The sequence below is a fragment of the Rhizobium sp. 25PS6 genome (assembly GCF_032464655.1).
Lineage (GTDB): Bacteria > Pseudomonadota > Alphaproteobacteria > Rhizobiales > Rhizobiaceae > Rhizobium > Rhizobium laguerreae.
Genome location: NZ_JAWDIV010000009.1, coordinates 168,300 through 223,491, shown reverse-complemented (window position 1 = coordinate 223,491; position 55,192 = coordinate 168,300). Strand labels below are relative to the sequence as shown.

General features: G+C 61.1%; 55 protein-coding genes, 1 tRNA gene and 1 pseudogene (2 of these 57 only partly in view). 32 read left to right on the top strand and 25 right to left on the bottom strand.

All coding sequences use genetic code 11. The features are described from left to right. Positions 1-1,544 carry the 3' portion of a DUF2264 domain-containing protein gene (locus RWK44_RS15325; RefSeq protein ID WP_316029040.1) on the top strand. Its footprint begins 313 nt before the window's first position, so the window shows 1,544 of its 1,857 coding nt (coding positions 314-1,857); its start codon lies off the left edge, out of view; the stop codon is at positions 1,542-1,544. Next, on the top strand, positions 1,541-2,551 hold the full coding sequence (locus tag RWK44_RS15320; RefSeq protein WP_316029039.1) for a hydroxyacid dehydrogenase: 1,011 nt from the start codon (positions 1,541-1,543) through the stop codon (positions 2,549-2,551). The genes RWK44_RS15325 and RWK44_RS15320 overlap by 4 nt, the downstream gene beginning before the upstream one ends. A gap of 53 nt (positions 2,552-2,604) precedes the next feature. Here the strand turns inward: RWK44_RS15320 and RWK44_RS15315 are convergent, their stop codons facing one another. The 5 genes from RWK44_RS15315 to RWK44_RS15295 form a co-directional block, all read right to left on the bottom strand. After that, positions 2,605-3,882: a Gfo/Idh/MocA family protein gene (locus RWK44_RS15315; RefSeq protein ID WP_316029038.1), complete on the bottom strand. Its 1,278-nt coding sequence runs from the start codon at positions 3,880-3,882 to the stop codon at positions 2,605-2,607. A gap of 41 nt (positions 3,883-3,923) precedes the next feature. Next, complete coding sequence (locus tag RWK44_RS15310; RefSeq protein WP_316029037.1) at positions 3,924-4,754, bottom strand: sugar phosphate isomerase/epimerase family protein; 831 nt, start codon at positions 4,752-4,754, stop codon at positions 3,924-3,926. A 26-nt stretch (positions 4,755-4,780) separates the two neighbouring features. After that, positions 4,781-5,944 (bottom strand): dihydrodipicolinate synthase family protein, encoded by a 1,164-nt coding sequence (locus tag RWK44_RS15305; protein WP_316029036.1) that lies wholly within the window; start codon positions 5,942-5,944, stop codon positions 4,781-4,783. Between the two features lie 3 nt (positions 5,945-5,947). After that, positions 5,948-7,096, bottom strand: a complete 1,149-nt coding sequence (locus RWK44_RS15300) for a Gfo/Idh/MocA family protein (protein ID WP_221942257.1) — start codon at positions 7,094-7,096, stop codon at positions 5,948-5,950. Positions 7,097-7,227: 131 nt separating this feature from the next. Continuing rightward, positions 7,228-7,905, bottom strand: coding sequence for a TetR/AcrR family transcriptional regulator (locus RWK44_RS15295; protein ID WP_131665430.1), 678 nt, complete (start codon positions 7,903-7,905; stop codon positions 7,228-7,230). 198 nt (positions 7,906-8,103) lie between these two features. Here RWK44_RS15295 and RWK44_RS15290 point away from each other — a divergent pair, with 198 nt between their 5' ends. The 7 genes from RWK44_RS15290 (at position 8,104) to RWK44_RS15260 (ending at position 16,952) form a co-directional block, all read left to right on the top strand. Further along, positions 8,104-9,390 (top strand): ABC transporter substrate-binding protein, encoded by a 1,287-nt coding sequence (locus RWK44_RS15290; protein ID WP_316029035.1) that lies wholly within the window; start codon positions 8,104-8,106, stop codon positions 9,388-9,390. A gap of 6 nt (positions 9,391-9,396) precedes the next feature. After that, on the top strand, positions 9,397-10,356 hold the full coding sequence (locus RWK44_RS15285; RefSeq protein WP_131665428.1) for a carbohydrate ABC transporter permease: 960 nt from the start codon (positions 9,397-9,399) through the stop codon (positions 10,354-10,356). Continuing rightward, positions 10,349-11,236 (top strand): carbohydrate ABC transporter permease, encoded by an 888-nt coding sequence (locus tag RWK44_RS15280; RefSeq protein ID WP_003544261.1) that lies wholly within the window; start codon positions 10,349-10,351, stop codon positions 11,234-11,236. Before RWK44_RS15285 ends, RWK44_RS15280 begins: the two co-directional genes overlap by 8 nt. Continuing rightward, on the top strand, positions 11,236-12,333 hold the full coding sequence (locus tag RWK44_RS15275) for a Gfo/Idh/MocA family protein (RefSeq protein WP_316029034.1): 1,098 nt from the start codon (positions 11,236-11,238) through the stop codon (positions 12,331-12,333). The genes RWK44_RS15280 and RWK44_RS15275 overlap by 1 nt, the downstream gene beginning before the upstream one ends. A 32-nt stretch (positions 12,334-12,365) precedes the next feature. Continuing rightward, positions 12,366-13,442: an ABC transporter ATP-binding protein gene (locus tag RWK44_RS15270; RefSeq protein WP_222011215.1), complete on the top strand. Its 1,077-nt coding sequence runs from the start codon at positions 12,366-12,368 to the stop codon at positions 13,440-13,442. A gap of 183 nt (positions 13,443-13,625) precedes the next feature. Next, complete coding sequence (locus RWK44_RS15265) at positions 13,626-14,501, top strand: phosphotransferase (protein ID WP_131640113.1); 876 nt, start codon at positions 13,626-13,628, stop codon at positions 14,499-14,501. Beyond that, complete coding sequence (locus RWK44_RS15260; protein ID WP_316029033.1) at positions 14,502-16,952, top strand: GcvT family protein; 2,451 nt, start codon at positions 14,502-14,504, stop codon at positions 16,950-16,952. Positions 16,953-17,312: 360 nt separating this feature from the next. Here the strand turns inward: RWK44_RS15260 and RWK44_RS15255 are convergent, their stop codons facing one another. Both RWK44_RS15255 and uxaC read right to left on the bottom strand, forming a co-directional pair. After that, the gene (locus tag RWK44_RS15255) at positions 17,313-18,770 is read right to left on the bottom strand and encodes a mannitol dehydrogenase family protein (RefSeq protein WP_316029032.1); all 1,458 of its coding nucleotides are present in this window, start codon (positions 18,768-18,770) and stop codon (positions 17,313-17,315) included. Beyond that, positions 18,767-20,182 (bottom strand): glucuronate isomerase, encoded by a 1,416-nt coding sequence (gene uxaC, locus RWK44_RS15250; RefSeq protein ID WP_316029031.1) that lies wholly within the window; start codon positions 20,180-20,182, stop codon positions 18,767-18,769. The genes RWK44_RS15255 and uxaC overlap by 4 nt, the downstream gene beginning before the upstream one ends. Positions 20,183-20,360: 178 nt before the next feature. Between uxaC and RWK44_RS15245 the strand changes: the two genes are divergently transcribed. Next, the gene (locus RWK44_RS15245) at positions 20,361-20,570 is read left to right on the top strand and encodes a SlyX family protein (protein WP_168323488.1); all 210 of its coding nucleotides are present in this window, start codon (positions 20,361-20,363) and stop codon (positions 20,568-20,570) included. Between the two features lie 45 nt (positions 20,571-20,615). On the opposite strand, the gene RWK44_RS15240 is transcribed toward RWK44_RS15245, so the two are convergent. Both RWK44_RS15240 and RWK44_RS15235 read right to left on the bottom strand, forming a co-directional pair. Continuing rightward, positions 20,616-22,097 (bottom strand): NAD-dependent succinate-semialdehyde dehydrogenase, encoded by a 1,482-nt coding sequence (locus RWK44_RS15240; protein WP_316029030.1) that lies wholly within the window; start codon positions 22,095-22,097, stop codon positions 20,616-20,618. 66 nt (positions 22,098-22,163) lie between these two features. Beyond that, entirely contained in the window at positions 22,164-23,444 is a 1,281-nt protein-coding gene (locus RWK44_RS15235) for a 4-aminobutyrate--2-oxoglutarate transaminase (RefSeq protein ID WP_316029029.1), read from the bottom strand. Positions 23,445-23,614: 170 nt separating this feature from the next. Here RWK44_RS15235 and RWK44_RS15230 point away from each other — a divergent pair, with 170 nt between their 5' ends. The 3 genes from RWK44_RS15230 (at position 23,615) to RWK44_RS15220 (ending at position 27,030) form a co-directional block, all read left to right on the top strand. Then, positions 23,615-24,424, top strand: coding sequence for a MerR family transcriptional regulator (locus RWK44_RS15230; RefSeq protein ID WP_131665418.1), 810 nt, complete (start codon positions 23,615-23,617; stop codon positions 24,422-24,424). Between the two features lie 182 nt (positions 24,425-24,606). After that, on the top strand, positions 24,607-25,233 hold the full coding sequence (locus RWK44_RS15225; protein ID WP_020052310.1) for a ribonuclease D: 627 nt from the start codon (positions 24,607-24,609) through the stop codon (positions 25,231-25,233). Between the two features lie 231 nt (positions 25,234-25,464). Continuing rightward, a complete protein-coding gene (locus RWK44_RS15220; protein ID WP_316029028.1) occupies positions 25,465-27,030 on the top strand; it encodes a hypothetical protein in 1,566 nt (521 codons plus the stop codon). Between the two features lie 173 nt (positions 27,031-27,203). Here RWK44_RS15220 and rpsA read toward each other — a convergent pair whose 3' ends face one another. The 3 genes from rpsA to aroA all read right to left on the bottom strand — a co-directional run bounded on the left by rpsA (position 27,204) and on the right by aroA (position 31,156). Further along, on the bottom strand, positions 27,204-28,907 hold the full coding sequence (rpsA, locus tag RWK44_RS15215; protein ID WP_316029027.1) for a 30S ribosomal protein S1: 1,704 nt from the start codon (positions 28,905-28,907) through the stop codon (positions 27,204-27,206). A gap of 176 nt (positions 28,908-29,083) precedes the next feature. After that, on the bottom strand, positions 29,084-29,731 hold the full coding sequence (cmk, locus tag RWK44_RS15210) for a (d)CMP kinase (protein WP_168283253.1): 648 nt from the start codon (positions 29,729-29,731) through the stop codon (positions 29,084-29,086). Between the two features lie 66 nt (positions 29,732-29,797). Next, complete coding sequence (aroA, locus tag RWK44_RS15205) at positions 29,798-31,156, bottom strand: 3-phosphoshikimate 1-carboxyvinyltransferase (protein WP_316029026.1); 1,359 nt, start codon at positions 31,154-31,156, stop codon at positions 29,798-29,800. A 275-nt stretch (positions 31,157-31,431) separates the two neighbouring features. Between aroA and RWK44_RS15200 the strand changes: the two genes are divergently transcribed. The 3 genes from RWK44_RS15200 to RWK44_RS15190 all read left to right on the top strand — a co-directional run bounded on the left by RWK44_RS15200 (position 31,432) and on the right by RWK44_RS15190 (position 32,396). Beyond that, a complete protein-coding gene (locus RWK44_RS15200) occupies positions 31,432-31,815 on the top strand; it encodes a TIGR02300 family protein (protein WP_012759632.1) in 384 nt (127 codons plus the stop codon). A 149-nt stretch (positions 31,816-31,964) separates the two neighbouring features. Next, a tRNA-Ala gene (locus RWK44_RS15195) sits at positions 31,965-32,040 on the top strand. 119 nt (positions 32,041-32,159) lie between these two features. Beyond that, entirely contained in the window at positions 32,160-32,396 is a 237-nt protein-coding gene (locus RWK44_RS15190) for a GIY-YIG nuclease family protein (RefSeq protein WP_316029025.1), read from the top strand. Positions 32,397-32,538: 142 nt separating this feature from the next. Here RWK44_RS15190 and RWK44_RS15185 read toward each other — a convergent pair whose 3' ends face one another. The 3 genes from RWK44_RS15185 to RWK44_RS15175 form a co-directional block, all read right to left on the bottom strand. Beyond that, positions 32,539-32,934 (bottom strand): gamma-glutamylcyclotransferase family protein, encoded by a 396-nt coding sequence (locus tag RWK44_RS15185; protein ID WP_316029024.1) that lies wholly within the window; start codon positions 32,932-32,934, stop codon positions 32,539-32,541. A 61-nt stretch (positions 32,935-32,995) separates the two neighbouring features. Continuing rightward, the gene (locus tag RWK44_RS15180; protein WP_168283249.1) at positions 32,996-33,256 is read right to left on the bottom strand and encodes a hypothetical protein; all 261 of its coding nucleotides are present in this window, start codon (positions 33,254-33,256) and stop codon (positions 32,996-32,998) included. A 95-nt stretch (positions 33,257-33,351) separates the two neighbouring features. Beyond that, positions 33,352-34,521 carry a zinc-dependent alcohol dehydrogenase gene (locus RWK44_RS15175; RefSeq protein WP_316029023.1) on the bottom strand — a complete coding sequence of 390 codons (1,170 nt, stop codon included), beginning with the start codon at positions 34,519-34,521 and terminating at the stop codon, positions 33,352-33,354. 529 nt (positions 34,522-35,050) lie between these two features. Between RWK44_RS15175 and RWK44_RS15170 the strand changes: the two genes are divergently transcribed. From RWK44_RS15170 to RWK44_RS15160, 3 genes are all read left to right on the top strand, one after another. Then, positions 35,051-35,578, top strand: a complete 528-nt coding sequence (locus tag RWK44_RS15170) for a DUF4142 domain-containing protein (protein ID WP_168283247.1) — start codon at positions 35,051-35,053, stop codon at positions 35,576-35,578. Positions 35,579-35,720: 142 nt separating this feature from the next. Next, entirely contained in the window at positions 35,721-35,981 is a 261-nt protein-coding gene (locus RWK44_RS15165) for a hypothetical protein (protein WP_025396593.1), read from the top strand. A 57-nt stretch (positions 35,982-36,038) separates the two neighbouring features. Then, entirely contained in the window at positions 36,039-36,287 is a 249-nt protein-coding gene (locus RWK44_RS15160; RefSeq protein WP_025396594.1) for a hypothetical protein, read from the top strand. Between the two features lie 20 nt (positions 36,288-36,307). On the opposite strand, the gene RWK44_RS15155 is transcribed toward RWK44_RS15160, so the two are convergent. Further along, on the bottom strand, positions 36,308-37,036 hold the full coding sequence (locus tag RWK44_RS15155) for a Crp/Fnr family transcriptional regulator (RefSeq protein ID WP_077977111.1): 729 nt from the start codon (positions 37,034-37,036) through the stop codon (positions 36,308-36,310). Between the two features lie 282 nt (positions 37,037-37,318). Between RWK44_RS15155 and RWK44_RS15150 the strand changes: the two are divergent. Both RWK44_RS15150 and RWK44_RS15145 read left to right on the top strand, forming a co-directional pair. Further along, positions 37,319-38,697 (top strand): annotated as a pseudogene (locus tag RWK44_RS15150) (sensor histidine kinase). Positions 38,698-38,870: 173 nt separating this feature from the next. Further along, complete coding sequence (locus tag RWK44_RS15145; protein WP_168341325.1) at positions 38,871-39,611, top strand: Crp/Fnr family transcriptional regulator; 741 nt, start codon at positions 38,871-38,873, stop codon at positions 39,609-39,611. Here RWK44_RS15145 and RWK44_RS15140 read toward each other — a convergent pair. From RWK44_RS15140 to RWK44_RS15130, 3 genes are all read right to left on the bottom strand, one after another. Further along, complete coding sequence (locus tag RWK44_RS15140) at positions 39,595-39,834, bottom strand: DUF6894 family protein (protein ID WP_077977695.1); 240 nt, start codon at positions 39,832-39,834, stop codon at positions 39,595-39,597. The two genes, RWK44_RS15145 and RWK44_RS15140, sit on opposite strands and share 17 nt — an antisense overlap. Before the next feature lie 130 nt (positions 39,835-39,964). Then, positions 39,965-40,273 carry a hypothetical protein gene (locus tag RWK44_RS15135; protein WP_245289791.1) on the bottom strand — a complete coding sequence of 103 codons (309 nt, stop codon included), beginning with the start codon at positions 40,271-40,273 and terminating at the stop codon, positions 39,965-39,967. Next, positions 40,270-40,569 carry a hypothetical protein gene (locus tag RWK44_RS15130; protein WP_077977115.1) on the bottom strand — a complete coding sequence of 100 codons (300 nt, stop codon included), beginning with the start codon at positions 40,567-40,569 and terminating at the stop codon, positions 40,270-40,272. The genes RWK44_RS15135 and RWK44_RS15130 overlap by 4 nt, the downstream gene beginning before the upstream one ends. 259 nt (positions 40,570-40,828) lie before the next feature. Between RWK44_RS15130 and RWK44_RS15125 the strand changes: the two genes are divergently transcribed. Together RWK44_RS15125 and RWK44_RS15120 are read left to right on the top strand one after the other, a co-directional pair. Continuing rightward, positions 40,829-41,200 carry a hypothetical protein gene (locus tag RWK44_RS15125; RefSeq protein ID WP_077977117.1) on the top strand — a complete coding sequence of 124 codons (372 nt, stop codon included), beginning with the start codon at positions 40,829-40,831 and terminating at the stop codon, positions 41,198-41,200. Positions 41,201-41,306: 106 nt separating this feature from the next. After that, complete coding sequence (locus tag RWK44_RS15120; protein WP_025396602.1) at positions 41,307-41,561, top strand: hypothetical protein; 255 nt, start codon at positions 41,307-41,309, stop codon at positions 41,559-41,561. A 9-nt stretch (positions 41,562-41,570) separates the two neighbouring features. Here RWK44_RS15120 and RWK44_RS15115 read toward each other — a convergent pair whose 3' ends face one another. Both RWK44_RS15115 and RWK44_RS15110 read right to left on the bottom strand, forming a co-directional pair. Continuing rightward, entirely contained in the window at positions 41,571-42,290 is a 720-nt protein-coding gene (locus RWK44_RS15115) for a Crp/Fnr family transcriptional regulator (protein WP_077977118.1), read from the bottom strand. A 338-nt stretch (positions 42,291-42,628) separates the two neighbouring features. Next, on the bottom strand, positions 42,629-42,889 hold the full coding sequence (locus RWK44_RS15110; RefSeq protein WP_025396604.1) for a hypothetical protein: 261 nt from the start codon (positions 42,887-42,889) through the stop codon (positions 42,629-42,631). Positions 42,890-43,135: 246 nt separating this feature from the next. Between RWK44_RS15110 and RWK44_RS15105 the strand changes: the two genes are divergently transcribed. The 3 genes from RWK44_RS15105 to RWK44_RS15095 all read left to right on the top strand — a co-directional run bounded on the left by RWK44_RS15105 (position 43,136) and on the right by RWK44_RS15095 (position 45,850). Continuing rightward, the gene (locus RWK44_RS15105) at positions 43,136-43,555 is read left to right on the top strand and encodes a response regulator (RefSeq protein ID WP_077977120.1); all 420 of its coding nucleotides are present in this window, start codon (positions 43,136-43,138) and stop codon (positions 43,553-43,555) included. 208 nt (positions 43,556-43,763) lie between these two features. Beyond that, complete coding sequence (locus RWK44_RS15100) at positions 43,764-43,934, top strand: hypothetical protein (protein ID WP_167383827.1); 171 nt, start codon at positions 43,764-43,766, stop codon at positions 43,932-43,934. A 113-nt stretch (positions 43,935-44,047) separates the two neighbouring features. Then, on the top strand, positions 44,048-45,850 hold the full coding sequence (locus RWK44_RS15095; protein WP_077977121.1) for a thiamine pyrophosphate-dependent enzyme: 1,803 nt from the start codon (positions 44,048-44,050) through the stop codon (positions 45,848-45,850). 333 nt (positions 45,851-46,183) lie between these two features. Here RWK44_RS15095 and RWK44_RS15090 read toward each other — a convergent pair whose 3' ends face one another. The 4 genes from RWK44_RS15090 to RWK44_RS15075 all read right to left on the bottom strand — a co-directional run bounded on the left by RWK44_RS15090 (position 46,184) and on the right by RWK44_RS15075 (position 49,197). After that, positions 46,184-46,738, bottom strand: a complete 555-nt coding sequence (locus tag RWK44_RS15090; protein ID WP_077977122.1) for a DUF1003 domain-containing protein — start codon at positions 46,736-46,738, stop codon at positions 46,184-46,186. Between the two features lie 75 nt (positions 46,739-46,813). Then, positions 46,814-47,023 carry a helix-hairpin-helix domain-containing protein gene (locus tag RWK44_RS15085; protein ID WP_025396608.1) on the bottom strand — a complete coding sequence of 70 codons (210 nt, stop codon included), beginning with the start codon at positions 47,021-47,023 and terminating at the stop codon, positions 46,814-46,816. A gap of 165 nt (positions 47,024-47,188) precedes the next feature. Then, on the bottom strand, positions 47,189-48,211 hold the full coding sequence (locus RWK44_RS15080) for a Gfo/Idh/MocA family protein (RefSeq protein ID WP_183594497.1): 1,023 nt from the start codon (positions 48,209-48,211) through the stop codon (positions 47,189-47,191). Beyond that, on the bottom strand, positions 48,211-49,197 hold the full coding sequence (locus RWK44_RS15075) for an MDR/zinc-dependent alcohol dehydrogenase-like family protein (protein ID WP_316029022.1): 987 nt from the start codon (positions 49,195-49,197) through the stop codon (positions 48,211-48,213). Before RWK44_RS15075 ends, RWK44_RS15080 begins: the two co-directional genes overlap by 1 nt. 33 nt (positions 49,198-49,230) lie before the next feature. On the opposite strand from RWK44_RS15075, the gene RWK44_RS15070 reads away from it, so the two are divergent. The 6 genes in view from RWK44_RS15070 to RWK44_RS15045 are tightly spaced (at most 23 nt apart) and all read left to right on the top strand, a layout consistent with a single transcriptional unit that may run on beyond the window. Beyond that, entirely contained in the window at positions 49,231-49,437 is a 207-nt protein-coding gene (locus RWK44_RS15070; protein ID WP_131640095.1) for a hypothetical protein, read from the top strand. Beyond that, positions 49,428-50,534: an NAD-dependent epimerase/dehydratase family protein gene (locus tag RWK44_RS15065; protein ID WP_221944933.1), complete on the top strand. Its 1,107-nt coding sequence runs from the start codon at positions 49,428-49,430 to the stop codon at positions 50,532-50,534. Before RWK44_RS15070 ends, RWK44_RS15065 begins: the two co-directional genes overlap by 10 nt. Beyond that, positions 50,531-52,573, top strand: a complete 2,043-nt coding sequence (locus tag RWK44_RS15060) for an NAD-dependent epimerase/dehydratase family protein (protein ID WP_316029021.1) — start codon at positions 50,531-50,533, stop codon at positions 52,571-52,573. The genes RWK44_RS15065 and RWK44_RS15060 overlap by 4 nt, the downstream gene beginning before the upstream one ends. Positions 52,574-52,596: 23 nt before the next feature. After that, positions 52,597-53,676, top strand: coding sequence for a glycosyltransferase family 4 protein (locus RWK44_RS15055; RefSeq protein ID WP_316029020.1), 1,080 nt, complete (start codon positions 52,597-52,599; stop codon positions 53,674-53,676). Beyond that, positions 53,673-54,803, top strand: coding sequence for a CgeB family protein (locus RWK44_RS15050; protein ID WP_316029019.1), 1,131 nt, complete (start codon positions 53,673-53,675; stop codon positions 54,801-54,803). The genes RWK44_RS15055 and RWK44_RS15050 overlap by 4 nt, the downstream gene beginning before the upstream one ends. Further along, positions 54,800-55,192, top strand: partial view of a CgeB family protein gene (locus tag RWK44_RS15045; protein WP_316029018.1) — the 5' end (the start) only. It continues 696 nt past the right edge of the window; only the first 393 of its 1,089 coding nucleotides appear in the window; the start codon lies at positions 54,800-54,802; its stop codon lies off the right edge, out of view. The genes RWK44_RS15050 and RWK44_RS15045 overlap by 4 nt, the downstream gene beginning before the upstream one ends.

The window sequence follows — 55,192 nt, the reverse complement described above, 5'->3', positions numbered from 1 at the left end:
TCAATGGCCGCGATCAGCGGATGGTCGAGCTTGCCGCGCTCGGTTTCGCCCTGGCGCTGGTGCCGGAAAAGATCTGGGAGCCGCTCGATGCGCGCGCCCGCGGCAATGTCGTCGCCTATCTCAAGCATGTCAGGCAGTTCGACTATGCCGACAACAATTGGAAATTCTTCCGGATCTTCGTCGATATCGCGCTCGATCGTCTCGGCGCTGATTTCGACCGTAGCCTGACGCGGCAATATCTTGAGGAGCTCGAAGGTTTTTATATCGGCGACGGCTGGTATCGCGATGGAAACGTCCGCCGCATCGACCACTACATTCCCTTCGCCATGCATTTTTATGGCCTGATCTATTCGAAGCTCGTCGACGACGACTATGCAAAGCGCTACCGCGAGCGCGCGGTCCTCTTCGCTCGGGATTTCCGGCATTGGTTTGCCGCCGACGGGGCGACGATCCCCTTCGGCCGCAGCCTGACCTATCGCTTTGCCTGCGCCGGTTTCTGGTCGGCGCTCGCCTTTGCCGATGTCGAGGCTCTGCCCTGGGGCGAGGTCAAGCATCTCTGCCTGCAGCATCTGCGCTGGTGGAAGGATAAACCGATTGCCGATCGCGACGGCGTGCTGTCGATCGGTTTCGGCTATCCGAACCTGCTGATGTCGGAGAGCTACAATTCCGCCGGCTCGCCCTACTGGGCCTTCAAGGCCTTCCTGCCGCTGGCGATCGCTGAAGATCACCCATTCTGGACGGCGAAGGAGAAGGTGCCGGAGCAAGCACCTGACATCATCCCCCAGCGTCATCCCGGTATGGTGATCATGCGGGCGGGCGGCGATGTCGTGGCGCTGTCTTCCGGCCAGGAAAACCTGCAGATGCGGTGCGGCACGGAAAAATACGCGAAGTTCGCCTATTCCGCCCGCTACGGCTTCAGCGTCGAGGCCGATGAGCGTGCCTTTGCGCTTGCCGCCTTCGATTCAGCGCTTGCCTTCAGCGATGACGGCCTGCACTACCGCGTGCGCGAAACGAATGAGGAAGCCAAGATCGCAGGCGACGTGCTGTTTGCCAAGTGGTCGCCTTTTGCCGATGTCGACGTCGAAACCTGGCTCGTGCCCGCCGCACCCTGGCATATCCGCTTCCATAGGATCAGGACAAGCCGGCCGCTGCGGATTGCCGAAGGCGGATTTGCCATCGGCCGCCGGGATTTCGAGCTGGATACGCTGTCCGCTTCGGGTGGGATTGCCTATGCGGTCGGCGAAGCCGATTTCACCGGCATTCTCGATCTCGGCTCCTCGGTCAAACGTTCGGGTATTGTCCAGAAGGCAATGCCCAACACCAATGTGATCGTCGCGAAAACCCTGGTGCCGCAGCTGCGCGGGCAGATTCCGGCCGGTGAAACCATCCTGGTGACGGCAGTGCTGGCACTTGACGATCCCGCCGCCCTCTCGTCTGCGTGGACGAAACCGCCGAAAGCGCCTGAGATTGCAGCGCTGGAGGCCCTGGTGAGGGAAAAGGGCGTGACGGTCAGCGCCATCGAAGCGCCCGGACAAATGCCATGAGCCAGCCGGCCATTGTCCTTGCCATGCAACCGTCGCGCACGCAGCATGTCCTGCCGGATGAGGTCCTGCGCCGGTTGAGTAGTATTGGTCGCCTGCTGGATTCCAAGCCGCTGCAGCGCTTCGACGACGAGCATGCGAGACGTCTGCTGGCTGAGGCGGAAATCCTGATCACCGGCTGGGGCGGGCCTTATGTCGGGCCTGAAATTCCCGCCGCGGCGCCGCATCTGAAGTTCATCGTCCATGCGGCGGGCACGGTAAAAGGCGTCATCGACGACGCCATCTTCGAAGCCGGTATCCCGGTCAGCCATGCGGCCGAGGCCAACGCCGTGCCGGTGGCCGAATTCGCGCTGGCGGCGATCATCTTCGCCGGCAAGCGTGTTTTTCGTTTCCGCGATGTCTACGTTGCCGACCGAAACCGCAACCGGACACATTTGATGCAGCGTGAAGCGATCGGAAACTACCGCCGCACCGTTGGCATCGTCGGCGCTTCGCGCATCGGCCGGCGCGTCATCGAGCTCTTGCGACCTTTTGACTATAGACTGCTGCTCTCCGATCCGACGCTTGATGCCGCCGAGGCAGCCGGCCTGGGAACGGAGAAGGTCGATCTCGACGAATTGCTGCGGCAATCGGATATCGTTTCCCTGCATGCGCCGTCGCTGCCGTCGACACAGCATATGATCGATGCGCGAAGGCTGTCGCTGATGAAGGACGGCGCGACGCTCATCAACACGGCGCGCGGCATTCTCATCGATGAGGCCGCCCTGCTTTCGGTGCTGAAGACCGGCCGTATAGATGCGGTCCTCGACGTCACCGATCCGGAAATCCCGGAGGCGGGCTCTGCTTTCTACGATCTGCCGAACGTCTTTCTGACGCCGCATATTGCCGGCGCCATCGGGCTGGAACGGGCGCGACTCGGCGAGATGGCGGTGGACGAGATAGAGCGCTTCGTGACCGGCCAGCCGCTGCTCTACCAGATCCACCAGGCAAATCTCGAAAACATCGCCTGAGGCGCTTCGAGCGGCTTAGAGCAATTCAAGCAAAAGCCCGAAGGTGTCAGGTATCAGCGCGACGTCCTCAGCGAATTTGGCGAACCGTCATTGGCAAGTTCAGGCATGAGATCGGCAATATCGACCACCTTGCCGGTGCGCGAGCTCTCCAGCGCCGCAATGCCGCAGAGCACCGACATGGCGCCTGCCCGCGTGCCGGCGCGTTGCGCAAGCTTGTCTTCCACTTCGGGCTTGAAGATCATGTTGCGCATCCGGTCGTCGCCGCCGTAATGGCCGCCGGTGAAATGCGGAACGACGATGCGCTCCACTGCCTCCTTACCATCAGGGAAATTGCGGATGAGCAGGATCGTGTCCTCCTTCGGCTCTTCCCAGGGCTGGGCTTCATATTGGCGAAGCTCGATGCGCCCTTTGGTGCCGTTGAAGGCAAGGTGATGGCCTTCGATCGGCTGGAAGGTGTTCAGCGAATAGGAGACATGGACGTTGTTGCGGTAACGGAGCGACACCACCATCGTATCGGGAATGTCGATGTCCTCGCGGAAGACGCAGCCGTCTCGGAAGTAGCCGTCGATCTTCGAGGGATCCTCGTAGAGTGAATCGAGGAAGGGATCGGCCTCGAGATCGAGATAGTAGTCGCATTCATGCGCGTGCGGACAGAGCTTGCAGCGCGGGCCGCGGAACGGCCCCTTGCGGCCGTAATTCTGTAGGTCGGCGAAGGAGGTGACGGCTTCGGGATCGCTGTCGAGATACCAGTTCAAAAGATCGAAATGATGCGTCGCCTTGTGGACGAACAGGCTGCCGGAATTTTCCGTATAGGCATGCCAGCGGCGGAAGTAGTCGGCACCGTGCTTGGTGTTCAGATACCAATGAAAATCGACTGAGGTGACCCGGCCGATCTCGCCGGCATTCAGCAATTCCTTGATCTTCGCAGCCGTCGGCGCATAGCGATAGTTGAAGGACACGTCGACCCGGCGACCGGTACGCTTTTCGGCATCCAGAATCCGGCGAATCTTTTCGACCGAGGTCGTCATTGGCTTTTCGGTAATGACATCGATGCCGGACTCCAGCGCCCGCACGACGATATCGTCATGCGTATGGTCGGGCGTACAGACGATGACGAGATCCGGCTTCTGCTCAGCAAGCATCGAATCGATGTTTTCGTAGAGCGGCGCATTGCTGCCGATCATGTTGCGGGCGCGCTCGCCGCGCAGCGAATTCTTCTCAACGATGGCGGTCAGGTCGACATGCTCGCGCCAGCCGGCAAGCAGATCCTTGCCCCACATGGTGGTGCCGCGGTTTCCCGTACCGATCAGGGCAAAACGGCGTTTCTCCATCGAATGATCCTCCTACATGCGTGATGAAACAAATACTGAAATCAGGCCTGGCAGCAGCTCCTGAAGCGCTCGACGCAGGTGGCGATCACTTCGTCGGCCGGGCGTTTCCACCAGTTTTCGGCCGAAAAGATCTCCACCTCCTGAGCGCCGAAGAAACCGGCGGCCTCCACCATCCGTCTTATGCCTTTGAGGTCGATCACACCATCGCCCATCATGCCGCGGTCGAGCAGCATGTCCGTTGTCGGCACCAGCCAGTCGCAGATGTGATGGGCAAAGATGCGTTTCATGCGCCCGGCGCGGGCGATCTGGTTGGCAAGATCGGGATCCCACCAGACATGGTAGACATCGACCGCAACGCCGACATCCTCGCCGAGCTGCTCGCACATATCGAGCGCCTGACTGAGCGTGTTCACGCAGGCACGGTCGGCGGCATACATTGGATGCAGCGGTTCAATGGCGAGCTTCACGCCGGCAGCCTGCGCATGCGGCAAAACGGCGGCAATGCCGTCGAACACCATTCGGCGCGCCGCGACGATGTCCTTCGAACTGTCAGGCAGACCGCCGACGACGAGCACGAGGCAATCGGCGGAAAACGCTGCCGCCTCATCGATGGCCCGCCTGTTGTCGTCGAGGTTTTTCTGCCAGTCGGCATCGTTCGCCGCCGGGAAGAAGCCGCCGCGGCAAAGGCCGGTCAGCTTGATGCCGTTCGATTTGACGATACGCACCGCCTCGTCGAGACCGACCTTGGCGACCTGGTCGCGCCAGGGGGCGATCGCGGTGATGCCGTGTTTCAGGCAGATATCGACAGCCTCGGCAAAGCCGCATTGCTCGCGGATCGTCGCCAGGTTGATCGAAAGTCCTTCGACCTGCATGTCATTCCCCTCCCGTTCCGCGTGCTTCAGTTGACGCCGTGGACGGCAAGCACTTGGCGCATGCGGCCTGCGGCTAGATCGGGATCTGCCAGAACCCGGGCCTTGTCGGCCAGGCGGAAGAGTTCGGCCAGATGCGTCAGCGAGCGGGTGCTCTGCTGGCCGCCGACCATGACGAAATGATCCTGCAGGCCGTTGAGATAAGCGAGGAAGACGACGCCGGTCTTGTAGAAGCGGGTCGGCGCCTTGAAGATGTGGCGCGACAGCGGCACGGTCGGCTCCAGCAGGTCGAAGAATTCATGATTGCTCTTGCGGCCGAGCGCCTCGAGGGCTGCAGAGGCAGCCGGAGCGATCGCATCGAAAATGCCGAGCAGTGCGTCGGAATGGCCCTCTTCGTCGCCGGCGATCAGTTCGGCATAGTTGAAATCGTCGCCGGTATACATGCGCACGCTTTTCGGCAGCCGGCGGCGCATCGCCACTTCCTTCTCCTTGGAAAGAAGCGAGATCTTGATGCCGTCGACCTTGTCGGCATGGGCCTCGATCACCTCGAGGCAGGTAGACATGGCTTCGATGTGGTCGCCGTTGCCCCAATAACCCTCGAGCGCCGGATCGAACATTTCACCGAGCCAGTGGATGATGACAGGTTCCTTGACCTGGCGGAGGATGCGGTCATAGACGCGGATATAGTCGTCCGGCCCTTTGGCGGCAGCGGCAAGCGCCCGGCTCGCCATCAGGATGATGCGGCCGCCGGCGGCCTCCACCGTTTCGATCTGCTCTTCATAAGCCCTGAGGATCGTGTCGACGGTGACGTCGGGTCCCGGCGTCAGATGGTCCGTGCCGGCGCCGCAGGCGATCAGCGCGTCCTTGCGGCCGGCCGCTTCGGCAAGCGCCCGGCGGAGGAGGTCGCGCGCTTCCGGCCAGCCGAGGCCCATGCCGCGCTGTGCCGTATCCATCGCTTCGGCAACGCCGAGGCCGAGATCCCAGAGCCGGTGACGGAAGGCGAGGGTGCGCTCCCAATCGATCGCCGGCGTCAGCCATGGATCGTTGTCGGCGAGCGGATCGGCGACTACATGGGCGGCGGCAAAGGCGATGCGCGGAAAGGCCTTGGCGTCGCGCTTCTTCAGTTCGATCGGCGTGCCGGTCAGCGTGTAGGGAACGATCTTGCCGTCGAGAGGGAGATTGATCGTCGTCACGGCTCAGAACTCCAGTGCGGGAACGTCGAGCCAGCGACGCTCGACCCAGGATTTCAGGCCGAGTTCGGCAAGCTGCACACCCTTGGCGCCGGCTTCCAGGCCATAGGGCCACGGTGCGTCTTCGACGACATGGCGGATGAACATTTCCCACTGCGCCTTGAAACCGTTCTCGAAAGCCTGCGTATCGGGAACCTCGTCCCAGGTCTTGTAGAAGTCGATCGTCTGCGGCTGGTCCGGGTTCCAGACCGGCTTCGGCGTGTTGACGCGGTGCTGGCTCCAGCATTTCGTCAGACCGGCGACGGCCGAACCATGCGTGCCGTCGACCTGGAAGGTGACGAGGTCGTCGCGGCGGACGCGGACGGCCCAGGAGGAATTGATCTGCGCGATCGCGCCGCCTTCGAGCTCGAAGGTCGCATAGGCCGCATCGTCGGTGTCGCAGTCATAGGACTTGCCCTGCTCATCGATGCGGCGTGGAATATGCGTAGCACCGAGGCAGGATACGGCTTTGACTTCGCCGAACAGATTGTCGAGCACGTAGCGCCAGTGGCAGAGCATGTCGAGGATGATGCCGCCGCCGTCGCCCTTGCGGTAGTTCCAGGAGGGGCGCTGGGCCGGCACGCCCCAATCGCCTTCGAAAACCCAGTAGCCGAATTCGCCGCGCACCGAGAGGATCTTGCCGAAGAAGCCGGAATCCCTGAGCAGCGCCAGCTTGCGCAGGCCGGGCAGGAAGAGTTTGTCCTGCACGACGCCATGCTTGAGGCCGGAGCCGCGCGCCTTGCGGGCAAGATCGAGGGCCACCTGCAGATCGTCGGAGATCGGTTTTTCGCAATAGACATGCTTGCCGGCATCGAGCGCCTTGGACAGCAGCTCGGCGCGCATCAGCGTCGTGCCGGCGTCGAAGAAGATCGTGTCGTCGGGATTGGCGAGCGCGGCATCGAGATCGGTCGACCAGCGCTTGATGTTATGCTTCTTCGCCAGCTCTTCCATCTTGGCGCCGTTGCGGCCGACGATGATGGGGTCGATCTCGAGTTTCTCACCCGATTTCAGCGTGATGCCGCCCTGGTCGCGGAAGGCGAGAATAGAACGCACCAGGTGCTGATTGTAACCCATGCGGCCGGTAACGCCGTGCAAGATGATCCCCAAGCGTGCCATTTTTTCCTCCCAGCAAATTTTTGCGGCGGGAGCGGGCATCCTCGTCCGGTCCTCCCGAGCCGGTAACTAAACAGTTACTTGATGGCAGAAGAGCAACGCGGCTGTCAATAGTCAAATCCGATTTTACAAATTCAGCGCTTGATCGAGGTCAGCGTGACGTGGACGATATGCCTTTCCCAGGCATTGAGGTGGGTCGGTTCGATCAGGTCGCGGCCGAAGATCGTCGAAAGCGTGTACTGGTTGGACAGGTAGAAATAACCGAGCGAGGCGATCGTCAGGTAGACATGCAGGGGATCGGCGGTCTGGATGAAGACCCCCTGCTTCTTTCCCCGTTCGAGCACGTCCGAAAGCTCGCCGATCAGATGCGAATGCAGTTCCTTGAGCCGGACGGACTGGCGCAGCCAGCGGGCCCGATGCATATTTTCCGTGCCGAGCAGGCTGAGGAATTCCGGGTGCTGGAGGAAATAACGCCAGGTGAAGAGCGCCAGTTCGCCGATGCCTTCCTCGGGGCTGCGGTCGCCGATATGCAGCGCGCGTTCGGCGGTGCGGATGCCGACATAGGCTTCTTCGAGCACTCTGAGGTAGAGCTGCTCCTTGTCGCCGAAATAATGATAGAGCATGCGCTTGTTGGTGCCGGCGCGCTCGGCGATGGCGTCGACACGAGCCCCGCCCATGCCGTTTTCGGCAAATTCCCGGGTTGCCGCGTCAAGGATAGCAGCGCGTGTCCGCTCCGGATCGCGTTGGGCCGTGCGTTCGGCAGATGGGCGCCGCAACCTTTTCTTTTCCCCATTCCCCCCGCTGTCGTTCATCTCTCCACCTCCGTCTCACATGTTGCGCTCATAAGCCTTCGGTGCGAAATTGTAAAAACCGAATTTGAAAGCCCCGCGAGCGACACCGCTTGACACGCTCGCCGCTTTGCCCGTAGCTTGTAACCAATTAGTTATTTATGCAAGGGTAACTAGGTTCGGAAGCGTGTGGAGGCGCTTCCCTTTGGAGGAGGAAAAGAAATGACATTCCGTGTAAGCAGACGTAATTTCGTCGCGGGAGGCGCCGCGCTTCTCTCGCTCTCGGCGCTGGGAACCAGCGCTTTGGCACAGGAAACGCGACTGCGTCTCCTGTGGTGGGGCTCGCAACCGCGCGCCGACCGCACCAACAAGGTATCGCAGCTCTATCAGTCGAAGAAGCCGGGAACGTCGATCACCGGCGAATTCCTCGGCTGGGGCGACTACTGGCCGCGCCTTGCGACCCAGGTGGCTGGCCGCAACGCGCCCGATGTCATCCAGATGGACTATCGCTATATCGTCCAATATGCGCGGCGCGGTGCGCTCGCCCCGCTCGAATCCTATATGCCGGCCAAGCTCAACCTCGACGATTTCGACAAGGCGCAGATCGAAGGCGGCAGCGTCGACGGTCATCTCTATGGCGTCAGCCTGGGCGCGAATTCGGCGGCCACGGTCCTGAACACCACCGCCTTCAAGGAGGCCGGCGTCGATCTGCCGACCCAGGCGACCACCTGGGAAGAGTTCGCCCGCATGGGTGCGGAGATCACCAAGGCAGGAAAACGCAAGGGCATGTTCGGCATCGCCGACGGCAGCGGCAGCGAACCGCTGTTCGAAAACTGGCTGCGTCAGCGCCGCAAGGCGCTTTATACTGCAGACGGCAAGATCGCCTTCGACGTGGACGATGCCTCCGAATGGTACGACATGTGGGCCAAGTTCCGTGAGGCCGGCGCCTGTGTTCCTGCCGATATCCAGGCTCTCGACAAGAACGACATCGAAACCAACACGGTCTCGCTCGGCAAGTCGGCCGCCGGTTTTGCCCATTCCAACCAGTTCGTCGGCTATCAGGCAATGAACAAGGACAAGCTGGCGCTGACCAACTACATGCGCGTCAAGGGGGATTCGAAGGGCGGCCACTATCGCAAGCCTTCGATGTTCTTCTCGGTCTCCGCCCAGTCGAAAGCCATAGATATGGCCGTGGACTACGTCAATTTCTTCGTCAAGAACCCCGAGGCAGCGCTGCTTCTGGATGTCGAACGCGGCATTCCGGAATCGAGCGCCATGCGCGAGGTGGTCGCGGCGAAGCTTGATGAGAACGGCAAAGTTGCGCTGGCCTATGTCAGCGGCCTCGGCGATCTCGCCGGCAAATTGCCGCCGCCGCCGCCGGCCGGCGCCGGTGAAGCTGATCTGATGTTACGCAACATCGCCGAACAGGTCGGCTTCGGACAGCTGTCTCCTTCCGACGGCGGCAAACAGCTTGTCGCTGAAATCACGCAGATTCTCGCACGAGGCTGATCCCGTATGAGCAATGCGATGCGCACGCCCGCAGGGGCCATCAATGTGGAAAGATATCAGGGGGCCGTGGCCGAAGGACGCTTCAAGCGTCTCTGGAATGCCAATGCTCCCGGCTATCTTTTCCTTCTTCCATGGCTCATCGGCTTTTTCGGGCTGACGCTCGGGCCGGCCCTGATTTCGCTCTACCTTTCCTTCACCGACTTCGACATGCTTCAGTCGCCGCGGTGGGTGGGGATGGCGAATTACGTGCGCATCGCCACGGCGGATCCGAAATTTTCGGCCGCCATGTATGTCACCTTGACCTATGTCGTCTTCTCGGTGCCGTTCAAGCTGACCTTCGCATTGCTGGTCGCCATGGCGCTGAACCGCGGCCTGCGCGGGCTGTCGGTCTATCGTGCCATCTTCTATCTGCCGTCACTGCTGGGCGGTAGCGTGGCGATCGCCGTGCTCTGGCGCCAGCTTTTCGCCGGCGATGGCCTCGTCAATGCCGCGCTTTCGTATTTCGGTATCGAAGGTCCGAGCTGGATCTCGCATCCGAACTATTCGATCTATACGCTGGTGGCGCTGTCCGTCTGGCAGTTCGGCTCGCCGATGATTATTTTCCTGGCCGGGCTGCGCCAGATCCCGCAGGATATGTATGAGGCCGCCAGCCTCGACGGCGCCTCCAAGTTCCGGCAATTCTACAAGATCACGCTGCCGCTTCTGACGCCGGTGATCTTTTTCAATGCCGTCGTCCAGACGATTGATGCCTTCAAGGCCTTCACGCCGGCCTTCATCATTTCCGGCGGCACCGGCGGTCCGATCAACTCGACGCTGTTCTACACGCTCTACCTCTATCAGGAAGCCTTCGGCAATTTCCGCATGGGCTATGCCTCGGCGCTCGCCTGGATCCTGGTGGTGATCATCGCGATCTTCACCGCCTTCTCCTTCCTGACCTCGCGTTATTGGGTGCACTACGATGACTGAGATGACCGCTTCCGTCACTGCGGCCAGGCCGCCATCCGACATCACCAAACGCAGCCTGCCGGCGTCGCTCATCATCCACGCCCTGCTGATCGCCGCTTCGCTCCTCATGCTCTATCCGCTGTTGTGGATGGTTTCGGCATCGGTCAGGCCGGAAACCGAGATCTTCTCGTCGACCTCGCTCATCCCGTCGTCGATCGATTTCTCCTCCTATGCGCGCGGTTGGGTCGGCCTCGATGTCAGCTTCGGCCGGTTCTTCTGGAATTCGCTGGTCATCTCGCTGCTGGTGGTGACCGGCAATGTCATCGCCTGTTCGCTGACGGCTTTCGCCTTTGCGCGGCTGCGTTTTGCCGGCCGGAATTTCTGGTTCGCAATCATGCTCGGCACGTTGATGATCCCCTATCACGTGACGTTGATTCCGCAATATGTGCTCTTTCTCGATCTCGGCTGGGTCAACACCATCCTGCCGCTTGTCGTGCCGAAGTTCCTGGCAAGCGATGCCTTCTTCATCTTCCTGATGGTGCAGTTCTTCCGCGGCATCCCGCGCGAATTGGACGAGGCGGCGATGATGGACGGCTGCAGCGCTTGGCGCATCTACTGGAAGATCATGCTGCCGCTGTCGCTGCCGGTGCTGGCAACGGCCGCCATCTTCTCCTTCATCTGGACCTGGGACGATTTCTTCGGCCCGCTGATCTACCTGAACGACATGAACACCTATACGATCCAGCTCGGCCTGCGCACCTTCGTGGATTCCACCAGCGCATCGGATTGGGGCGGTTTGTTCGCCATGTCGACCCTGACGCTCGTGCCGGTGTTCTTCTTCTTCCTGTTCTTCCAGCGCCTGCTGATCGAGGGCATCGCAACGACGGGCATGAAGCGTTGATGGCGATGACAGGAAAGAGCGACATGAGCATCAGGACGGTCGCGATCATTGGCTGCGGTATCGGCCGCTCCCATATCGTCGAGGGTTACCTGCCGCATTCCGACAAGTTCAAGGTCGTGGCGATCTGCGACCTGAATGAGCAGCGCATGGCAGCGGTCGGCGACGAGTTCGGCATCGAACGGCGCACCACCTCCTTCGCGGAGCTGCTGGCCGACGACACTGTCGACATCATCGATATCTGCACCCCTCCCGGCATCCATCTGGAACAGGTGGTCGCAGCGCTTGCCGCCGGCAAACATGTCGTCTGCGAAAAGCCGCTGACGGGCTCGCTTGCCGCCGTCGATACCATCATGGAAGCGGAAAAGACCGCCAAAGGCGTGCTGATGCCGATCTTCCAGTACCGTTACGGCGACGGCATCCAGAAGGCCAAGCGGATCATCGACGCCGGTATTGCCGGCAAGCCCTATACCGCTTCGGTCGAAACCTTCTGGCTGCGCAAGCCGGAATATTACGCCGTGCCTTGGCGCGGCAAATGGGCGACGGAACTTGGCGGCGTGCTCGTCACCCATGCGCTGCACCTGCACGACATGCTGATGCATCTGATGGGTCCGGCGGCCAGGGTCTTCGGCCGCGTCGCCACCCGCGTCAACGATATTGAGGTTGAGGATTGTGCCTCCGCCAGCCTGCTGATGGAAAGCGGCGCCTTTGTCTCGCTTTCCTGCACGCTTGGTTCGCAGGAGCAGATCAGCCGGCTCAGGCTGCACTTCGAGAATGTCACTTTCGAGAGCAGTCACGAGCCCTATACACCCGGCAAGGACCCCTGGAAGATCATCGCCGCAAACGACGACGTGCAGCAGCAGATCGACAGGGTGGTTGGCGACTGGCAGCCGGTCGCGCCGCGCTTCACCACCCAGATGGGCCAGTTCCACGCTTTCCTCAGCGGCCATGCGCCGCTGCCGGTGACGACAAAGGACGCCCGGCGCGCGCTGGAACTCGTCACCGCCATTTATCAGTCTTCCGATAGCGGCGCCGACGTGCCGCTGCCGGTGGGTTCTGATAGTCCGAAATACGCCGATTGGCGCGCAAGAACGAAGTAACCGGTAAAATAAAAAGAGAGGGTTTTGAGAAGATGGCAACCAGTGTCGTTCTTCAGAAGGTCGAGAAGCGCTACGGCGCGATGGATGTGATCCATGGCATCGACCTGACGATCGATCCCGGCGAATTCGTCGTTTTCGTCGGCCCCTCGGGCTGTGGAAAATCCACCCTTCTGCGCATGATCGCCGGTCTCGAGGAGATCTCAGGCGGCGGGCTGTTGCTCGACAACGAGCGCATGAACGAGGTGGCGCCTGCCAAGCGCGGCATCGCCATGGTCTTCCAGTCCTATGCGCTCTATCCCCATATGTCGGTCTATAAAAACCTCGCCTTCGGCCTGGAGACGGCGGGTTACAAGAAGGCCGATATCCAGCCGAAGGTGAAGCGCGCCGCCGAGATTCTGCAGATCGAGAAGCTCTTGGAGCGCAAGCCGAAGGCGCTCTCCGGCGGCCAGCGCCAGCGCGTCGCGATCGGCCGCGCCATCGTGCGCGAGCCGCGGATCTTCCTGTTCGACGAGCCGCTGTCGAACCTCGATGCCGAACTGCGCGTGCAGATGCGCGTCGAGATCTCCCGCCTGCACCGCAGCCTCGGCAATACGATGATCTATGTCACCCATGACCAGGTCGAAGCCATGACGATGGCGGACAAGATCGTGGTGTTGAATTCCGGCCGCATCGAGCAGGTCGGCGCCCCACTCGATCTCTACAACAACCCGGCCAACCGCTTCGTCGCTGGCTTCATCGGCAGCCCGAAGATGAATTTTTTGAGGGCCCGCATCGAGCAGGTCGGCGAGACCGAAACCAGCATCCATGTCTGCGGCAATTCCGTCCGCCTGCCGCGCCGGCTGAAGGGTGGCACGGGAGAGGAGGTCACCTTCGGCATCCGCCCCGAGCATCTTTCGCTGGCCGAAGGCGCAATCACACTGTCGACCGTCAACGTCGATCTCGTCGAAAATCTCGGCGGCGCCACCATGCTCTACACCACGACGCCGGATAACCAGCTCTTGACCGTCGCGCTCGACGGCCAGCAGAAGGTGGAGCGCGGCGCCAATGTGAGGGCTTCCTTCGACCCGGCCCGCTGCCACGTCTTCGATGCTGCCGGCAAGACGATCTAAGCGCACCGCTGCTTGACAGCCGATCCTCCTCTGGCCCATCATTTCACGAGGGGCCGCTAGAACAGGATGATTTTAGGCCGGGTCGGCCTAAAATCTGAATCCTGTTCTACATTATATAGTTAGAGCATGATTTCGTCCGAAAACCGCTCACACTTTTCGGCATCATGCTCTGGGGGGTTGAGCATGACGCCTGAAGATAGGATTCATGCGCTTGGCATCTGGCAGGGGCCGATCGCAATCTCGCCGATAGCAGGCGGCATCACCAATAGGAACTATCTGGTCAGCGATGCCGTCGCACGCTGTGTGGTCAGGCTCGGCACCGATATTCCGATCCACCACATCAACAGGCAGAACGAGCTTGCCGCGAGCCGCGCCGCCCATGCGGCCGGCATATCGCCTGCCGTCATCCACCATTCGCCGGGCGTCCTGGTGCTCGAATATATCGAGGCGCGGGCGCTGTCGCCGGAGGATATCAGGACCCCGCACACGCTCGCCCGGGTCTTGCCGCTGGTGCGCGCTTGCCATCGCGACATCGCCCGGCATTTCCGCGGCCAGGCAATGATCTTCTGGGTCTTCCACGTCATCCGAGATTACGCCGCCAATCTGAAGGCGTCGGCGAGCAGCTATCTTCCTCTGCTGCCGGGGCTCGTCGGTAGGGCTGAGACGCTGGAAGAAGCGGCAGGGCCTTTCGAGATCGCCTTCGGCCACAACGACCTGCTGGCCGCCAACTTTCTCGATGACGGCAAGCGGCTCTGGCTGATCGACTGGGACTATGCCGGTTTCAACACGCCGCTTTTCGATCTCGGCGGATTGGCCTCCAACAACGAGCTCTCGCAAGCGGCCGAGCACACGATGCTGGAGACCTATTTCGACCGGCCGCTGACCGATGATCTCAACAGGCGCTATGCCGCGATGAAATGCGCCTCGCTGCTGCGCGAGACGCTCTGGAGCATGATTTCAGAAATCCATTCCAGCATCGATTTCGATTACGCCGGCTATACGGCCGAAAATCTCGCGCGCTTCGAGCGCGCCTATCAAGCCTTTGAACAGGACCGATAAATGACGAAGGAATTACCGAAGGCGGCGAAAGCCGTGGTCATCGGCGGCGGCATCATCGGCTGCTCGACAGCCTATCATCTCGGCAAGCTCGGCTGGACCGATACCGTGCTGCTGGAGCGCAAGAAGCTTACCTCAGGCACCACCTTCCATGCCGCCGGCCTCGTCGGCCAGCTGCGCACCAGCGCCAACATCACCCAGCTTCTCGGTTATTCCGTCGATCTCTACAAACGGCTGGAAGAGGAAACGGGCCTCGGCACTGGCTGGAAGATGAATGGCGGCCTGCGCCTTGCCTGCAACGAGGAGCGCTGGACCGAGGTCAGGCGCCAGGCAACCACCGCGCAGTCCTTCGGCCTCGAAATGCAATTGCTGACGTCGCAGGAAGCCTTCGACCTCTGGCCGCTGATGACGGTCGACGATCTCGTCGGCGCCGCCTTCCTCCCTACCGACGGCCAGGCCAATCCCTCCGACATCACCCAGGCGCTGGCAAAGGGCGCCCGCATGTCGGGCGTTTCGATCTTTGAGGATACCGAAGTCCTCGACCTTGAAATCGACAAGGGGAAGATTCGTGCCGTCGTTACGGCGCAAGGTCGTATCCAATGCGAGCGCGTCGTCGTCTGTGCGGGCCAATGGACGCGTACCTTCGCCGCCCGCTTCGGCGTCAACGTGCCGCTGGTCTCCGTCGAGCACCAATACATCATCACCGAATCCTTCGGCGTGCCCTCCAACCTGCCGACGCTGCGCGATCCCGATCGCCTGACCTACTACAAGGAAGAGGTCGGCGGCATCGTCATGGGCGGCTACGAGCCGAATCCCATTCCCTGGGCGAAGGACGGCATTCCCGACGGTTTTCACTACACGCTGTTGGACAGCAATTTCGATCATTTCGAGCAGATCATGGAACAGGCGCTCGGCCGGGTCCCGGCGCTGGAAAATGTCGGCGTCAAGCAGCTGCTGAACGGCCCTGAAAGCTTCACGCCGGATGGCAACTTCATTCTCGGCGAGGCGCCGGAGCTGAAGAATTTCTTCGTCGGCGCCGGTTTCAACGCCTTCGGCATCGCCTCTGCCGGCGGCGCTGGCATGGCGCTTGCCGAATGGGTGACGAAGGGCGAGCCGCCCTATGATCTCTGGCCGGTCGATATCCGTCGTTTCGGCCGGCCGCATTTCGATACCGACTGGGTGCGGACACGCACGCTCGAAGCCTACGGCAAACATTACACCATGGCCTGGCCGTTCGAGGAACATTCGAGCGGCCGCCCCTGCCGCAAATCGCCGCTCTATGACCGGCTGAAGGCGCAGGGCGCTTGTTTCGGCGAAAAGCTCGGCTGGGAACGGCCGAACTGGTTTGCCGATCTCTTCGCCAACGAGGAGCCGAAGGATGTCTACAGCTACACCAGGCAGAACTGGTTCGACGCGGTCGGCCGCGAGCATAAGGCGGTGCGCGAAGCGGCGGTCATCTTCGACCAGACGTCCTTTGCCAAATTCGTGCTGAAGGGCAGGGATGCCGAGGCAGCCTTGTCCTGGATCGCCTCCAACGATGTCGCAAGGCCGGTGGGATCGCTCATCTACACGCAGATGCTGAACGACAAGGGCGGCATAGAATGCGACGTGACGGTCGCCCGCATCGCCGAGAACGAATATTACATCGTCACCGGTACCGGCTTCGCCACCCATGACTTCGATTGGATCGCACGCAATATCCCGGCGGAGATGCATGCCGAGCTGGTCGACGTCACATCCGCCTATTCCGTGCTGTCGCTGATGGGACCGAATTCCCGCGCCGTGCTGGAAAAGGTGACGGGCAGCGACGTCTCGAATGCGGCCTTCCCCTTCGGCAAGGTCAGGACAATCGGCATTGCGGGCTGCCCCGTGCGGGCGCTGCGCATCACCTATGTCGGCGAGCTCGGCTACGAGCTGCATATTCCCATTGAATATGCGACCACGGTCTACGACGTGCTGATGGCATCAGGCGGCGAGCTCGGCCTCGTCAATGCCGGCTACCGCGCCATTGAGAGCTGCCGCCTGGAAAAAGGTTATCGCGCCTGGGGCTCGGATATCGGTCCCGACCATACGCCTGTCGAGGCCGGTCTCGGCTGGGCGGTGAAGATGCGGAAGAATATCCCATTCCGGGGCCGTGAGGCGATCGAGCAGCAGCTTTCGGGAGGCGTTAAGAAGCGCCTCGCCTGCTTCGTTCCCGAGAATGCCGATGCCGTGCTGCTCGGCCGTGAAACGATCTATCGCGACGGCAAGCGCGTCGGCTGGCTGTCGAGCGGCGGCTTCGGTTATACGCTGGGCAAGCCGATCGGCTACGGCTACGTCCGCAACCCCGACGGCGTGACCGAGGATTTCGTCCTCTCCGGCACCTATGAGCTTGACGTCGCGCGGGAACGCATCCCCTGCAAGGTATCGCTGTCGCCGCTCTACGATCCCGATATGGCGCGGGTGAAGGTCTGACGACTCGAATTACCTCATTCTTTGCCTTCGAGCGAAGCTTTGAACAGAGATGACGAGGAGAGGGCACACCGTGTGAGCCCCCTCTGCCCTGCCGGGCATCTCCCCCACAGGTGGGGAGATCACAAGTGGCTAAACCTTCGTGCCCATCTACCGTTTCGCCCGCTGTGACACCAGTTGTTTGGGGAAGCCGTCGCGCCCAGCCAATCTCCCCACCTGTGGGGGAGATGCCCGGCAGGGCAGAGGGGGCGACCACGGCACGCCCTCTCATTACAAGAACCCAGCCACCCCGCGTTGGCGTGACCTACTATATTTGCGGAAAACGACTCTCCTGGGCTGAAGAAGAGCCAGCGGCTCCAAGCCTCAGAACAGCGGCAACCGGTCGTCCTGGATCAGGATCTCCAGCTTGTCAGCCACATCCTGCGTCCAGGCCCGGTGGCCTGTCAAAGCCGCCGGGAAGAGTCCCGGAAGGGTGAAGAGAGCCGCTGAGATCGCCAGGCCGGTGCGCGGGATATCGGCAATGAGAGCGGCGATTTCTGCAGCCCTGGGATCGCGCAGTTCGTAGCGCTCACCGTTGCCATGCTCGCCGATCGCATAGCGCATCCACGCTGCAACGGCGATCGCATAGGTCTCCGCCCTGTCGCCATGCGCCAGCGCCTCGCTTGCCGGCTCCAGCAGCCGCTGCGGCAGTTTCTGCGTGCCGTCCATGGCGATCTGATAGGTGCGATGTGCGATCGCCTTGTTTGCAAAGCGTGCTATCAATTCGCTGGCATAGGCATCGAGATCGATGCCCGGCACCGGATCGAGCGTACGCGCGGCCGCATGCATGTGGCGGTAGGCAAGTGCTGCCAGGGCTGCATCGTCCATCACGTCGCGAATGAATTCATAGCCGCCGATGTAACCGAGATAGGCGAGCAGCGAATGGGCGCCGTTCAGCATCCGCAGCTTCATTTTTTCGTAGGCCGAGACTTCCTCGACCATCAGCGCGCCGCGGACCTTTTCCCAGGCCGGCCGGCCATTGGCGAAATGATCTTCTATGACCCATTGCGTAAAAGGCTCTGTCTCGACCGCCGCCATGTCGGTGCGGCCGGTGAGCCGCTCGGCATCGGCATAGGTCGCTTCGGTGCTTGCCGGCGTGATGCGGTCGACCATCGTCGAAGGGAAGGGCACATTCGCTTCGATCCAGCGATGCAGGTCGGGATCGATACGGGAGGTGAATTCGAGCACGAGGCGTTTCAGAACGGCGCCGTTGCTCGGCAGGTTGTCGCAGCTGAGCGGCGTAAAGGGCGCGATCCCCTTCTGCCGGCGGCGCGCAAGGCCTTCGACGAGGTAACCGATAACGCCGCGCGGCGCATGCCGGCTGGCGAGATCGGCGACGATATCGGGGTGCTTCAGATCGAGGCCGCCGGTTGCCGGATCGAAACCATAGGCCTTTTCCGTCACCGTCATGCTGACGATGCGGATAGCGGGATCTTCGAGCCGCGCCAGCAGGCCGGCCGGATCGCGCGGCGCCACATGCGCCTTCAGGATCGAACCGATCACCTCAGCCGTCGTGCCCGAGCTGTCGCGGATCAGCGTCGTATAAAGCCCGTTCTGAGCGCTCAGGTGATCGGCGACATCGGCCGTTCGCAGGCTTGCCACCTCGATGCCCCAGTCTCCGCCCTCTGCGGCAAGTGCGGCATCGGTAAACGGCGCGAAATGCGCGCGGAAGAAGGCGCCCGGCCCAAGATGCAGGATGCCGCTTTTCAGCTGGTTGCGGTCATAGGCGGGAAGCTTCGCCGTCGAGGCGAGGCCTGAAAGGGTCTGCATTCGTTCGGTCACAGCTTGTAAGCCTTCTTTGCATTGCCATAGGAGAGCTCGCCTGCGACGATCTCGGCTTCCCGCTTGGAAAGCCGGTGCTCGGCGGCGAGCTGGGCAAGGAAGCGGCAGACTTCGCGGCGCCAGACGTCATGCCGGGCCGGGATCGAAAGCAGCGCGCGCGTATCGTCGTTGAAACCCGCCATATTGGCAAAGCCCGCCGTCTCGACGACTTGGTCGAGGTAACGGCGGATGCCGAGCGGGCTGTCGTGGAACCACCAGGGCGGGCCGATCATCAGGCAGGGCCAATGGCCAGCCATCGGCGCCAGCTCGCGTGCATAGGTCGTCTCGTCGAGCGTGAAGAGCAGCACGCGCAAACCCGGTGCGTGGCCATATTTTGATAGCAGCGCATTCAAGCCGCCGACCCAGTCCGTGCGTGTCGGGATATCGGCGCCCATATTGGGGCCGCGGGTCGAGAAAAGCCCACGGTCGGTATTGCGTCTGGAACCGGCATGGATCTGCATGACCATGCCGTCTTCGGCCGAAAGCCCGGCCATCTCGGTCATCATCTGGCCGCGGAAGAGCTCGGCTTCCTCAGGCGAAAGCGGACCCTTCAGCGCCTTGGCGAGCAGCGCTTGTTTTTCCGCAAGCGGCAGGTCTGATGTAAAGGCGGTGGGCACGCCGTGATCGGTCGCGGTGGCGCCGAACTGGCGGAAATAGGCGCGCCGGCGCCGATGCGCCTCGATCAGGCCGTCCCAGCGGGTGACCTCAGTGCCGGTGATCTCTCCGAACTTGATGAGATTGTCGCGGAAGCCGACGGCATCGGGATCGGTGACGCTGTCCGGCCTGTAGGTGGTGCGCACCTTGCCGATCCAGCCGTCGGCCGCCAATTTCTGGTGATGCGTCAGCGGATCGAGCGCCCCATCCGTCGTCGCGATCGTTTCGATGCCGAATCGCTGATGCAGCGCCCGCGGGCGGAATTCGGGAAGGGCAAGCTGGGAATTGATATGGTCGTAGAGCGCATCGGCATTATCAGCCGTCAGCGGCTCGGTGCAGCCGAGCACGGCCGAGATGGCGTGGTCGACCCAGAGGCTCGACGGTGTTCCCCGGAAAAGATGGTAATGTGCGGCAAAGGTCCGCCAGATCGCCCGTCCCTCAGCCACCGGCTTGCCGTCGAGCCGCGGCACGCCGAGCTCGTCCAAGGTGACGCCGACGCTGTGCAGCATGCGGAAGAGATAGTGATCGGGAATGACCAGCAGCGAGGCCGCGTCTTCGAAGGGCTTGTCGTCGGCGAACCAGGAAGGTTCGGTATGCCCGTGCGGACTGACGATCGGAAGATTGCGCACCGTCTCGTAGAGGTCTCGTGCGATGGTCCGTGTTGCCGGATCAGCCGGAAAAAGCCGGTCCGGATGAAGAAAGCCGTTTCCTGCATCCATCAGTATTCCTCCCTGATGATAAGGGCCTACCCCACAACATCAGGCGCGGCAAGGTCTTTTAGTAACCAAACGGTACAGTTTTGCGCATCGCCGCACCAGGCATGGAAAGCATTGACGCGGCCGCCTATTTCCGCTTTGCACAACCATCTGTTCTGCCGGTTTCGGCAAAGGAGGATCGATGTCCGACGAGACGAGCCGCATCACCCAACTGGAAGAAATGCTGGCCCACCAGGCAAAGACGATCGAAGAGCTTTCCGATCAGCTCGCCGAGCAATGGAAGACCGTCGAGCAGCTGCGCACCAAGCTCGACCGGCTGGCCGAACGCTTCCTGTCCCTGGAGGAGCAGTCGCTGGACGCGCCAGCGATCACCCGCCCGCCGCATTATTGACGACACGCGGCGCAATGCCGCGTGCCCTCTCATTAGGATGATGAATCAGACGCCGCCGATGCAGAGATATTTCATTTCCAGATAGTCGTCGGCGCCATGCCGCGAGCCTTCGCGGCCGAGGCCGGATTGCTTGATGCCGCCGAAGGGCGCCGTCTCGGATGACATCAGGCCGGTATTGATGCCGATCATGCCGTATTCCAGCGCTTCCGCCACCCGCCAGACCTTCTTCAGGTCGCCAGCAAAGAAATAGGCGGCAAGACCGAATTCCGTATCATTGGCTTGGGCAATGACATCTTCGACCGTCTCGAAGCGAAAGAGCGGCGCCACCGGCCCGAAGGTCTCCTCGCGCGCCACCTTCATGCCGCGCGCAACGCCGGTCAGCACCGTCGGTGTGAAGAAGGTGCCGGCGCCGTCGATGCGCTTGCCGCCGGTCAGCACCTTGGCGCCCTTGGCAAGCGCGTCGCTGACATGGTCTTCCACCTTGGCAAGGCCCTGTTCATCGATCAGCGGCCCGATCACGACACCCGGCTTGAAGCCGTCGCCGACCGACATCTCGGCGACCTTGGCGGCAAGCTTGGCGGCAAAGGCGTCATAGACGTTCGACTGGATGTAGAGGCGGTTGGCGCAGACGCAGGTCTGGCCGGCATTGCGGTATTTCGAGGCGATCGCGCCTTCGACGGCAGCGTCCAGATCGGCATCGTCGAAGACGATGAAGGGCGCGTTGCCGCCGAGCTCCAGGCTCACCTTCTTGATCTGGTCGGCGCATTGCCGCATCAGGATACGGCCGACCTCGGTCGAGCCGGTGAAGCTGATCTTGCGCACCTTTTCATTGCCGCAGAGCTCGCGGCCGATTGCCGGACCGTCGACCCCGACGATGACGTTGAAGACGCCGGACGGAATGCCTGCCTGCTCGGCGAGCACGGCAAGCGCGATCGCCGTCAGCGGCGTCTGTTCGGCGGGCTTCGAGACCACGGTGCAGCCGACGGCAAGCGCCGGGGCGATCTTGCGGGTGATCATCGCTGCCGGGAAATTCCACGGCGTGATCGTTCCGACGACGCCGACCGGCTGCCGGATGACGATCATCCGTTTATCGTCGGAAGGCGCGGGGATCGTCTCGCCATAGATGCGTTTGGCCTCTTCCGCATACCATTCGATATAGGCCGCGGCATAAAGGATCTCGCCGCGTGCTTCCGGGAACGGCTTGCCCATTTCGGCGGTCAGGATCGCGGCGAGTTCATCGGCATTGGCGACCATCAGGTCGAACCATTTGCGCAGGATCGCGCTTCGCTCCTTGGCCGGACGGGCCGCCCAACCCGGCTGGGCGGCATGGGCCGCATCGATCGCCGCCCGCGTCTCGGCCGCACCCATATCGGGCAGCGAGGCGAGCAACTCGCCGGTTGCCGGGTTGAGCACGTCGAAAGTCTTTGTGGCATCGCCTGATGTCCAGACGCCGCCGATATAGCCGGCATCGCGCAGCAAGGGCGAGGAGAAGGGAACGTGCTTGGTCAGTGCGCTGGTGAAAGCCATGTCATATCCTCCTTGGGAGTGCGGCTGCCGGTTGCCGGCAGCCATTGAAATCAGGTTCGGGTGCGATCACTTGGCCGCGCTTGCTTCGAGCATCGAAGCTTCGAGGATATCGAGGGCTTCGCCGAGGATCTCGTCCTGGATGGTGATCGGTGCAAGAAAGCGGATGACGTTTCCATGGACGCCGCAGGTGAGCAGGATCAGGCCCTTGTCGAGCGCGATCAGACGCACCTGGTTGGCGAATTCCGCGCTCGGCAGTCCCGTCGTCCGGTCGTTGAATTCGACGGCGTTCATGAAGCCCGGTCCGCGGATATCGACGATCTCGGGCACCGTCTCGCGCAATGATTCCAGCCGCTGCTTCAGCCGTCCGCCAAGCTGGTTGGCGCGGTTGCAGAGATCTTCGTCGACAATGACGTCGAGCACGGCATGGGCGGCCGCGATCCCGAGCGGATTGCCGCCATAGGTGCCGCCGAGCCCGCCCGGTCCCGGCGCATCCATGATTTCGGCGCGGCCGGTGACGGCGGCGAGCGGAAAGCCGCCGGCCAGGCTCTTTGCCATCGTCGTCAGATCGGGCGCCACCTCGTGATGATCCATCGCGAACATCCGGCCGGTGCGGGCAAAACCGGTCTGCACCTCGTCGGCGATCAGCAGGATGCCGTGCTGATCGCAGAGCTCGCGCAGCGCCTTCATGAATGCGGCAGGTGCGGAGTAGAAGCCACCTTCGCCCTGCACCAGCTCGATGATGATGGCTGCGACGCGCTGCGGATCGACATCGGCGGCGAAGAGCTTCTTCAGTGCCGCCAGCGACTGATCGGTGGTAACGCCGTGCAACTCGACGGGGAAGGGAATATGGAACACGTCGCCGGGCATCGCGCCGAAGCCGACCTTGTAAGGCACGACCTTGCCGGTCAGCGCCATGCCCATGAAGGTGCGGCCATGGAAGCCGCCGCCAAAGGCGATGATGGCCGAGCGGCCGGTTGCGGCGCGCGCGATCTTGACGGCGTTCTCGACCGCTTCGGCGCCCGTCGTGACGAAGATCGTCTTCTTCTCGAAATCGCCAGGCAGCAGCGCGTTCAACCGTTCGGCAAGGTGCACGTAGCTTTCATAGGGCACCACCTGATGGCAGGTATGGGTGAAGCGGTCGAGCTGATCCTTGACCGCTGCGATGACCCGGGGATGGCGGTGGCCGGTATTGAGAACGGCGATGCCGGCGGCGAAATCGATGTAACGGCGGCCCTCCTTGTCCCAGATCTCCGCATTCTCTGCGCGATCGGCATAGATCTGAGTGGTCATGCCGACGCCGCGTGAAATAGCGGCGTTCTTCCGGTCCGTAAGGCTTGTCGCGTTCATCGATGACTCCTGCGCTGAAAGGGGTTTGCAAGCTATCTTGCATAATTTCTGCAAGATCTGTATAAAACGTCTACATTTTTCCTGCAAGAAAACAAGAGGGCATTTTTTGCTTCAAACATCACGCTTTTTGATGGAGGTTCTGGGGCGATTGGAATCGGGGACAGTTTCGGATGAATGATAATGGGCCTGTACGCTACAAGGTGGCGGAAGCTGCGCGGTTGGCGGGTGTTTCGGCCTCGACGCTGCGCCTCTGGGAAAGCCAGGGCCTGGTGGTTCCCGGTCGTTCCGAAACCGGCCATCGGCAATACAGCGCCGACGATGTGGCGCGGCTGAAGCGCATCTCCTGGTATCGTGTCGAGCGCGGGCTCAATCCCGCGGCAATCCGCGAGGCGTTGGAGAGCGAGGAACCTTCCGCCAATGGCGCCGAGGCAAGCCAGGATACCGGCCTCGGCCGTAAGCTGCGCAGCCTGCGCCATGCGAGCGGCAAGACGCTCGATCAGGTGGCCGGCGACATCGGCGTCACCTCGTCGACGCTCTCGACACTGGAGCGCACCTCGCAGGGCGTCAGCTTCAAGACGCTGCACGATCTGGCAGAGTATTACGGCACCACCGTCTCGCGCCTCTCCGGTGAGGAAAGCGGGGAGGTGCCGGCGCTGGTGCGCGCCGGTGAATGTCGCGCCTGGCCGGAAACGACGCCGGGTGTCACCGTACAGCTCCTCGCCGAAGGCCGCCGGATGATGGATTGCCATCGTTTCGTGTTGGCGCCGGGTGCTGCCAGCGAGGGCGCCTATCGCCACGAGGGCGAGGAATTCATGCATGTTCTGTCCGGCCGGCTCGAACTGGTGCTCGACGGCGATCAGTTCTTCGATCTGGGCCCCGGCGATTCACTCTATTTCGAAAGCCGCCGCGATCATTCCTGGCGCAACCGCCACGATGGCGAAACCGTGCTTCTTTGGATCAACACGCCGCCGACATTCTGAACTGCAGCGCATCGGCCCGAAAATCGGAATCGATTTCCGGAAAGCGCGATGCGGAGATTAAAAAAGGTAGAGCGTTCTTGTGCATCCAGAGGACACATGCGCTCTACCGCAGCAAAGCGGTTTCCCACTCTGCGCCTTTGCGCTATAGCCCAAAGAGATGCATTCGTACGAAAGACAGTCTCATGGCGGCCACCATACGTTACCACGAAGGCGATATTTCCGCGGCCGATGCCGCTCGCTACACCGGCGCGATTGCGATCGACACCGAAACGCTTGGCCTGGTGCCGCGCCGTGACCGGCTCTGCGTCGTCCAGCTTTCGCCGGGTAACGGCACCGCCGATATCATCCGTATCGCCGCCGGTCAGAAAGAGGCGCCCAATCTCGTCGCCCTGCTTGAAGACCCCACCCATCAGAAGATCTTTCACTACGGCCGCTTCGATATTGCCGTGCTCTTCCACACCTTCGGCGTCACGACGACCCCGGTCTTCTGCACCAAGATCGCCTCGCGCCTGATCCGGACCTATACGGATCGCCACGGCCTCAAGGACAATCTCAAGGAGATGCTCGACGTCGATGTCTCCAAGGCGCAGCAATCCTCCGATTGGGCGGCAGAGACGCTGTCCCCGGCCCAGCTCGAATATGCCGCCTCCGATGTGCTTTATCTGCATGCGTTGCGCGACAAGCTGACGGAGCGGCTGATCCGCGACGGCCGTTACGATCATGCGACGGCCTGCTTCGAATTCCTGCCGACCCGCGCCAAGCTCGATCTGCTCGGCTGGGAAGAGGCGGATATCTTCGCCCATAGCTGAGCGAATTGCTTTCATTCTGCGTTTGCCAATAGCCGTACGGCAGGCTTGCCGGCGGCCGTTAGCGATTCATTAACGCCTGTTCATTAATATTCCTGTTAATTTTTATGCATTTCGATGACGCCGGAACTGCGTCATGCGGACAGGAGGATCTGCTGGGATGCAAGGGGACCGGATGAGCGCGGTCCTTTTCTAGAGCCTGCTTTCATCGTCACTTTACGAAAGGAGCATGCCATGTTGACTCCCGTTCGTGCAGCGTCCAATGCAAGCTTTTCGTCCCAGGGTCAGACAGCGGCGATCGTCGCCAGCGGTCTCGGCCACTCGGTGATTGCCCCCGCGCCTGTCAACGCCGTCGAAGCCGCAGACCTCAATTCCGCCATTGCCGGCAAGCTCAATATTCTGCTCCTTGCGGCGCGCGAGCGCATGGTCGAAGCCCTTCTCGATGTCATCGATGCGGCAGGCCGCTCGATTTCGCTCGATCGTGGAGATGATGAGAGCAATCTTGCCTTCGCCTCCCGGCTTGCCGATGCCATCCGGCGGCTGCCGGCCGCGAGAATCGACGAGGTCGAGCGCCAGCTGACCGCGCAAGGCCACGGTCTGCCGCTGCGGACCATTGCCGAAGCTCTGAAAAACCCGACAGGCCCGGAAGCCGCCCGCATCGTCGCCTATCTGGAAATCGTTCGCTACAAGGATCGCGATCTCGCCGCCCGCGCCGTTATGCGCTCCTATCGCCAGAACGACGCTTCGCCGATGCGCGCCGAAGCCCGCCCCGAAATCCAGCTGCATGAGGACAACAGGCCGGCTGCCGCGACGCGCCAGCTGGCGGAAAAGGTGCCGGTATTGGTCGCTCCGCTGACCGAGGCTGCAGCGCTCGTGACTGCCGAAGAGCCGCTTATCGCCGAAACTGTCGAGGCTGCCGATCCGGAAACGCCACAGCCTGAAGAAGCCCCGGCCCAGCCTGCCCCGGTGGCGGCAGCGGAAGTCGCCGCGGAAGAATCCCTGCCGCAGGAGATCGAAGCCCAGCAATTATTGTCAACGGATCTGGACAAAATCGAGGATACGCAGGAAGCGGTGGAGCAATCGGCCGTTCAGCCCCGCATAGTGTCCGACAAGGCCGATCCCGTCATTCCCAGGAACTGGGCAGGGATCGTCGCCTCCATGACCGAAGAAGCCTCGGAGATGATCGCCACCCTCATCCGCGAGCAGGACATCGAAACCGTGCTGGAGGATGTTCCCGTCGAGGCGGCGGTGGAAATCGATACGATCCTCGATGACGCCGTCATCAGCGAGGCGACCGGGAGCTTGACCAAGCAGCCGGTGGAACTTGCCGCGCCGGACGTCCGCCAGACCGCAGCGCTCCGCCCGTCGCAGCCGGATATCCCGCCCTTGGTTGTCGAGACCCGCCAGCCGAGGGAAGTCTCCGCCCAAGCGGAAATGATACCGGTCCCGGAGACGATCGAATCCCCCTATGTGCCGCTGGCGGCAAGAATGCCGGAGGGACTTGCCTACACCCAGCTGCCCTATCAGTTCGCCAAGGATATCCTGTCGAACGAAAAGGCAGGCGAAACCCACCACCAGCACCAGCACCATCGCGACGGCGCCCCACAGGATCAGAATCAGGACGAGCAGCAGGCGCAGTCCGGCGGCGAGGATGCCGAGCCCGACGGCGAAGAGACCGACGCAGCACCCGCGCGGAGGACCCCGAGGATGATCGATACCGAACCGGTGGCTCATCAGCCGGCAGGCGCGGCCGCCGATCCGGTCTATGCTCTCTATCAGCGCATGGTCGGCTGGGAATAAAGCAATTCCAGGAAAAGTGTGAAGCGGTTTTCCGTCCGGAATTGCGGAGAAACAAAAGGATAGAGCGGTTCTGCGCTCCATGAAAAGCAGAACTGCTCTTTTTTAAAGCCTGAAAATGAAGAACCCGCCGGATCGCTCCGGCGGGTTCTTCAATTCAAAGGCGGATGCGAGGCTTATTCGCCGCCGCGGTTCTTCAGGGCTGCACCGAGAATGTCGCCGAGCGAAGCGCCGCTGTCGGACGAACCGAACTGGGCAACGGCTTCCTTCTCTTCCGCAATCTCCAGAGCCTTGATGGACAGCATGATCTTGCGGTCCTTCTTGGAGAAGTTGGTGACGCGGGCGTCGAACACCTGGCCGACCGAGAAGCGCTCGGGGCGCTGCTCGTCGCGGTCGCGGGCGAGGTCGGCACGGCGGATGAAGGAAGTGATGTCCTCGTGGTTGACGAGCTTCACTTCGACGCCGCCGTCGTTGACCGCGATGACTTCGCAGGAAACGACTGCATTCTTGCGCAGGTCGCCAGAAGCAGCGGCGTCGCCGATTGCATCCTTGCCGAGCTGCTTGATGCCGAGCGAGATGCGCTCCTTCTCGACATCGACGTCGAGAACGACGGCCTTGACGACGTCACCCTTGTTGAACTCCTCGATGACCTGTTCGCCCGGACGGTTCCAGTCGAGGTCGGAGAGGTGCACCATGCCGTCGACATCGCCGTCGAGGCCGATGAACAGGCCGAATTCGGTCTTGTTCTTGACTTCGCCTTCGACTTCAGTGCCGGCCGGATGGCTGCGGGCGAATGCTGCCCACGGGTTTTCCAGCGTCTGCTTGAGGCCGAGCGAAATACGGCGCTTGGACGGGTCGACTTCGAGAACGACGACTTCGACTTCCTGGCTCGTGGACAGGATCTTGCCGGGGTGAACGTTCTTCTTGGTCCAGGACATTTCCGAGATGTGGATCAGGCCTTCGATGCCCGGCTCCAGCTCGACGAATGCACCGTAGTCGGTAATATTGGTGACGGTACCGGAAATCTTCTTGCCTTCCGGATACTTGGCCTGGATGCCATCCCACGGATCGGACTCGAGCTGCTTCATGCCGAGCGAGATACGATGGGTTTCCTGGTTGATGCGGATGATCTGAACCTTGACCTGCTGGCCGATGTTCAGGATTTCCGACGGATGGTTCACACGGCGCCATGCCATGTCGGTGACGTGCAGCAGGCCGTCGATGCCGCCGAGGTCAACGAACGCACCGTAATCGGTGATGTTCTTGACGACGCCGTCAACAACCTGGCCTTCTTCGAGGTTCTGAACGATTTCAGAACGCTGCTCGGCGCGGGATTCTTCCAGAACCGTACGGCGCGAAACCACGATGTTGCCGCGGCGCTTGTCCATCTTGAGGATTTCGAAGGGCTGCGGGTTGTGCATCAGCGGGGTCACGTCGCGGATCGGACGAATGTCGACCTGAGAACGCGGCAGGAAGGCGATCGCACCGTCGAGGTCGACCGTGAAGCCGCCCTTGACCTGGTTGAAGATCACGCCTTCGACGCGCTCGCCAGCTTCGAACTTGGCTTCGAGCTTGACCCAGCTCTCTTCGCGGCGAGCCTTCTCGCGCGACAGAACGGCTTCGCCAAGCGCGTTTTCGATGCGCTCGACATAAACTTCGACTTCGTCGCCGACCTTCAACAGGCCGTCCTTGGCGCGCGCGCCGAATTCCTTGAGCGCGATGCGGCCTTCAACCTTCAGACCGACGTCGACAACGGCGACGTCCTTCTCGATGCCCGTGACGATGCCCTTGGTGACATAGCCTTCAGCCAGGTCGTTCTTGGCAAAGGACTCTTCGAGAAGAGCCGCGAAATCCTCGCGGGAGGGGGTAGCTACTGACATAAAATCTCCTGCGTGTCCTGAAACGGAAGCGGACACGTATGCGCCGGTTGGTTTGCGTTGAACGGGCCTGAACCCAGTCCGCCCTCTCTTACGAAGGCAATCCGGCGCTTGGACGGAATTTCAGGCTTGCTGTATTAGAAGCGATCCATGCTCAGAGCACGCAAAATCGCTTGAATTTAGGCATTTCGGCTCAAGACCGCATCGATGATCGATTGAGCAGCTTGAAACGCGGCCTCTATACTCATTTCCGACGTATCAAGCAAGTGCGCATCATCAGCTGGTTTCAAAGGGCTGTCGGCCCGTCCCATGTCGCGTTCGTCGCGCCGCTTGACGTCCTCGACGATCGCATCGAAATCCGCCGTCAGGCCTTTGCCGAGGATCTCGTCATAACGGCGTCTTGCGCGGACTTCCGGCGACGCCGTTACATAGAGCTTCACCGGTGCATCCGGGCAGACGACCGTACCGATATCGCGCCCATCGAGCACCGTTCCCGGCGCTTTCGTCGAAAACCGTCGCTGCGCCTCGACCAGCGCCCGGCGCACCGCCGGCATGACGGCAATCTTCGAGGCGGCTTCGCCGATCTCATGTTTGGAAAGTATATCGCGATCCAATCCGGCGAGTTCAACCTCTCTCGCGATCTTTTCCGCCACCGCCTCGTCGTCGAGCGGCAGGCCGGCATCGAGCAGCGCCTTGGCCGTGGCGCGATAGGTCAGGCCGGTATCCAGATGATGGAAGCCGTATTGGTCGGCGATGCGGCGTGAAAGCGTGCCCTTGCCGGCCGCCGCCGGGCCATCGATGGCGATGGTGAAGGTCTCGTTTGTCATACGATCAATCCTGCGGCAGCGCGCCGAAACGGCGAATGTCTTCGCGGACATGCGGCAGCTGGCACATCATTCCGCCACCAGCTCGATCTTCGCTCCAAGGCCGGTCATCAGCTGCATGAATTCGGGAAAGCTGGTCGCGATCATCGCCGCGTCGTCGATCGTCACAGCATGCTCCGAGGCAAGCCCCATGACAAGGAAGCTCATGGCGATGCGATGGTCGAGATGTGTGCTGACCTTGTCGCCGGCAGCGTTGCCGAGGCCCTTGCCGTCTGGCCGGCCGCGCACGACGAGAAAATCCTCGCCTTCGTCGCAGTCGATGCCATTGAGTTTCAGGCCATCGGCGACGGCGGAAAGGCGGTCGGACTCCTTGACGCGCAGTTCCTCCAGCCCCTTCATGATAGTCGCGCCCTCGGCGAAACAGGCGGCGACGGCGAGGATAGGATATTCGTCGATCATTGACGGCGCACGCTCTTCGGGAACGGTGACGCCCTTGAGCTCGGAATGGCGCACACGCAGATCCGCCACGTCCTCGCCGCCGGCAAGACGCGTGTTCAGCACCTCGATATTGGCCCCCATCTCCTGCAGCGTCAGGATCAGCCCGGTGCGGGTCGGGTTCATCAGCACGTTGACGATGGTGATGTCGGAGCCGGGGACAAGCAGCGCCGCAACCAGCGGGAAAGCGGTGGAGGAGGGATCGCCCGGAATGTCGATCACCTGGCCTTTGAGCTTACCGCGGCCTTCGAGCCGGATCGTGCGGACGCCATCCCCGTCCGTCTCGACGGAAAGGGCGGCGCCAAAACCCTGCAGCATCTTTTCGGTATGGTCGCGCGTCATCACGGGCTCGATGACCGTGGTGACACCCGGCGTATTGAGGCCGGCAAGCAGCACGGCCGATTTCACCTGGGCGGATGCCATCGGCACGCGATAACGGATCGGGCTCGGCGTTCCCGGGCCTCTGAGCGTCACCGGCAGCCTGTCGCCCTCGGAGGCGCTAACCTGCACGCCCATTTCGCGCAGCGGATTGAGCACCCGGCCCATCGGCCGTTTCGAAAGCGAGGCGTCGCCGATGAAGGTGGAGCGAAAATCGTAGGTGCCGACAAGACCCATGGTCAGCCGCACGCCGGTGCCGGCATTGCCGAAGTCGAGCGGCGCGTCGGGCGCAAGCAGCGCGCCGTTGCCGGTGCCGTCGATCACCCATTGCGCGCCATCCTTGCGAATTCGGGCGCCCATCGCCTGCATCGCCCGGCCGGTATTGATCACGTCCTCGCCTTCGAGCAGGCCGGTGATCCGCGTTTCGCCAGAGGCGAGCCCGCCGAACATGAAGGAACGATGCGAGATCGACTTGTCGCCCGGAATACGGACGCTGCCCGCAAGACCGGCGGATTTGCGGGCGGTGGCGGGTCTGGGCGCAGAGCCGTGCAGCATGCGTAATCCTTTGCAAACGCAGTCTATTTTTGCCGCAAGACAGGCTTGGCCGGTCGCAATTCCCGTCCGCTTCCGCAGCTGTTGCGGCTCGTTAACATAAACGCGCCGGGCGGTCATCCTTCGGCTTGCCAAAAACCCGGCGCCCGGATCGCAAAGTTTGGCTTTGACATGGGAAGCCACAGCGATTAAGGGGACCGGCTTATAAATTCCGATGGAACGCCGGCTTGAACGGCATCTGCCGAATCTCATATTCGGCTATTCACACGAGGCTTATAGTGGCGAAAGCGGAACTTGGAACCAAGCGTACCGATCCGGAAACCGGCAAGAAGTTTTATGATCTGAACCGGGATCCGATCGTCTCTCCTTATACCGGCAAGTCCTACCCTCTGTCCTTCTTCGAAGAAACCTCGGCGATCGCCGAAGTTGCCGAGGAAGAGGAGGTCGCGGAAGTCGATACTGAAAACACCGAAGTCGAACTGGTTTCGCTGGAAGATGCCGATGACGCCGCCAGCGGTGACGACATCCCCGATATCGGCGATGACGATGTCGAAATCGAAGGCGACGACGACGACGATACCTTCCTTACACCCGACGAAGATGACGATGATGACGACATGAGCGATATCATCGGCGTGACCGGCGACGACGACGAAGTCTGAGACCGCATTTCGGCCCGGCGAGGAAAAAATTCTCCGGGCCAGATTTTTTAGGCTTGCTATCTCCGGAATCCGGAAGTAATAAGCCGCCACTCCGAAGGGTACGCCTTGAGGAGCATCCCAGGACCGGCCATGAGCCGGACCACCTTGATGGGGCTATAGCTCAGCTGGGAGAGCGCTTGCATGGCATGCAAGAGGTCAGCGGTTCGATCCCGCTTAGCTCCACCAGCCTACGCTCTTCGAGCTTCGGCTCGGCAAGCCTGCAGGCTTGACGGTACGAGGGCGAGAAGGAAGCGGAGGCTGCCGCGCCGAAGTTGCGAAGCAACGTAGGCGGGCTATGATCCTTCATGAAGTACGTCTACATTCTCCATAGCACTGAATTTCCGGATCGCTATTATGTTGGCGTGACGAGTGACCTGAAGTCGCGCTTGGCAAAACACAACGCCGGCGAGGTTTCTCCCTCGAAATATCTTCCTTGGTCTCTCAAGACCTATCTCGCTTTCTCCGATGAAGCGCAGGCCTTCGCTTTCGAGAAATATCTTAAGTCGGCTTCAGGCAGAGCATTCGCAAAGAAAAGACTGTAGCCGTCTCGCGTCAAATCGAGCAGGCCGCTTGCGCGCCCCCACATGGCGACGATGGCCGCAGTTCAATCGCGCTTCATCATCGACGGTGCCCTCGCTAGGCTTTTTGCCGTGTCCGTTCCGGGCCGATTTGTCCACAGGCGCCTCAGCCTCTCCGGTCGAACGGAACAAACCGCCCGTCTTCGTAGACCCGCAGATAATCCGAGTGAACGGGCTTAGCGAGCTGCCGCGCTGTGCGTATTGGCCCGCCGGCGACCGGTTCCACGTCTATCGCCACGCGCAGATTGCCGGGGATGCCGAGGGATTCCAGCTGGTCCAGCCTTGCTATCGTATCGTCGCCGGACTCATAAAGTTCACCGACGACATGATGGCCGTTGCCCGGTTCGTTGAACATCATCGGGGCGAACCAGGGACCGGCAATAAGCATCGCATAACATTCCAGAGTCCTGAAAATTCCGAGAAACCTTGCGCGGGAAAGTCCCTGCTCATGCAGAGCGAAACCTCTCTTCAGCGTTCCAAAAACGAATACGTCCTGTGGCATCAGCCTCAGCCCTACGCGTTATCGGCGCGGTGTTTCGATTCGGCCGAGGACGACGGGGCCGTCAATCGCGCTTCATCGCCGGTGGTGCCGTCGCCAGGCTTTTTGCTGCGTCTGTTTCGGGCAATCCTTCCACCCTTTCATTGTCCGCCTGGCTGCGTCGCGCTGTCGGCGATTCCTTGGGGCGACCGCCGGCTTGCGCTTTGCCGCGCTTGCCGGCAGCGTCACCCGGGTCTTCACCTTCTGGCGGGATGGGCTCGAGCTCCATCTCCGGTGGGCGCAGCTTATGTCGGTCTTCGATAGGATCGTTGGATTCCTTCTGCATGATCGGACCTTTCCTCAATGCCGGCGATAATCCCAAGGCGCCAGTGGTTAGCTTTATGGCGCCAATCCTGCTTGCCTTGACCGCAGTCGACTTCTCTACGGCTTGAGAACAACCTTGATGCAGCCGTCCTTCTTGTCGCGGAAAGTCTTGTAGAGATCGGGGCCTTCTTCGAGGGGCGCGCGATGGGTGATGACGAAGGACGGATCGATCTCGTCTTTCTGGATGCGTTCCATCAGCAGCGGCAGGTAATGCTGCACCGGCGTCTGCGCCATTCGGAAGGTCAGGCCGCGGTTGATCGCCGAACCCATCGGGATCTTGTCGAGGAAACCGCCATAGACGCCGACGATCGAAACCGTGCCGAAGTTGCGGCAACAATGGATTGCCTGGCGAAGGACGTGCGGTCGGTCGGTTCCCATGAAGGTGGCGACCTTGATGCGGTCAAGCCGTGAGTCCCAGCTCGCCGAAGGATCGGCTTCGGTGCCGACCGCATCGATGCAAGCGTCGGCGCCGCGCCCATTGGTCAGCTCCATCAGCTTGTCGTAGATATCGTCGTCCATGAAATCGAGCGTGATTGCTCCCGACGCCTCGGCAAGAGCAAGCCGCTCGGGCACGGTATCGATTGCAATGACACGCTCGGCGCCGAGGATGAAGGCCGACTTGATCGCCATTTGTCCGACCGGACCGCAGCCCCAGATCGCGATCGTGTCGCCGGGCTGGATATTGCAGAAATCTGCGGCCATGTACCCCGTCGGAAAGATGTCGGAGAGAAAGAGCACCTGCTCATCCGTCAGTCCGTCCGGCACCTTTATCGGTCCGACATCCGCAAAGGGCACGCGCAGGTACTCCGCCTGGCCTCCACTGTAACCGCCGAGAAGATGCGTGTAGCCGAATAGGCCTGCAGGCGAATTTCCCCACATCTTCTTGACCTTCGACGGATCGGGATTGCTGCGTTCGCATCCGGAATAAAAGCCGCGCTGGCAGAAGAAGCATTCGCCGCAGGAGATGGTAAAGGGCACGACGACCCGGTCGCCGACCTTGAGCTTTTTATTGTCCTTGCCGACTTCGACGACCTCGCCCATGGTCTCATGGCCCATGATGTCGCCGCTATGCATGTCCGGCATCACACCGTTGAAGAGATGAAGATCCGACCCGCAGATCGCGCACGCCGTCACCTTGATGATGGCATCGCGGCCTTCCTGGATTTGAGGATCGGGAACGCTCTCGCATCGGATGTCGTGTTTGCCGTGCCAGGTGAGTGCCTTCATGTCTTCGCCTGCCTTTTTGAACTAACCCGCAATGCCGACACTGCCCTTGCAGCTCTTCGGGTTTGGAACATGCGGTGCACGAAAACGATCTTCATCGTTTCGGCTTCCCGCGAAGACGACCAAACCTTGATCCGCGAAAGTTGTTCCATCGGAAAACGAGCAGATCCATAGTCGCAGGAACAAACCTTCCTCAGGCGTGTTTGCCGGACGAACCGACAAGGACGGGCGTGATATGACTTTCCGGCTTGATCCATATTGCGGCAACGCGCCGGCACCTCAGCTCTTGATGTCGGATTGGAATACCGATCCCTACCTGCTGCTTGCGATAGGCATTTTCGCAGCTTCGACCTGGCTCCCGGCGCGTCGCGCGACAAGAGTGTCCGGCAGTGGTTTTACGCCATCGCTCTTTTCACTGTCGCTTTCGTTTCCCCGCTCTGCGCGCTAGGGGCCAGACCACAATTGATTCGCGCGCCGGGAACAGTTTCGCGCTTTCAAAGTTCTGATGCCTCCAACCAGGAGATCAGAAACCATGAAGAAGATCATCATCGCCTCTCTTGCCGTTTCGCTTGCCGGACCTGTGATGGCTCAGTCCGCCGCCGAAAAGACCGGTGTCAATTCGCTGATGGGAACCGCACCGAAGACCGAGGATTTCGTGCTGGAGGCTGCCACCAGCGACATGTTCGAGATCGAATCCAGCAAGTTGGCACTCGAGCGCGGCGATGCCGCAACCAAGACCTTTGCGCAGCAGATGGTCACAGAACACGAGAAGACCAGCAGGGAGCTCAAGGCGTTGATCTCCGGCGGCAAGGTGAAGGCGGAGCTGCCGAGCGCCATGACCAGCGCGCAACAGGATATGCTGGACAAGCTCAAGGGGCTACAGGGCGACGATTTCATCAAGCAGTACCATTCGGACCAAGAATCCGCCCACGAGGATGCGGTCGACCTCTTCGAACGCTATGGCGAAGGCGGCGACAATGCGGAGTTGAAAGCCTGGGCCGCGAGCACGAAACCCGCGCTTGAACATCACCTGCAGATGGCGGAGGAACTCAACCGCTAAGCTGCTGCGGCTCGGGCCGGGCTGTACCCTTGCAGCTGTGATGCCAGCAAGGGGCGGGATTTCACCGATGTCCGATCGCTGGGTAGCTGGGAACCTTCGTTGTTCCTCAGGGTTAGGCGCCCGAACATTGGAGCCAATACTAATGAATTATCTCTGGTTGTTTGCAGTGGCAGGAGGAGCGGCCCTTCTCGGCATTGCTCTTGCTTTCGGAATGATCAAGCAGGACGGACAGCGGTCCGTCCTCGCCATATCGGGTGCATTTGTCGTTGCCATCGGCGCGCTGGTGCTGGGCCTCTATGTCGCCAGTGCGCCGACGGCTCCGATGCGGGCGTCGGACAGGGAAGGGTCGCAGCAAAAGCTTCCGGCGGCTGCGACGACCGAGAAGGACCTGCCAGGGCAATGACGCCTAAGAAATCGCTGATCGGTAGGTCAAAACGCAGCCATCGGCAGGAGGTGCATCGTGACGGATTTTGCGGATGTCTCGGAGCGTGAGTTCGCCTCGGCTCTGGAGTCGATGACGGATGAAGAGCTTTTCGAACTGATGGCTGATCTGGAGATGCGCAGCGAAGCGTTGAATCGATCCTCGACAGACGAGGTCTTCGCAAAAATCCTTCTCACCGAGAGCGCGATCGAAAGACGGTTTCCCGGCCAGCTGCTGCAGCCGTACAAGGAATGGAAGAACAGGCCCGACCGGTTGACGCCGCAATAGCGCCCGCGTCTTGCAGAAGGCTACTGGACCGCAACCAGTGAGAGCTGACCGAGGTCGGGCCAGCTGCGGCCCGATACTCCCGGAGCATCGTAGGCATCAGCCGCAAACGCTTCCAGGGATGTGCGATTGCGAACGATAACAAGTCCCCGGTGAGAATAGATGAAGTGCTCGCCTTCGAGGATGTGCAGCGCTTCGGTAACGCTGGAGCGGCGCACGCCGAGCATGGTCGCCATATATTCATGCGTCAGCGCGATCTCCTCGCCATCCATACGATCGTGACACATCAATATCCACTTTGCCAATCGAACGTCGATCTTGTGAACGGCATTGGAAAGCGCGGTGTTGGCGACCTGCGCGAAAAAGCCATGCAGAAAGCGCGCAAGCAGTTGGCGGACGGCGGGCTGGTCGGACAGAAACCCTGCCAAAGCCCGTGCTTCCACACGACGTCCCGCGCCGCCGACCTGCATCATCACGTCAAAGGAAAATTTCTCCGCCTCCATCGTTAGAACCGGCGGCGATATGCCATCTCTGCCGACCAAGCCGATTTCGGCTTTCTTGCCTTCAGGCGAAGTCGCCACCATGGAGGCGATGCCGCTTTCCAGGAAGTAATAGTGGCTGACGGGCAGGCCGATGGAGGCGAGTTCGAAATCGCGCGGCAGAGCAAGCGGCTCGAGAATTCTCTCGAAGACCACAATCTGCGGCGTCGTCAGATGGAGCAGGAAGAGATTTTTGCTTTCGAAAGGACGCATCACCTTGCCCTCTTGTGTGGCAAGAGCGGATCGTCTCCCAGCCGTCGGCGCCAAAAATTCAGCCAACGATGGTCGAATTATGGGCCGCAACAGGCCCCATTGCAAGCCGTTTGTCCGTGGTCGTGCACCCCGAACGGGGTATCGGTCGCTCTGTCGCGCTTGCATCGGTTCCTTCACGTCGCGGCGATGTTCGATCGTGACTTTGTACGCAAACGCACTCGCGGAGAAATCGCCGTCGGAGGTGCTAATGTAAGCGATGCTAATCTTGAGGAGCCCATTGGCGTGGATCAATATGCCTTTCCGGGTGAAAATGCTGACGTCTATCGGCATATCGTCGAGAGCGCCTTGGACTATGCTATTTTCACCATGGACATCGACGGCACGGTCGCCACTTGGAGCACGGGTGCGAAAAATCTCTTCGGCTATTCCCCATATGAGATGATCGGCCAGAACAGCGAGTTGATCTTCTCCTTCGAGGATCAACTCGCTGGCGTGCCGCTTAAGGAGAGGCGGGTGGCGCTCGCCGAAGGCCGTGCCGACGACAATCGGTGGCACGTTAGAAAAGACGGCAGCATGTTTTGGGCTTCCGGGCTGATGATGCCGCTTCGCAACGACGCCGGCGGGGTCTATGGCCTCATGAAGGTCGTTCGCGACCGTACACGAACGCTTCAGCAGGACGAAACGTTGCGTTCGAGCCAGGAGCGCCTGCAGCTCATTCTCCAAAGCGCCACCGACTATGCGATCTTCACCTTTGATCGCGACGGACTGATCATCAGCTGGAACACCGGGGCCTGCCGCATTTTCGGCTATGAGGAACGGGATATCCTCGATCGCGACGCAGTATCTTGTTCTTGCCGGAGGACCGCGAAAATGGCGCATTGGAACGCGAAATGAAAACGGCGTTCGAATGCGGTCGTGCAGAGAACGAACGGTTTCACATGCGCAAGGACGGCACGGCGTTCTGGGGCAGCGGCTTGACCATGCCGCTTCGCGCCCATCACAACAGAGCCGGCTACCTGAAGGTGCTGCGCGACGACACCGAACGACACTTTGCCGATGAGCATCAGCAAATCATGATGCGCGAGATCAGCCATCGCGTCAAAAACAGCCTGATGTTGGTCGCGGGCATGCTGGCGATGCAGGCCCGTCTAGCGCAGCATCCGGAAGTGGGCCGGGCGCTCAGCGATGCGGAGGCGCGCGTCGGAACCATTGCCCAAGTGCATGATCAATTGTGGCGCCAGCCGCATATCGAGACGGTGGATCTGGCGGACTTCTTGTCGAACCTCTGTCAACGCCTGCAGCAGTCAGCCTCCCAGCACGCCGTATCCGTCGAGGTGGAGCCGTGCGTCGTCGATGCCGACCGTGCGATCCAGATCGCCCTTCTTGTCAACGAGCTGGTGACGAACGCTTTCAAACACGCCTATCCCGACGGCTCCGGCCCAGTCACCGTCAGGGCGCATAGTACCAATGACGAAATTCTGCTTGAGATCGCCGATGGCGGAAAAGGTCTGCCGCCGGAATTTTCGTCCTTCGAAAATGACGGTAAAAGCCTGGGAATGAGGGTCGTCCGTGGTCTCGTGCAGCAGCTGAAGGCCGAGCTTCAGATCGAGGATCAACGGTCAGGCGCGCGATTTTTAATCCGTCTGCCTCAAAACCCGTAACCGTTTATTTCCAGTGATAAATCGGCTCCTGTACCTGTCGCCGGAATTGTCAAAAACGCACAAAGTCCTTTGCGAATATGGCTATGACTGCCTTTTTGACGCATAAGCTGATCATTGCCACCATCGCAACGGCTGCTGGTATGAGTGCGGGCTCCCTCCCGAAGGAGACGTGCATGCCCGCACCCGATCAGCGTAATGTTCGCAACCTGCTGCTGAAGGCTTTGCCCACCGATGTCTTCGACTTGCTGATGGCCGATGCCGAAGTGGTCCAGCTGCCGGCTAAACATGTCTTGGTCGAATCCGATCAGCCGAACGGACACGTCTGTTTCATGGAGGAGGGTCTGGCGTCGATGGTGGCCACCAGCGCCGAAGACGAAGCTGTCGAGGTCGGACATGTCGGATATGAGGGCCTGGTGGGAGCCCATGTCGTCCTGAAGACGGATACGACGCCGAACCGGACTTTCCTTCAGGTTAGCGGCTCCGGTCTGCTGGTCTCCGTCACCACCTTCAGGCGGATACTGGCGGAGTTTCCGGCGGTCAACGACATGTTCCTCAACTACGTGCATTGTTGTGACATACAGCTTGCCCAATCGGCGCTCGCCAACGGGCGCTACAATATGCACGAGCGGCTCGCGCGCTGGCTGCTGATGTGCCATGACCGTCTGATTGGCAACGATCTGCCGCTCACCCATGAATTCCTGTCGCTTATGCTTGGCGTGCGCCGCTCCGGCGTCACCAACGAGCTGCATGTCATCGAGGGAATGAGGATCATCAAGGCCACCCGCGGCAATGTCAGGGTCATCGATAGAGCGAAGCTGGAAGAGATCGCCGCCGGAAGTTACGGCATACCCGAGCGGGAATATGAACGACTGATCGGCCTGCCGGTTCGGCGATCGGTCAGTCGAAAGGCCTGATCGTTTCGGTGAAAGGCACGATCAGGAGAATGCCGCCCTGTTCGTCGCAAATATGAACTCTTCTGGCGGAAATATCTTTTCCCGAAAGGACCGCCTGGCTCATCAGCGCTCTCGCGTCGCGTATGGCCTCGCGCCTGGCGTCCTCGAGCGTCGCCAGCTCGGTCCCTTCGAAGTCGGCGATCGTCCCTGCAGCGGAAACGATGTTGAAGTAAAATGTTGGCATCGCCCGCCCCATCGTTGCGGAATCAATGCCATAAATTGCGGTTAGTTCCTCAGAAAAATGTCGACGGTCGGCTAAGCTCGAAATAACCGGCGGCGATGAAGGAGGTCCTGCATCACGATTTTCTCGGGCATCAGTGGGAGATCCTTGCGCCCTGACTCGCCCTGAGATCAACCATCGTCGTGCGAAGCTGGAGAAGCTCGTCGATGATACCTTCCCAGCAACTGTCGTCGGCTTTGGCGATAGATATGATGGAGGCGCGGATCGTTTGGAGCAGACGATTGAGCGCCGGGTACCGGTCGATGCCGCCGCTTCCAGCGTCCCTATCGCAGATCTCTTGAAGCTCATCGACGATCTGCCTGACCACAATCTGCCGATCGACGGCATTGAGAGCGGTCGGGTCCGCGGTGACCCATTTGAAATAACCGAGCCTGTCCATCATAGCACATTGGTTTCGCTGATATTGGCGGCCGATCGCACGGACTCCCGACGCGGCGCTTCCGTGGAAACCGGCAAACTTTTGGAATCCAAGTGCATATATCGCATCAGATCGCTGAGTTTACGCTGATCTCGAATGCCGCACTCAAACCAGGAGACAAGTTCCCTGGCAACATGTTGCGCCGCCGGACTGGCAATCCCACATGATTTTTCCTGGCACCAGCCCCGCAAGACAGCCTGCAACATGGCGACGTCAGCAGGCTGCAAAGCCGGCTTCGTAATTCCCGAATGCTGTGTCATCGTGTTCCTCCCCAGGAATGTAAGACGATCCTAAAATTCCGGATTTTCGATTTCAACCGCTCGTGCGGAACCGTACGAATTCGGTTTCCCGTTGGCCTCGCCGCCGGCCGGGGAACCAACACAAGGCGATGCGGTTTGGTGAACCAAATGAAGGTCGCATGGCAGGCATGAATATGCTACGCACGGCGCAGACAGTGACGGCCTGAGGTGCCATCCAAGGGCACAATCGCAGTCAGAACAACCATTGCAGGCGTCCGCTATGAAATCGCTCAGTCCGGTCGCCGGCAAGACGATCGTCATCATCGGGGAGCCAAGCTTCCTGTCGGACGGCGCCAGGGAGGCATTGGTCGCGCATCAAGCCGTGGTCGTCGATCGGCGCGTCGATGCGATTGCGATGCATTGCTTGGATGAAAGCCTGGTATGCGATGCGGCGATCATCGATGTCACCATTTCCGACGAGGCGATGCTTGCAATAAGCGATTGGCTGGAGACGCGACGGATACCCTTCGTCTTCGCTCAGGACCATCGGTCCGAAGCGCGCTCAGCCGGCTTTGTCCTCAGCCATCGTCCCGCCGACATCAACGCGATCGTCGCGGCGTTGTTCGGGCCTGATGCCGGTTACTATCATTAGATCAGTGCGCTTGCGTACGGTTTTCAAAGGGGCGTTGCGCTGACCGTGTCTGCGCTCCATTATGGGTATCTGCATAATCCGAAGCCTTCGTATCGGGAAAGGCGCTATGCTCGATTCCCAGTCTGCTCATTTGAAAGCGCTCGATTCAGCTGACCTCAGTCAGTTGCAGGCGATTTTGAATGCCATCTGTTGCGAGACGGGCAGACCGTTGCGAGCGCCGGAGACTGAGGAGATCGCAGCGTTGCTGATCAGCCTTTATCGTCATGGAGTGGCAGACCAGGACAAATTGCTGTCGGTGGGTCGCTTGGCATCGACACGGAAGCGCCGCCTGTCACCGCAGGTCACTGCCAACTCTGATTGAAAAGACTGTTCAACGCGCAAGATGGCTGCCGATCAGCCGTCGATATTCCTCCTCCGCCGCCCCGTAGGAGCCGTGCGCCTCTTCGATCAATCCGCGCCGGTTGAGGATGACGATCTGCCTTCGGGTGGACCGGATCAGACCTTTGCCTTCGAGCAGATGCAGCGCAACCGTCACGCCGGCGCGGCGGACACCAAGCATCACCGCGAGAAATTCATGGGTCAGCGATATCGTCATGCCGTCCGTCCGGTCATGGACCATCAGCAGCCACCGCGCGAGCCGCTCCTCGAGTTTGGCATGACCATTAGCAAGCACGGTCGATGTCGTCTGCGCCAGCAGCGCCTGGACATAGGCCAGAAGCAGACTGCGCAAGGCGCGGCTCTCCTCCATGGCGGCATAAAGAATGGCTGCCGGCAATTTGAACCCGTGGCCTGAGATCTGCATGAATGTCCGGTTGGCGGATTGATCACCGCCAAGGATCACGGCGGCGCCGGTCATGCCCTCCCTGCCGACGATGCCCACTTCGATGTCGCGCCCGCCTGGAAACCGCGCGACGATCGATGCTAGTCCCGATTCGAGAATATACACGTCGCCGACCGGCGTATCTTCCATCTCGAGGATCAAAGGCACGTCAAGATCGACAGGCTCCAGATGGGGCACAAGAAGTTCACGCTCCTGCGGCCCCATGGCGCGCAGAAGTTCATTTCGAAAATTCAATTGTTCATCGTCCATGGCTTGATCCGCGCATCGATCGTCGATCGCTGCTGCAGCGAACCTAACCATATAGAATCGTTGAGCAATAGTTTGTGCACTAACGTACAGACCGCAGTGCTTCGCCTTTCTGGTTTTGAAAATCGCCCGGACTGAAAAAGACAATGGCCTGGCCGGCGACAAAGGCCCTGCAGGCGCGGCCGCACGGCAGGAATGGTGCTGTTATAGCAAGCGTGAGCTTTTTCGCGCGTCACGGCCGCGAACCAGGCTCAGAGCTGGCGCCGGCCTCGCCGCCGCCAGTATCCTCCGCGAGCATGGCGATGACAGCACGACCATCTCGCGCGGCGAATATCATCCGGTCATTTACGGCTGACGAATTTGTTGAATCGGCTTGTCCCATCCTCGGTCTTGTCCTGATAAAGAAAGGCAAGTTCGTTTTCATCGAAAATGGCGAAGAATTCGTCCCAGGAGATCTTTTCCAGGTTCTCTTCCGGCTCTCCGAAGTCTATCCGCAATATGCCGCCTTGCTTGGCGCCCTTGACGCGGGAGGGTTGTCCTTTACGGGCTTCCACCCATTTGCGAATGGCAGAATGATCGGTCGTCGTATTTGCGGTCGTCATGGAAACCTCCGTTCGATGTCGGCCCCACACACTCGCTCGGGGCACGGCGCCGAACCGATCGCGCGAGGGAAAGTTCCAGCCGATAGCGCGCTCGATCAATGACATGGAGGGCAACGGCACGGTCGTCGTGACCGACATGCAGGAGCAAAGAAACGCGCTCGTAACAGGACCGTGCGATAGCGCACGATCCCTGAATTTTGGCCTGAATAGTTTATTGTATCAACTCCGCATATTAGGGGTTGGGCCATGAACATTGCAGGGACGACTTCCATTCTTCTGATGGAGGATGAGATTATCATCGCGATGGATGTGGAGGACACGCTTCATCGCGCCGGCTTCGACCGGATAGAGACAGTGTCGTCTTGTAGAGCCGCTGAAGAGTGGCTGACGGCCAACGATCCCGATCTGGTGGTGATGGATGTCGAACTGAAAGACGGGATCGCCGGAGCGATCGCCAGATCTTTGCGCGACCGCCATATCCCATTTATCGTTTACACGGGCGCCCAGCAGAAGGTGCACCCGGATGCTGCAGCATTTTCCGAGGGCGTGTGGTTGGAAAAACCATGCGAGCCGGCGGCATTGTTGACGGAAATCAGGCGCTGCATACGTCAGGGGCCGACATCGATCGTGGTCGATGGCTGCACGCAAGGCAGGAATACGCGGTAAGATCATCTGTCGGGAACATTGCACTTGCCCCGCGGTTTGAGGAGCAGGGAAGGGGCGGATGAACCAGAAGACGGACCGTCGAGCTTCGTAATCTACATCGTAGCCGTGATGTTGGTCGGGCTTTTGATCGTTTTCGGTGCAATCATCTCATTTGAGGCAGGCGGCGAGGTGATGAGCCGGCGCCGGTCTCGACGGAAGCGAGGTCCTGATGGACAAGCCAGAAAAAGATCCGATTCAGGCAACCCGCCCCACTGCCAAACAGCAGCGAAACAGCCTGAAAGGCGGGCGGATCGCCGTCATCCTGATCGTGACCGTGGCCGCCATCGCCTTCCTGCTTTACGTCACCATCCTCGTCTACGGTCTGGCGCATAGGATGTGAACGAAGCCGTAGCCTGCCACATCGGCTTGCTACCGTGCAGCTCCAAGGATTGAGCTCGGAACCTTTGATAGCGGCGCAGGTTTGCGGTCTTTGACAAACAAAGGACGAGTTCGATGCCCAATGCCGCCGACATATTGATTGACACGCTGATCGAATGGGACGTCAAGCTCGTCTTCGGCCTTCCGGGAGATGGCATCAACGGTATTATGGAGGCGCTGCGCAAGCGCCAGGACCGGATCCGGTTCATCCAGGTTCGGCATGAGGAATCGGCCGCCTTCATGGCGAGCGCCTACGCCAAGTTCACCGGAAAGCTCGGCGTCTGTCTCGCAACGTCCGGACCCGGCGGCACGCATCTGCTGACGGGCCTCTACGATGCCAAGCTCGACCAGATGCCGGTGCTTGCCATCACCGGAACGCAGTATCACGACCTGATCGAGACCTTTACCCAGCAGGACGTCGACCTGACCCGCGTGTTCGACAATGTCGCGATCTATAATGCGCACGTCAGTGACGCATCGCACATGGAAAACGTCGCCAGCCTTGCCTGCCGCTCGGCGCTCTCACGCCGCGGCGTGGCACATCTCTCCATCGCCAATGACGTTCAGGAGATGGACGCGAAATTGCGCTCGAAACGAAACCGTCCCAAACATGTGCCGAACCGCTATTTCCGGGGCCGCCAAATCCCCGAGGAAATCGAGCTCGATCGTGCGGCCCAGATACTCAATGATGCCCGCAAGGTGGCGATCCTCGCCGGCCGGGGCGCCGTCGGCGCCCAGGTGGAATTACGCGAGATTGCCGACCTGCTCGCGGCGCCGGTGGCCAAAGCCCTGCTCGGCAAGACCGCTCTCGCCGACGACGATCCCTTGACGACCGGCGGCATCGGAATTCTCGGCACCAGCCCGTCGCAGCAGATCATGGAGCAATGCGACGCGGTGCTGATCGTCGGTTCCTCCTTTCCCTATATCGAATATTACCCGCGGCCCGAAGGCGCCCGCGGCGTGCAGATCGACAGCGATCCTCAGCGCATTGGCCTGCGCTTCCCCGTCGATGCCGGTCTCGTGGGCGAGGCGCGGGAAACGCTGCGGCTGCTGAAGCCCAGGCTGAACAGCAAAACGGATCGGTCATTTCTGGAGCAGGCGCAAACGGCGATGTCCGACTGGCGCCGAAAGATGGAGATGATGGAGACGGACCTGAGCGCTCCCTTGAAGCCACAGGCCGTGGTGCGAGCCTTCGGCAGGCGTATCGCGGCCGACGGCGTGTTGGTGGCCGATTCCGGCCAAAACACCGAACTCGCAGCGCGCCACATCGACCTCGGCCCGGCAAACCAGTTCGCCGTCTCCGGCGCGCTCGCTTCGATGGCCTCCGGCCTGCCTTATGCGATTGCGGCGGGCGCTGCCGATCCGAAACGGCCAATCTATGCGGTCATCGGCGATGGCGGATTCGGCATGCAGCTCGGTGAGTTCTCGACCGCCGTTCGGATGGCTCTGCCGTTGAAAATTCTGGTGATCTGCAACGGCATGCTCAACCAGATTGCCTGGGAGCAGATGATGTTCCTCGGCAACCCGCAATTTGCCTGCGAGCTGGCGCCGATCGATTTTGCCAAGGCGGCAGAGGCAATGGGAGGCCACGGCTTCACGATCAGCAGCTTCGATCAGATCGAGCCGACTTTGGAGGAAGCTTTTTCCATGGCCGGTCCTGTGGTCATTCAAGCCCTGGTGGATCAATACGAGCCGATGATGCCGCCGAAGATGCCGAAAAACTACGCCAAAAATTTCCGCGAGGCGCTTGCCGATACGCCGGGTCATGAGGCGATCGAGGCAAATGTGTCGCGTTCGCCGCTGCGCGAAATGATGGCCGCCGGAGAGCAGGAAAAGGAGCTATCTGAAAACTCGACCGATTTGCCGGGCACTCCTTGAACGATCGAAGGAGGTGCGACGAACAGCTTGTCTTCAGCTGGTGGCGACTTTCGCGCCGCAGCTCATCGCCTGCGCCGGTTCTTATCGTCCGCTCCAGTAGGTCCGGTCTCGCTCTCGCCTCGGCATCCGGCATGTTCAGGCCGCCGAATATCTCGCGGGATCCCGTCGACGGCATCCGGAACATGGTCGGTCGCCGAGCTCGCTAATGCTTCGAAAAAAGCGCGGTTTGCCCGTTGTTCGTCATCTTCCATATAGTTGCCTTGGCGAGGTTTTCGCACGATTCCACTAAATGCGTCTTTGCCGGTTTAGGCCAGGTTCCGCGATTGGGCCGCTTTACGCCAGCGGCGTGTTGGTTCCCCGACGCCGCATTTTTTGTTCGATTTCGTCCAGTACCTCTTCGGGCGTCACCTGCTCTTTCAGTTCCTCGAGCTCCTCTCTCGTCTCGATTTCGACGCCGAGTTTCTCGGCGATGGCCGAAACCAGTGTCAACACCTCCGTCGCCTCATGCTCTGCCAGAAGACAGATCTGCAAGTTGAGATCGGCGCGCTTGTCGTCGGCCTCCGCCATACGGTTTTGGCTGATCAGCACGAATGTCGAGATGAAAATCGCTTCGACAGACGCGACCATCGCCAGAATGACGAATGACGGGTCGAAGGCGGGTATAAGCGGAAGCAGGCCGGTATTGACGACGATCCAGAGCGTGACGACCAGCAGGTGCAGGTAGACGAACATCATCGATCCCGCAAAACGGGTAATGGCATCGGCCGCCCGCTCCTGCCGGCTCGATTGCCGCGCCTCTTGCTCCCGCCGCTTCAGCAGAGCCTCGATGTTGCGGTCGAGACGTCTGGATATCGTGCTCTGCTGCTGCTCGGATCTCGGTGCCGACATTGAATGCTTCCATGTTTAAGCAAATCCAACCTCTGTGAAGGCGGAGAGTTTCGCGTTTGACCAGCGCCGCTCATTTCATCGACGAACAGGCAATCCCCGAGCCTGGCTCCCGCCGCTTTCGCGGGCGCTCTGAAATGATCGGATCAGTTCGATCGCCCGCTTGCCGATGCCGGGAAGCGCCAGCAGTTCGTCGTCGGTCATCGAAGACAATTTACTGACACGCTTTATGCCGCTGGACAGAAGCGCCTTGACGATCCAGACAGGGATTTTGCTGCGGGCGAGCATATCGCTCGAGGCTGCCCGCGGCTTCGACGTCTTCCCTGCTGGTCGAGAGGCCATGTCCATCCCGCAGATGATTTGCGACCGCCAAAACCGGCGAGAGGCTCGGCGGTTCCAGCCGATTCACCGATGACTGCAAAGATTTTGTCCGGCCGTGCCGACGCCGCCGCTTCATGCGTGCCGATAGATGTCGTCGATAATTGCAGCGACCTCGACAAGCCGTTCGCAGGACGGATCATAAGCCTGACCACTGGCGAGCCGGGCCGCCCAGTCCGCCGCCGCCCGGCCGCCCCAGTCGTCGGGAGGCCGAACAAGTTCTTCGGTCGATGTCCCGCGGAAGCGACAGGCCGCAAAGTCATAGAACGACCCGCCGACATTCCTGAAAGATGCACCCCCGGATGTTCCGAAAAAGTCGGCGCCGATGACCGCATCGCATCCTGCCTGCAGCCGCCAGGAGCAGGCGAGGCGGATAACCGCGCCATTTGCCAACGTCAGAGTGGCGATGGCGAAATCTTCGACATCCCCCGCTGCGCTGATCGGCTCGCCGCCTTTCATTAGTGTACTCGTGACGTCGGTGACCTGCGGAAAGTCGAGGCACCAGAGCGCCATGTCGATGAGGTGGACGCCGAGGTCGATGACGCATCCTCCACCCGACAGCGACTTGTCGTAAAACCAGGATTTGTCGGGGCCAAACGCATTGTGGAAGACCAGATCGGCGGCGAAGACAGTGCCGAGCTCGCCATTTCTGATCAGATCGCGAATGCGCTGCATGCCTTGCGTATAACGATAGGAGAGATCGACGCCCAACAGCCTGTCGGCTAATCTGGCGGCGGCCACGACCGCTTCCGCCTCCGCCGCGGATCGGCCGAGCGGTTTCTGGCAAAATACGGCAACACCGGCCTGCAGCGCCCGGATCGACTGCTCGGCGTGCAGAGCACTCGGCGTGGCGATGACGACGCCGTCGAGGTCGAGCGACAGGAGCGCATCGAGACCGCCGACGATTTCCGCATCGGGCGCAAGGCGCAGGGCTTCTGTTATCATTTCCTCGCAGGGATCGGCGATGGCAACGGCTTCGGCCATCCGCGTGCGAAGAATTGCCTCCATTCGGTTCCTGCCGATCCAGCCGATACCGAGGAAGCCGAGTCTCACGGGCTTGACCCGCGTCTGCAGGGAGCGATCTACCATCCTGTTCATCAGCACGTCACCATCGCCTTGAGGAAACCATCTGGCCTGTCCCGGGTGGCGTCGAGCGCTTCGCCCAGGCCTTCCAGCGGATAGACATGGGTATAGAGCGATGACGGATCGAGCCTGCCGGAAACGACCGCTTCGATCGCCTCGCGCATGCCACTGATATAAATCAGGGGATCGCGTTCGTGAGCATTGATGACGTCGAGGCCACGCCAGTTCCAGAGCTGCATATTGACTTGCCTCGGACCGTCCTGATGGTATCCGGCCACCACCAGCCGGCCGCGCTCGGCAGTCAGTTCGCCGGCCAGGTCGAGCGGCCACTGCTTGCCGACCGCCTCTATGACGCGGTGGCAGAAAGCACCGTCGGTCGACTCTCTTACAGCTTCGATGATCCGCCAGTGGTCGTCCATCGCCAGCGTCTCGGCGGCGCCCATGCGCTTGGCGATTTCGAGGGAAAACGGACGGCGCGAGACGGCGATGACGCGCGCGCCGGCGCCGCTAACAAGCTGCGTCAGCAAGGCGCCGAGAAATCCGATCCCGATGATGGCGACGGTCTGGCCCGCCTCGATGCGGCTGCGCCGGAATATGTTCATCGCGCAGCCGAGCGGCTCGCCAGGGAAAGGCTGGCCGTCGAGCGCCGGCGGCAGCGGCACGACCATGTCGGCATCCGCGATGTCGTGGGTGGCGTAGGCATGATATGAGAGCGCAGCGACCCGGTCTCCTGGATTGAGGCCAGACACCCCGTCGCCCAGCGCATCGATCCTGCCCCAGCCCTCGTGACCGAGACCGCCCGGCTCAGTCGGAAAGGTCATCCATTCCGGGCCGGCCCAAGGGCCAAGATTGGAAGCGCACACGCCCGAGCCTTCGAGCCTGATCCTGACCTGGCCCGGTCCCGGCTGGGGAAGAGGTCTCTCTTCGACGGACACTTCTCCGGGGCCGGTGATGATCGCCGCCCGGATTGCTCCCTCGGCCGCTCTTGCCAACATGTTCATGAATTGCTCCTTCGTTTGGCATGGCCGGTCTGCTTGCCGGCAGACGCCGGTGGCCGCTTCTCAATCTTCGAGGAATATTTCGCTCATGGATTGGCCGCCGAACCAGCGACGCCGCCAGATGTTCCGGATGATGTCAAAGAACATGTCAAAGAAGATGACATTGAAGCCGGAACAATCTTCGCCGCGCTTGGTTCGGCAGGTCATCTTCAACTTGAGCGGACGGAAATCAGATGGCGATGATCCTTGTAACCGGCGGCTGCGGCTTCATCGGAAGGCATGTCGTCGAGGAACTTCTCGACAACGGCTATGAGGTGCGGGTCCTCGATGCGTTGATCGATCAGGTTCACGGCGATGCTGAAACGGCGCTGCCCGAGGCTGCCGAAATAATGCGCGGCGACGTCAGGGATAAGACTGCGGTCGAACGGGCTTTGTTGGGTGCCGATGGCGTCATCCATCTCGCTGCGGAGGTCGGCGTCGGACAGTCGATGTACGAGATCGCCCGATATGTCGGCGGCAATGATCTCGGCACGGCGGTCCTTCTGGAGGCGATGATCGGTCGCCGGCCCAAACGCGTTGTCGTCGCCTCGTCCATGAGTGTCTATGGCGAGGGCCGCTATGAAACCGCCGACGGTGCGCAGCTCGATCTGGTCAGGCGACGCGGCGACCAGATCAAGGCCGGCCAATGGAACCTGCGCGGCGCTGACGGCAAAGTCCTGAGGCCGGTTGCAACGGATGAAGAAAAGCCCGTCGATCTCGCCTCGATCTATGCGCTGACCAAATATGCGCAGGAAAAACAGGTCCTGATTTTTGGCGAAGCCTATGGCGTCGAGGCGGTGGCGCTCCGTCTCTTCAACGTATTCGGTGCCGGCCAGGCTTTGTCCAACCCCTATACCGGCGTCTTGGCAAACTTCGCCTCCAGGCTCGCCAATGGCCAGCCGCCGATGATCTTCGAAGATGGCGAGCAGCGGCGGGATTTCGTGCATGTGCGCGACGTGGCGCGCGCCTTCCGCCTCGCGCTCGAAAAACCCAATGCGCCGGGACATGTCATCAATATCGGCAGCGGCCAGGCCTATACGATCACCGAGGTCGCAACGCTTCTCGCCGATGCGATGGGCGTGCCGGAAATACGGCCCGAGATCATGAACAAGGCCCGCTCCGGCGATATCCGCAACTGTTTTGCCGACATCGCAAAGGCGCGCGAACTGCTCGGCTTCGAGCCGCGCTTCAAGCTGGAAAACGCGCTCGGACCTTTCGCCGATTGGGTGAGACATGCCGGAGCGATCGATCGCGGCGCAGAGATGAAACGGCAGTTGGAGGAAAGAGGGCTGGTATCATGACAAAATCCGCATTGTCGGCCGGAACCGGCGCGTCCTCGAGATCCTATGGCTTCGTCGAGTGGTTTCGCCCGGGCGAATACGAGCGGACGTCGCAGACGATCGCAGATGTCGGTATAAGCGGCGCCAGCTATTTGCGCACGCATCTGTCATGGGCCGAATACCTCGCTCCGGGTGGCGAAGCGTGGTTTGATTGGCTCATCCCGAAGCTTGGGCGCGAGATTGATCTTCTGCCCTGCATTCACTACACGCCGCCGTCCTTATCCCGGACAGGACGGTCTTCCGGCGCACCGGCCGATCTCAAATCCTATGCCGACTTCGTCGACCACGTGCTCAGCCGATACGGTCGGTATTTCAGTCACATCGAATTGTGGAACGAGCCCAACAACCTGCTCGACTGGGACTGGCGCGAAGACAAGGACTTTCTGCTGTTTTGCGAGATGGTCGGCGCCGCCGCCTATTGGGCCAAACATCGCGGCTGGCGGCCGGTGCTCGGCGGACCATGCCCCTTTGATCCCTATTGGCTCAACCTGATGGGCGAGCGCGGCGTGCTCGGCGTCGTCGATGCCGTCGGCTTCCACGGGTTCCCCGGCACATGGGACAGTGAGGAAGGCACCTGGGGCGGCTGGGACATGCATCTCGGCGAGATGCGGAAAATTATCGGCCGCTTCAACGACAAGGCCGAGATCTGGATCACCGAAACCGGTTATTCGACCTGGCGCAACGACGAGATGGAACAGGCACGGCGTTTCGTAAAGGCCCTGAGCGTGCCGGCCGACCGGATGTATTGGTATTCCTGGCGGGATGTGCCGCCGGATGTGCCGGTGCAGGAAGGCCTCTGGTTCGACCCCCGGCATTACCATCTCGGTGCCGTCACCCATGAGAACCAGCCGAAGCTGCTCGCGCGCCTGCTGATGGAAGGCGGCGTCGAACGGCTCGAGCAGGTCGCCCGGCTCGCTACCCCCAACGTCGCCAAGGGAGCCGCCCCGATCGTCATCACCGGAGGCTGCGGCTTCATCGGCTCCAACCTTGCCGACAGCTACCTTCAGGACGGTGAAGACGTTGTCGTGCTCGACAATCTCGGCCGGCCGGGCGTCGATCAGAATCTCGGCTGGCTGACCGAAAGACATGGCTCAAACGTACATCCCGTCCTTGCCGACGTGCGCGACGCGAGAAGCATCGAAGCAGCCTTTGCCGACGCCAAGGCGGTCTTTCACTTCGCCGCCCAGACCGCGGTCACGACGAGCCTCATCCATCCGATCGACGACTTCGAGGCCAATGCGCGCGGCACGATCAACGTGCTGGAATCGGTGCGCAAGGCCGGCCGCCAGGCTCCATTGATCTTTGCCAGCACCAACAAAGTCTATGGCGGGCTCGATGACATTGCCATGCGTGAGGCCGAGGATCGCTACCTGCCGGTCGACGCGACCATCCGGTCATACGGGATCGGCGAAGACAGGCCGCTCGATTTCTGCACCCCCTATGGCTGCTCGAAAGGCGTGGCCGACCAGTATGTGCTGGATTATGCAAAATCCTTTGGCATCCCGACGGCTGTGCTGCGCATGAGCTGCATCTATGGCCCACGCCAGTTCGGAACCGAGGACCAGGGCTGGGTGGCGCATTTCCTGATCCGGGCGCTCGCTGGCGAACCTATCTCGATCTACGGTGACGGCAAGCAGGTCCGGGATATTCTGCATGTCGCGGATGCGATTGCCGCCTATCGCGGCGTCCTCGATGGCATTGACGGGATCAAGGGCCGCGTCTTCAACCTCGGAGGCGGTCCGGCGAATGCCGTCAGCGTGCTCGCAGTCCTGCGCGAGATCGGCAGGCTGATTGGGCGCCCGGTCGAAGCTTCCTTCGACGACTGGCGAGCCGGCGACCAGTATTTCTTCGTCGCAGACACCCGCGCGCTCCAGCACACGCTTGGCTGGAGCGCGCGTGTCGGCTGGGAAAGCGGACTGCAGCACCTGGCGGAGTGGCTCATCGAAAACCGTTTCGGCGGCCGGCCGATCCCGCGCCGCGATCGAAAGGTCTCCGCATGATTCGTCGACGAAACCGGATATTGATGACCCTCGATGCGGTTGGCGGCGTCTGGCGTTATACGATGGATCTCGCCGCCGGGTTTCGGTGCCAGGGGATGGAAATCGTCTTTGCAGGCCTCGGACCCGCACCGTCGGCAACGCAGACCGCAGAGGCGAAAGCGCTGGGACAGCTGGTGTGGCTCGATGCCCCTCTCGACTGGATGGCGGCGAGCAGCGCCGAAATATCAGCCGCGCCCGCCGAAATCTCTCGGATCGCCAGAGACTATCGCGTCGATCTGCTGCATCTCAACCTGCCGTCGCAGGCCGCCGGCATCGATACGCCGCTGCCCGTTGTCGCGGTTTCCCATTCCTGCGTCGTCACGTGGTTTGCCGCGGTGCGCGGGACGCCGGTGCCGCCGGACTGGGTCTGGCAGCGCGAGGCAAACCGTGAGGGCTTCGACCGCGCCGATGCGGTGCTGTCGCCGAGCATGAGCCATGCGAATGCGCTGCAGGCCGTCTATGGTCCTGTATCCCGGCTGAAGGTGGTCCACAACGCCAGCCGCGTCGGATCCAACCAGCGTCCAAAGAAGATCTTTGTCTTCGCGGCCGGTCGCTGGTGGGACGAGGGAAAGAACGGGGCTGTGCTCGACAGGGCGGCAGCGGTGATGCCTCTGCCCGTCGTCATGGCAGGTTCTTGCTCAGGTCCCAACGGACAGCGACTGCAGCTCAATGACGCCGACGATCGCGGACCGCTGTCCTATCCGAAGACCATCGCCCTGATGCAGCGCGCGCAAATCGTCGTATCGCCATCCGTTTACGAGCCTTTCGGCCTGACCGCCCTGGAGGCGGCGCGATGCGGCGCGGCTCTGGTGCTGTCCGATATCCCGACCTATCGCGAGTTATGGCACGGATGCGCGCTGTTCTTCGATCCGAATGATCCCCGGTCCCTGGCAGCAGTGTGCATGCGCCTCAGCGAAGACGAGCAATTGCGCGGCGAACTCGTGGTGCGATCGCTGGAGCGCTCGCGAGCCTTCAGTTTGGAACGGCAGGCGGCAGCGGTGCTCGAAACCTATGCGCAGCTGCTGAACGACAAATTTACCCCGGTAGCGGCGGAGCAATCATGAAATTCCTGTTTTACACCCATTCGCTGGTTTCCGACTGGAACCATGGCAACGCCCACTTCCTGCGCGGCATCATGCGCGAGCTGACCCGCCGGCATCACGACGCGCTGGCGCTCGAACCCGAGGAATCCTGGAGCCGCAGCAACCTGCTCAGCGATCAAGGGCCGAGGGCGGTCGAGAAATTTCACGAACTGTTCCCGCAGCTCCGTTCGCAAATTTACGGACCGCATTTCGATCACGAAGCGGCGATCGCCGAGGCCGACGTCGTTGTCGTCCACGAATGGACGGAACCGGCGCTGGTGGAACGGATCGGCCGAGCCCGGCGCAGCGGCGCCGATTTCACCCTGTTGTTCCACGACACACATCACCGGGCCGTGTCGGCAAAAGGCGATATCGCCGGACTGACGCTTGAAGATTATGACGGCGTGCTCGCCTTCGGCGAGACGCTACGGCAGCGCTATCTGCAGGCCGGTTGGGGCAGATCGGTCTTTACCTGGCATGAGGCGGCCGACGACGCGTTGTTTTATCCGAGGCCGGAAATCGAAAAGACCGGCGATCTCATCTGGATCGGCAATTGGGGCGATGACGAGCGCTCCACCGAGTTGATGGAATTCCTCGTCCACCCCGCGCATGAGCTCGGGCTGACGACGACCGTTCGCGGTGTGCGCTACCCTCAACAGGCGCTCGATGCTCTCGAAGATGCAGGCATCGCCTATGGCGGCTGGATCGCCAATGCAGAGGCGCCGCTCGCTTTCGCCGGCCACAAAGTGACCGTGCATATCCCGCGACGCCCCTATGTCGAAAACCTGCCCGGCATTCCAACGATCCGTGTCTTCGAAGCGTTGGCCTGCGGCATCCCGCTGATCTCAGCCCCCTGGCACGATGCCGAAGCGCTTTTCAGGCCGGGCAGGGATTATCTCGTTGCCAAAAATGGCCGAGAGATGACGCGCCTGCTGCGCGAAGTGATGGCGGACGATGCTCTCGCGGCTGCGCTGGTCACATCCGGCCTCGAGACGATCCGCGCGCGGCACACCTGCCGGCATCGCGTCGATGAACTCTTCTCGATTCTGGAGCAATGCGGCACGGCGGGCGTCGTCGGGCAGCTGCCAGCCAAGGAGGCTGCCGAATGAAAATCGCCTTTTACGGATCAAGCCTGGTTTCAGCCTATTGGAACGGTGCCGCCACTTATTATCGCGGCCTGGTGCGCGCTCTGGCGCAGAAGGGCTATGACATCACCTTCTACGAGCCCGACGTCTACGACCGGCAGAAAAACCGCGATATCGATCCGCCGGAATGGTGCAAGGTCGTCGTCTACCAAGGCACAATCGAGGCGCTGAAGGAGGTGACGGCGGCTGCGGCCGAGGCCGATATCGTCGTCAAAGCCAGCGGCGTCGGTTTCGAGGACGATCTCCTGCTGCAGGAAGTTCTTCGCCACGCCAGACAACGGGCTCTGAAAATCTTTTGGGATGTGGATGCGCCGGCAACGCTCTCAGAGCTGCGGCAGAGCCCCGAGCACCCG

What these genes read in the sequence shown, in the direction of transcription:
- RWK44_RS15320 (WP_316029039.1), top strand. Translation starts at nt 1,541, where the DNA reads ATGAGCCAGCCGGCCATTGTCCTTGCCATGCAACCGTCGCGCACGCAG.
- RWK44_RS15315 (WP_316029038.1), bottom strand. Translation starts at nt 3,882, where the DNA reads ATGGAGAAACGCCGTTTTGCCCTGATCGGTACGGGAAACCGCGGCACC.
- RWK44_RS15310 (WP_316029037.1), bottom strand. Translation starts at nt 4,754, where the DNA reads ATGCAGGTCGAAGGACTTTCGATCAACCTGGCGACGATCCGCGAGCAA.
- RWK44_RS15300 (WP_221942257.1), bottom strand. Translation starts at nt 7,096, where the DNA reads ATGGCACGCTTGGGGATCATCTTGCACGGCGTTACCGGCCGCATGGGT.
- RWK44_RS15295 (WP_131665430.1), bottom strand. Translation starts at nt 7,905, where the DNA reads ATGAACGACAGCGGGGGGAATGGGGAAAAGAAAAGGTTGCGGCGCCCA.
- RWK44_RS15290 (WP_316029035.1), top strand. Translation starts at nt 8,104, where the DNA reads ATGACATTCCGTGTAAGCAGACGTAATTTCGTCGCGGGAGGCGCCGCG.
- RWK44_RS15285 (WP_131665428.1), top strand. Translation starts at nt 9,397, where the DNA reads ATGAGCAATGCGATGCGCACGCCCGCAGGGGCCATCAATGTGGAAAGA.
- RWK44_RS15280 (WP_003544261.1), top strand. Translation starts at nt 10,349, where the DNA reads ATGACTGAGATGACCGCTTCCGTCACTGCGGCCAGGCCGCCATCCGAC.
- RWK44_RS15275 (WP_316029034.1), top strand. Translation starts at nt 11,236, where the DNA reads ATGGCGATGACAGGAAAGAGCGACATGAGCATCAGGACGGTCGCGATC.
- RWK44_RS15270 (WP_222011215.1), top strand. Translation starts at nt 12,366, where the DNA reads ATGGCAACCAGTGTCGTTCTTCAGAAGGTCGAGAAGCGCTACGGCGCG.
- RWK44_RS15265 (WP_131640113.1), top strand. Translation starts at nt 13,626, where the DNA reads ATGACGCCTGAAGATAGGATTCATGCGCTTGGCATCTGGCAGGGGCCG.
- RWK44_RS15260 (WP_316029033.1), top strand. Translation starts at nt 14,502, where the DNA reads ATGACGAAGGAATTACCGAAGGCGGCGAAAGCCGTGGTCATCGGCGGC.
- uxaC (WP_316029031.1), bottom strand. Translation starts at nt 20,182, where the DNA reads ATGGATGCAGGAAACGGCTTTCTTCATCCGGACCGGCTTTTTCCGGCT.
- RWK44_RS15245 (WP_168323488.1), top strand. Translation starts at nt 20,361, where the DNA reads ATGTCCGACGAGACGAGCCGCATCACCCAACTGGAAGAAATGCTGGCC.
- RWK44_RS15240 (WP_316029030.1), bottom strand. Translation starts at nt 22,097, where the DNA reads ATGGCTTTCACCAGCGCACTGACCAAGCACGTTCCCTTCTCCTCGCCC.
- RWK44_RS15235 (WP_316029029.1), bottom strand. Translation starts at nt 23,444, where the DNA reads ATGAACGCGACAAGCCTTACGGACCGGAAGAACGCCGCTATTTCACGC.
- RWK44_RS15230 (WP_131665418.1), top strand. Translation starts at nt 23,615, where the DNA reads ATGAATGATAATGGGCCTGTACGCTACAAGGTGGCGGAAGCTGCGCGG.
- RWK44_RS15225 (WP_020052310.1), top strand. Translation starts at nt 24,607, where the DNA reads ATGGCGGCCACCATACGTTACCACGAAGGCGATATTTCCGCGGCCGAT.
- RWK44_RS15220 (WP_316029028.1), top strand. Translation starts at nt 25,465, where the DNA reads ATGTTGACTCCCGTTCGTGCAGCGTCCAATGCAAGCTTTTCGTCCCAG.
- rpsA (WP_316029027.1), bottom strand. Translation starts at nt 28,907, where the DNA reads ATGTCAGTAGCTACCCCCTCCCGCGAGGATTTCGCGGCTCTTCTCGAA.
- cmk (WP_168283253.1), bottom strand. Translation starts at nt 29,731, where the DNA reads ATGACAAACGAGACCTTCACCATCGCCATCGATGGCCCGGCGGCGGCC.
- aroA (WP_316029026.1), bottom strand. Translation starts at nt 31,156, where the DNA reads ATGCTGCACGGCTCTGCGCCCAGACCCGCCACCGCCCGCAAATCCGCC.
- RWK44_RS15190 (WP_316029025.1), top strand. Translation starts at nt 32,160, where the DNA reads ATGAAGTACGTCTACATTCTCCATAGCACTGAATTTCCGGATCGCTAT.
- RWK44_RS15185 (WP_316029024.1), bottom strand. Translation starts at nt 32,934, where the DNA reads ATGCCACAGGACGTATTCGTTTTTGGAACGCTGAAGAGAGGTTTCGCT.
- RWK44_RS15180 (WP_168283249.1), bottom strand. Translation starts at nt 33,256, where the DNA reads ATGCAGAAGGAATCCAACGATCCTATCGAAGACCGACATAAGCTGCGC.
- RWK44_RS15175 (WP_316029023.1), bottom strand. Translation starts at nt 34,521, where the DNA reads ATGAAGGCACTCACCTGGCACGGCAAACACGACATCCGATGCGAGAGC.
- RWK44_RS15170 (WP_168283247.1), top strand. Translation starts at nt 35,051, where the DNA reads ATGAAGAAGATCATCATCGCCTCTCTTGCCGTTTCGCTTGCCGGACCT.
- RWK44_RS15165 (WP_025396593.1), top strand. Translation starts at nt 35,721, where the DNA reads ATGAATTATCTCTGGTTGTTTGCAGTGGCAGGAGGAGCGGCCCTTCTC.
- RWK44_RS15155 (WP_077977111.1), bottom strand. Translation starts at nt 37,036, where the DNA reads ATGCGTCCTTTCGAAAGCAAAAATCTCTTCCTGCTCCATCTGACGACG.
- RWK44_RS15145 (WP_168341325.1), top strand. Translation starts at nt 38,871, where the DNA reads ATGCCCGCACCCGATCAGCGTAATGTTCGCAACCTGCTGCTGAAGGCT.
- RWK44_RS15140 (WP_077977695.1), bottom strand. Translation starts at nt 39,834, where the DNA reads ATGCCAACATTTTACTTCAACATCGTTTCCGCTGCAGGGACGATCGCC.
- RWK44_RS15135 (WP_245289791.1), bottom strand. Translation starts at nt 40,273, where the DNA reads ATGATGGACAGGCTCGGTTATTTCAAATGGGTCACCGCGGACCCGACC.
- RWK44_RS15130 (WP_077977115.1), bottom strand. Translation starts at nt 40,569, where the DNA reads ATGACACAGCATTCGGGAATTACGAAGCCGGCTTTGCAGCCTGCTGAC.
- RWK44_RS15125 (WP_077977117.1), top strand. Translation starts at nt 40,829, where the DNA reads ATGAAATCGCTCAGTCCGGTCGCCGGCAAGACGATCGTCATCATCGGG.
- RWK44_RS15120 (WP_025396602.1), top strand. Translation starts at nt 41,307, where the DNA reads ATGCTCGATTCCCAGTCTGCTCATTTGAAAGCGCTCGATTCAGCTGAC.
- RWK44_RS15115 (WP_077977118.1), bottom strand. Translation starts at nt 42,290, where the DNA reads ATGGACGATGAACAATTGAATTTTCGAAATGAACTTCTGCGCGCCATG.
- RWK44_RS15110 (WP_025396604.1), bottom strand. Translation starts at nt 42,889, where the DNA reads ATGACGACCGCAAATACGACGACCGATCATTCTGCCATTCGCAAATGG.
- RWK44_RS15105 (WP_077977120.1), top strand. Translation starts at nt 43,136, where the DNA reads ATGAACATTGCAGGGACGACTTCCATTCTTCTGATGGAGGATGAGATT.
- RWK44_RS15100 (WP_167383827.1), top strand. Translation starts at nt 43,764, where the DNA reads ATGGACAAGCCAGAAAAAGATCCGATTCAGGCAACCCGCCCCACTGCC.
- RWK44_RS15095 (WP_077977121.1), top strand. Translation starts at nt 44,048, where the DNA reads ATGCCCAATGCCGCCGACATATTGATTGACACGCTGATCGAATGGGAC.
- RWK44_RS15090 (WP_077977122.1), bottom strand. Translation starts at nt 46,738, where the DNA reads ATGTCGGCACCGAGATCCGAGCAGCAGCAGAGCACGATATCCAGACGT.
- RWK44_RS15085 (WP_025396608.1), bottom strand. Translation starts at nt 47,023, where the DNA reads ATGCTCGCCCGCAGCAAAATCCCTGTCTGGATCGTCAAGGCGCTTCTG.
- RWK44_RS15080 (WP_183594497.1), bottom strand. Translation starts at nt 48,211, where the DNA reads ATGAACAGGATGGTAGATCGCTCCCTGCAGACGCGGGTCAAGCCCGTG.
- RWK44_RS15075 (WP_316029022.1), bottom strand. Translation starts at nt 49,197, where the DNA reads ATGAACATGTTGGCAAGAGCGGCCGAGGGAGCAATCCGGGCGGCGATC.
- RWK44_RS15065 (WP_221944933.1), top strand. Translation starts at nt 49,428, where the DNA reads ATGGCGATGATCCTTGTAACCGGCGGCTGCGGCTTCATCGGAAGGCAT.
- RWK44_RS15060 (WP_316029021.1), top strand. Translation starts at nt 50,531, where the DNA reads ATGACAAAATCCGCATTGTCGGCCGGAACCGGCGCGTCCTCGAGATCC.
- RWK44_RS15055 (WP_316029020.1), top strand. Translation starts at nt 52,597, where the DNA reads ATGACCCTCGATGCGGTTGGCGGCGTCTGGCGTTATACGATGGATCTC.
- RWK44_RS15050 (WP_316029019.1), top strand. Translation starts at nt 53,673, where the DNA reads ATGAAATTCCTGTTTTACACCCATTCGCTGGTTTCCGACTGGAACCAT.